General features: G+C 64.1%; 52 protein-coding genes and 1 pseudogene (1 of these 53 only partly in view). 18 read left to right on the forward strand and 35 right to left on the reverse strand.

The features are described 5' to 3' along the window. The coding region (locus tag GM676_RS21005) for a dTDP-glucose 4,6-dehydratase (RefSeq protein ID WP_155465889.1) at positions 1-640 on the reverse strand (640 nt) is incomplete at its 3' end. Positions 641-761: 121 nt separating this feature from the next. On the opposite strand from GM676_RS21005, the gene GM676_RS21010 reads away from it, so the two are divergent. After that, positions 762-1,631 carry a symmetrical bis(5'-nucleosyl)-tetraphosphatase gene (locus tag GM676_RS21010; RefSeq protein ID WP_155465890.1) on the forward strand — a complete coding sequence of 290 codons (870 nt, stop codon included), beginning with the start codon at positions 762-764 and terminating at the stop codon, positions 1,629-1,631. Here the strand turns inward: GM676_RS21010 and GM676_RS21015 are convergent. The 8 genes from GM676_RS21015 to GM676_RS21050 all read right to left on the reverse strand — a co-directional run bounded on the left by GM676_RS21015 (position 1,609) and on the right by GM676_RS21050 (position 8,395). After that, entirely contained in the window at positions 1,609-2,793 is a 1,185-nt protein-coding gene (locus GM676_RS21015) for an SGNH/GDSL hydrolase family protein (protein ID WP_155465891.1), read from the reverse strand. The two genes, GM676_RS21010 and GM676_RS21015, sit on opposite strands and share 23 nt — an antisense overlap. A 103-nt stretch (positions 2,794-2,896) precedes the next feature. Next, complete coding sequence (locus GM676_RS21020; protein WP_155465892.1) at positions 2,897-3,826, reverse strand: LysR family transcriptional regulator; 930 nt, start codon at positions 3,824-3,826, stop codon at positions 2,897-2,899. A gap of 10 nt (positions 3,827-3,836) precedes the next feature. Next, positions 3,837-4,586, reverse strand: a complete 750-nt coding sequence (locus GM676_RS21025; protein WP_155465893.1) for a lysophospholipid acyltransferase family protein — start codon at positions 4,584-4,586, stop codon at positions 3,837-3,839. Positions 4,587-4,595: 9 nt separating this feature from the next. After that, positions 4,596-5,912, reverse strand: a complete 1,317-nt coding sequence (locus GM676_RS21030) for a dihydroorotase (RefSeq protein ID WP_155465894.1) — start codon at positions 5,910-5,912, stop codon at positions 4,596-4,598. Beyond that, a complete protein-coding gene (locus tag GM676_RS21035; protein ID WP_155465895.1) occupies positions 5,909-6,874 on the reverse strand; it encodes an aspartate carbamoyltransferase catalytic subunit in 966 nt (321 codons plus the stop codon). Before GM676_RS21035 ends, GM676_RS21030 begins: the two co-directional genes overlap by 4 nt. Positions 6,875-6,890: 16 nt before the next feature. Further along, positions 6,891-7,400, reverse strand: a complete 510-nt coding sequence (pyrR, locus tag GM676_RS21040) for a bifunctional pyr operon transcriptional regulator/uracil phosphoribosyltransferase PyrR (RefSeq protein ID WP_155465896.1) — start codon at positions 7,398-7,400, stop codon at positions 6,891-6,893. Then, positions 7,397-7,786, reverse strand: a complete 390-nt coding sequence (gene ruvX / locus GM676_RS21045) for a Holliday junction resolvase RuvX (protein ID WP_155465897.1) — start codon at positions 7,784-7,786, stop codon at positions 7,397-7,399. Before ruvX ends, pyrR begins: the two co-directional genes overlap by 4 nt. After that, positions 7,787-8,395: a YqgE/AlgH family protein gene (locus GM676_RS21050; protein WP_229262803.1), complete on the reverse strand. Its 609-nt coding sequence runs from the start codon at positions 8,393-8,395 to the stop codon at positions 7,787-7,789. A 197-nt stretch (positions 8,396-8,592) separates the two neighbouring features. On the opposite strand from GM676_RS21050, the gene GM676_RS21055 reads away from it, so the two are divergent. Further along, positions 8,593-10,029, forward strand: coding sequence for a cryptochrome/photolyase family protein (locus tag GM676_RS21055; protein WP_155465899.1), 1,437 nt, complete (start codon positions 8,593-8,595; stop codon positions 10,027-10,029). On the opposite strand, the gene GM676_RS21060 is transcribed toward GM676_RS21055, so the two are convergent. The 6 genes from GM676_RS21060 to GM676_RS21085 are packed head-to-tail and all read right to left on the reverse strand — an operon-like array spanning position 10,013 to position 19,600. Further along, positions 10,013-15,769, reverse strand: coding sequence for a hybrid sensor histidine kinase/response regulator (locus GM676_RS21060; protein ID WP_155465900.1), 5,757 nt, complete (start codon positions 15,767-15,769; stop codon positions 10,013-10,015). The genes GM676_RS21055 and GM676_RS21060 overlap by 17 nt on opposite strands. An 18-nt stretch (positions 15,770-15,787) precedes the next feature. Beyond that, positions 15,788-18,103, reverse strand: coding sequence for a methyl-accepting chemotaxis protein (locus tag GM676_RS21065; protein WP_155465901.1), 2,316 nt, complete (start codon positions 18,101-18,103; stop codon positions 15,788-15,790). Between the two features lie 25 nt (positions 18,104-18,128). Continuing rightward, positions 18,129-18,641: a chemotaxis protein CheW gene (locus tag GM676_RS21070; RefSeq protein ID WP_155465902.1), complete on the reverse strand. Its 513-nt coding sequence runs from the start codon at positions 18,639-18,641 to the stop codon at positions 18,129-18,131. Continuing rightward, positions 18,641-19,006, reverse strand: a complete 366-nt coding sequence (locus tag GM676_RS21075) for a response regulator transcription factor (protein ID WP_155465903.1) — start codon at positions 19,004-19,006, stop codon at positions 18,641-18,643. The genes GM676_RS21070 and GM676_RS21075 overlap by 1 nt, the downstream gene beginning before the upstream one ends. A gap of 19 nt (positions 19,007-19,025) precedes the next feature. Then, entirely contained in the window at positions 19,026-19,421 is a 396-nt protein-coding gene (locus GM676_RS21080) for a response regulator (protein ID WP_155465904.1), read from the reverse strand. A 26-nt stretch (positions 19,422-19,447) separates the two neighbouring features. Then, a complete protein-coding gene (locus tag GM676_RS21085; protein WP_092275808.1) occupies positions 19,448-19,600 on the reverse strand; it encodes a rubredoxin in 153 nt (50 codons plus the stop codon). A 95-nt stretch (positions 19,601-19,695) separates the two neighbouring features. Between GM676_RS21085 and thiD the strand changes: the two genes are divergently transcribed. Together thiD and hemL are read left to right on the forward strand one after the other, a co-directional pair. Continuing rightward, complete coding sequence (gene thiD, locus GM676_RS21090) at positions 19,696-20,535, forward strand: bifunctional hydroxymethylpyrimidine kinase/phosphomethylpyrimidine kinase (protein WP_371866319.1); 840 nt, start codon at positions 19,696-19,698, stop codon at positions 20,533-20,535. A 19-nt stretch (positions 20,536-20,554) separates the two neighbouring features. Then, the gene (gene hemL, locus GM676_RS21095; protein WP_155465906.1) at positions 20,555-21,838 is read left to right on the forward strand and encodes a glutamate-1-semialdehyde 2,1-aminomutase; all 1,284 of its coding nucleotides are present in this window, start codon (positions 20,555-20,557) and stop codon (positions 21,836-21,838) included. On the opposite strand, the gene GM676_RS21100 is transcribed toward hemL, so the two are convergent. Continuing rightward, positions 21,835-23,148, reverse strand: coding sequence for an ABC transporter ATP-binding protein (locus GM676_RS21100; RefSeq protein WP_155465907.1), 1,314 nt, complete (start codon positions 23,146-23,148; stop codon positions 21,835-21,837). The two genes, hemL and GM676_RS21100, sit on opposite strands and share 4 nt — an antisense overlap. 10 nt (positions 23,149-23,158) lie before the next feature. After that, entirely contained in the window at positions 23,159-24,889 is a 1,731-nt protein-coding gene (locus GM676_RS21105; RefSeq protein ID WP_155465908.1) for an ABC transporter permease, read from the reverse strand. A 138-nt stretch (positions 24,890-25,027) separates the two neighbouring features. Between GM676_RS21105 and GM676_RS21110 the strand changes: the two genes are divergently transcribed. Next, positions 25,028-25,528 carry a hypothetical protein gene (locus GM676_RS21110; protein ID WP_155465909.1) on the forward strand — a complete coding sequence of 167 codons (501 nt, stop codon included), beginning with the start codon at positions 25,028-25,030 and terminating at the stop codon, positions 25,526-25,528. On the opposite strand, the gene corA is transcribed toward GM676_RS21110, so the two are convergent. From corA to mpl, 8 genes are all read right to left on the reverse strand, one after another. Further along, complete coding sequence (corA, locus tag GM676_RS21115) at positions 25,521-26,486, reverse strand: magnesium/cobalt transporter CorA (RefSeq protein ID WP_155465910.1); 966 nt, start codon at positions 26,484-26,486, stop codon at positions 25,521-25,523. The genes GM676_RS21110 and corA overlap by 8 nt on opposite strands. 152 nt (positions 26,487-26,638) lie before the next feature. Next, positions 26,639-27,343, reverse strand: coding sequence for a monofunctional biosynthetic peptidoglycan transglycosylase (mtgA, locus tag GM676_RS21120; RefSeq protein WP_155465911.1), 705 nt, complete (start codon positions 27,341-27,343; stop codon positions 26,639-26,641). After that, positions 27,340-28,158: a shikimate dehydrogenase gene (gene aroE, locus GM676_RS21125; protein ID WP_155465912.1), complete on the reverse strand. Its 819-nt coding sequence runs from the start codon at positions 28,156-28,158 to the stop codon at positions 27,340-27,342. Before aroE ends, mtgA begins: the two co-directional genes overlap by 4 nt. 4 nt (positions 28,159-28,162) lie before the next feature. Continuing rightward, on the reverse strand, positions 28,163-29,047 hold the full coding sequence (locus GM676_RS21130; protein ID WP_155465913.1) for a TonB family protein: 885 nt from the start codon (positions 29,045-29,047) through the stop codon (positions 28,163-28,165). 17 nt (positions 29,048-29,064) lie between these two features. Beyond that, a complete protein-coding gene (locus tag GM676_RS21135) occupies positions 29,065-31,080 on the reverse strand; it encodes an RNB domain-containing ribonuclease (RefSeq protein ID WP_155465914.1) in 2,016 nt (671 codons plus the stop codon). Beyond that, the gene (locus GM676_RS21140; RefSeq protein WP_155465915.1) at positions 31,077-31,670 is read right to left on the reverse strand and encodes a chorismate--pyruvate lyase family protein; all 594 of its coding nucleotides are present in this window, start codon (positions 31,668-31,670) and stop codon (positions 31,077-31,079) included. The genes GM676_RS21135 and GM676_RS21140 overlap by 4 nt, the downstream gene beginning before the upstream one ends. Continuing rightward, positions 31,667-32,245, reverse strand: a complete 579-nt coding sequence (locus GM676_RS21145; RefSeq protein WP_155465916.1) for a YqiA/YcfP family alpha/beta fold hydrolase — start codon at positions 32,243-32,245, stop codon at positions 31,667-31,669. Before GM676_RS21145 ends, GM676_RS21140 begins: the two co-directional genes overlap by 4 nt. After that, positions 32,245-33,609, reverse strand: coding sequence for a UDP-N-acetylmuramate:L-alanyl-gamma-D-glutamyl-meso-diaminopimelate ligase (gene mpl, locus GM676_RS21150; protein ID WP_155465917.1), 1,365 nt, complete (start codon positions 33,607-33,609; stop codon positions 32,245-32,247). Before mpl ends, GM676_RS21145 begins: the two co-directional genes overlap by 1 nt. Before the next feature lie 90 nt (positions 33,610-33,699). Between mpl and GM676_RS21155 the strand changes: the two genes are divergently transcribed. From GM676_RS21155 to GM676_RS21190, 9 genes and pseudogenes are all read left to right on the forward strand, one after another. Further along, a complete protein-coding gene (locus tag GM676_RS21155; protein ID WP_155465918.1) occupies positions 33,700-34,329 on the forward strand; it encodes a hypothetical protein in 630 nt (209 codons plus the stop codon). Next, on the forward strand, positions 34,326-34,880 hold the full coding sequence (locus GM676_RS21160) for a TlpA family protein disulfide reductase (protein WP_155465919.1): 555 nt from the start codon (positions 34,326-34,328) through the stop codon (positions 34,878-34,880). Before GM676_RS21155 ends, GM676_RS21160 begins: the two co-directional genes overlap by 4 nt. An 84-nt stretch (positions 34,881-34,964) precedes the next feature. Next, entirely contained in the window at positions 34,965-35,402 is a 438-nt protein-coding gene (gene aroQ / locus GM676_RS21165; protein WP_155465920.1) for a type II 3-dehydroquinate dehydratase, read from the forward strand. A 53-nt stretch (positions 35,403-35,455) separates the two neighbouring features. After that, positions 35,456-35,926, forward strand: coding sequence for an acetyl-CoA carboxylase biotin carboxyl carrier protein (gene accB / locus GM676_RS21170; protein ID WP_155465921.1), 471 nt, complete (start codon positions 35,456-35,458; stop codon positions 35,924-35,926). A gap of 99 nt (positions 35,927-36,025) precedes the next feature. Beyond that, on the forward strand, positions 36,026-37,405 hold the full coding sequence (gene accC, locus GM676_RS21175; protein WP_155465922.1) for an acetyl-CoA carboxylase biotin carboxylase subunit: 1,380 nt from the start codon (positions 36,026-36,028) through the stop codon (positions 37,403-37,405). A gap of 3 nt (positions 37,406-37,408) precedes the next feature. Beyond that, on the forward strand, positions 37,409-38,341 hold the full coding sequence (gene prmA, locus GM676_RS21180) for a 50S ribosomal protein L11 methyltransferase (RefSeq protein ID WP_155465923.1): 933 nt from the start codon (positions 37,409-37,411) through the stop codon (positions 38,339-38,341). 8 nt (positions 38,342-38,349) lie between these two features. Continuing rightward, positions 38,350-38,418 (forward strand): annotated as a pseudogene (locus GM676_RS33070) (MJ0042-type zinc finger domain-containing protein); the annotation flags it as partial. A gap of 12 nt (positions 38,419-38,430) precedes the next feature. Further along, positions 38,431-40,008 (forward strand): DUF3426 domain-containing protein, encoded by a 1,578-nt coding sequence (locus GM676_RS21185; protein WP_443093173.1) that lies wholly within the window; start codon positions 38,431-38,433, stop codon positions 40,006-40,008. A gap of 9 nt (positions 40,009-40,017) precedes the next feature. Then, positions 40,018-40,956 (forward strand): carbohydrate kinase family protein, encoded by a 939-nt coding sequence (locus tag GM676_RS21190; RefSeq protein WP_155465925.1) that lies wholly within the window; start codon positions 40,018-40,020, stop codon positions 40,954-40,956. 63 nt (positions 40,957-41,019) lie between these two features. Here the strand turns inward: GM676_RS21190 and GM676_RS21195 are convergent, their stop codons facing one another. After that, positions 41,020-41,550, reverse strand: a complete 531-nt coding sequence (locus GM676_RS21195; RefSeq protein ID WP_343728659.1) for a YggT family protein — start codon at positions 41,548-41,550, stop codon at positions 41,020-41,022. A gap of 327 nt (positions 41,551-41,877) precedes the next feature. On the opposite strand from GM676_RS21195, the gene GM676_RS31600 reads away from it, so the two are divergent. Continuing rightward, the gene (locus tag GM676_RS31600) at positions 41,878-42,750 is read left to right on the forward strand and encodes a hypothetical protein (RefSeq protein WP_170304333.1); all 873 of its coding nucleotides are present in this window, start codon (positions 41,878-41,880) and stop codon (positions 42,748-42,750) included. An 802-nt stretch (positions 42,751-43,552) separates the two neighbouring features. Here the strand turns inward: GM676_RS31600 and GM676_RS21205 are convergent. After that, positions 43,553-44,023 carry a MarR family winged helix-turn-helix transcriptional regulator gene (locus tag GM676_RS21205; protein ID WP_170304334.1) on the reverse strand — a complete coding sequence of 157 codons (471 nt, stop codon included), beginning with the start codon at positions 44,021-44,023 and terminating at the stop codon, positions 43,553-43,555. Positions 44,024-44,103: 80 nt separating this feature from the next. Between GM676_RS21205 and GM676_RS21210 the strand changes: the two genes are divergently transcribed. Further along, positions 44,104-45,576: an FAD-dependent oxidoreductase gene (locus tag GM676_RS21210; RefSeq protein ID WP_229262802.1), complete on the forward strand. Its 1,473-nt coding sequence runs from the start codon at positions 44,104-44,106 to the stop codon at positions 45,574-45,576. Here GM676_RS21210 and GM676_RS21215 read toward each other — a convergent pair. Beyond that, on the reverse strand, positions 45,571-46,596 hold the full coding sequence (locus tag GM676_RS21215) for a PDDEXK nuclease domain-containing protein (protein WP_155465928.1): 1,026 nt from the start codon (positions 46,594-46,596) through the stop codon (positions 45,571-45,573). The two genes, GM676_RS21210 and GM676_RS21215, sit on opposite strands and share 6 nt — an antisense overlap. 132 nt (positions 46,597-46,728) lie before the next feature. Between GM676_RS21215 and GM676_RS21220 the strand changes: the two genes are divergently transcribed. Then, positions 46,729-47,040, forward strand: a complete 312-nt coding sequence (locus GM676_RS21220) for a helix-turn-helix domain-containing protein (RefSeq protein WP_155465929.1) — start codon at positions 46,729-46,731, stop codon at positions 47,038-47,040. Further along, a complete protein-coding gene (locus GM676_RS21225; RefSeq protein WP_155465930.1) occupies positions 47,037-48,263 on the forward strand; it encodes a type II toxin-antitoxin system HipA family toxin in 1,227 nt (408 codons plus the stop codon). The genes GM676_RS21220 and GM676_RS21225 overlap by 4 nt, the downstream gene beginning before the upstream one ends. Positions 48,264-48,308: 45 nt before the next feature. Here the strand turns inward: GM676_RS21225 and GM676_RS21230 are convergent, their stop codons facing one another. The 7 genes from GM676_RS21230 to GM676_RS21260 form a co-directional block, all read right to left on the reverse strand. Further along, positions 48,309-49,421, reverse strand: a complete 1,113-nt coding sequence (locus GM676_RS21230; protein WP_155465931.1) for a ribonucleotide-diphosphate reductase subunit beta — start codon at positions 49,419-49,421, stop codon at positions 48,309-48,311. A 64-nt stretch (positions 49,422-49,485) separates the two neighbouring features. Further along, positions 49,486-52,404, reverse strand: coding sequence for a ribonucleoside-diphosphate reductase subunit alpha (locus GM676_RS21235; RefSeq protein WP_155465932.1), 2,919 nt, complete (start codon positions 52,402-52,404; stop codon positions 49,486-49,488). A 172-nt stretch (positions 52,405-52,576) separates the two neighbouring features. Beyond that, the gene (gene ampD / locus GM676_RS21240; RefSeq protein WP_371866321.1) at positions 52,577-53,194 is read right to left on the reverse strand and encodes a 1,6-anhydro-N-acetylmuramyl-L-alanine amidase AmpD; all 618 of its coding nucleotides are present in this window, start codon (positions 53,192-53,194) and stop codon (positions 52,577-52,579) included. Continuing rightward, on the reverse strand, positions 53,191-54,603 hold the full coding sequence (locus GM676_RS21245) for a sigma-54-dependent transcriptional regulator (protein WP_155465933.1): 1,413 nt from the start codon (positions 54,601-54,603) through the stop codon (positions 53,191-53,193). Before GM676_RS21245 ends, ampD begins: the two co-directional genes overlap by 4 nt. After that, positions 54,603-56,288, reverse strand: coding sequence for a sensor histidine kinase (locus GM676_RS21250; protein WP_371866322.1), 1,686 nt, complete (start codon positions 56,286-56,288; stop codon positions 54,603-54,605). Before GM676_RS21250 ends, GM676_RS21245 begins: the two co-directional genes overlap by 1 nt. Positions 56,289-56,300: 12 nt before the next feature. Further along, entirely contained in the window at positions 56,301-56,606 is a 306-nt protein-coding gene (locus GM676_RS21255; protein ID WP_155465934.1) for a PP0621 family protein, read from the reverse strand. Beyond that, positions 56,603-56,664, reverse strand: the final stretch of a protein-coding gene (locus GM676_RS21260; RefSeq protein WP_155465935.1) for a cytochrome C assembly family protein. 742 nt of this gene lie beyond the right edge of the window; only the last 62 of its 804 coding nucleotides appear in the window; its start codon lies off the right edge, out of view; the stop codon is at positions 56,603-56,605. The genes GM676_RS21255 and GM676_RS21260 overlap by 4 nt, the downstream gene beginning before the upstream one ends.

Genomic DNA, 56,664 nt, shown 5'->3' on the forward strand with positions numbered 1-56,664 from the left:
TCGGCAGCGGCTTGCCGGCTTGCGCGTTGGCGATGATCAGCGGGATCAGTTTTTCCGGGAAGTGGTATGGACCGTAGTTGTTGGAGCAGTTGGTGGTCAGCACCGGCAGGCCGTAGGTGTGGAAGTAGGAACGCACCAGATGGTCCGACGCCGCCTTCGAGGCCGAATACGGGCTGTTGGGCGCGAACGCGGTGGTTTCGCTGAATGGCGCATCGTCCGGACCCAGCGTGCCGTACACCTCGTCGGTGGAGACGTGCAGGAAGCGGAAGGCGGCCTTCTCGTCCTCCGGCAGGCCGGACCAGTAGGCGCGCGCCGCTTCCAGCAGGCTGAAGGTGCCGTTGATGTTGGTGTTGATGAATTCGCCCGGACCGAGGATGGAGCGGTCGACGTGGCTTTCAGCGGCGAAGTGCACCACCGCGCGCGGCTTGTGCTGCTGGAACAGGGCCAGCACCTGCGCCTGGTCGCAGATGTCGCCGCGCACAAAGGTGTGGCGCGCGTCCTGCTTGAGCGAGGCCAGGTTGTTCAGATTGCCGGCATAGGTCAGCTTGTCGTAGTTGATGACAGGCTCATCTGACTGCGCCAGCCAGTCGAGGACAAAATTTGAGCCGATAAAACCAGCACCACCCGTTACAAAAATCATTTAGTATCCCGCAGCAAGAGTCAAATTAGTCGGTAGGTAGGATTTTATGTGAACTGCCCTGTATCGGGGCAAAAATTCAGGGTAAATCAGTTTTCAAAGCAACGAACCAGTGAGTATTTCTATGAAAACCTATGTAATCGGGGATTTGCAGGGCTGCCACGACCAGGCGCTGGCCATCCTCGACCGCATACGCGCGCACGCGGCCGCCGATGGCGTGGCCGAGCCTGCCATCCTGTTCGCAGGCGACCTGATCAACCGTGGGCCGGATTCCCTGTCCACTCTGCGCCATGTGCGCAAGCTGGCCATGGCCAGCGGCGGGCTGGTCGATAGCGTGCTGGGCAATCATGACCTGCACTTGCTGGCGGTGGCCTATGGCATCCGGCCGGAGCATAAGTCCGATACGCTGGCCGAGATCCTGCATGCGCCGGACCGCGACGAACTGATCGACTGGATACGACAGCGGCCGCTGGCGATCCGGGTCAAGGACCATGTGCTGGTGCACGCCGGCCTGCTGCCGCAATGGACCGCCGCGCAAGCGATGGCGCTGGCCGGCGAGGTGCAGGACATGCTGCGCGGCGACGGCATCGCCGAATTCCTGGCCGAGATGTACGGCAACCAGCCGGCCCAGTGGTCGGACGATTTGCGCGGCGCCGACCGGCTGCGCTGCATCATCAACGCCATGACCCGGCTGCGCTTCTGCACCGCCGATGGCGTGATGGATTTCAAGATGAAGGAAAGCGGCACGGCCGATCCATCGACCGGCCTGATGCCATGGTTTGAGGTGCCGGGCCGGCGCAGCGCGCAGGAAACCGTGATCTTCGGCCACTGGTCGGCGCTGGGTCTCCGGCTGGAGCCCAAGCTGATCAGCCTGGACAGCGGCTGCGTCTGGGGCGGGCAATTAAGCGCCGTGTGCCTGGAAGACCGCAGCCTGCTGCAAGTGCAGTGCCCGGAATTCCAGCAAAGCGCGGCTAAAGCGGCAAAGCCGGGGTAGCCTCCGCCATGGCCCGGTAGCCGCGGTCGTTCGGATGCAGATGGTCGCCGCTGTCGTAGGCCGGCAGCAGCCGGTCGGGTTGGGCCGGATCGCGCAGCTGCATGTCAACGTCGGCCACCGCGTCGAACTGGCCGGCCGTGCGTATCCAGGCATTCACCGCTTGCCGCTTGGCTTCGCCCTCGGCGCTGTGGATGAAGGGTTTGCCCACACCACCATGCGGCGGCAAGGTAGCGGCGCACACCCTGATTCCGGCGGCATGCGCCCGCTGGAGCAAGGTCTGCATGCCGGCGATGATGTCTTGCGCCGACGCTTGCTGCTCCGGCACGGCCAGCATGTCGGAAGCCGCAATATCGTTGACCCCGCCATGCAGCAGCAGCCAGCGCACGCCCTGCCGGTCCAGCACGTCACGCTGCAAGCGGGCCAGCATGCTCGGGCCGACAAACGGTTTGGCGCCATCCCGCAACAGCCGGTTGCCGGCCACGCCCGCATTCAGCACCGCCACCGACGACGGCGCCAGCCGCGCCGCCAGCAGGTCCGGCCAGCGCGCTTGCGCACCGGTGCTGGAACCGACGCCATCGGCAATCGAATCGCCCAGCACCACCACGGTGCGCGGCGAGCTGGTGGCCAGCACTTCCACGCTGGCGACAAAATAACGGCTGTCATCGGTTTCCGCCGCCGGCATGACGGCGGCGGCGGTGAGATCGCCGCCGCGCGCCAGGTAAGCCAGCTGCAAACCCTCGCCATGCAGGGTGGCGCGCGCACTGCCCTGCGGCAGGTAGAGGCTGATCGCCAGTTCCTGCAAGGCCGCCACCGGCATCGCCAATGGATCGCTCAGCACGCTCTCGCCGGGCGCGATGGTCACTTGCGGCTGGCCGGCGAAGGCCAGCGCGTGGTCGCTGCCGGGCTCGATGGCGGCGCCACCGGCACTGCGCGCCAACCGCGCCGCGCCCACCACCAGCGGCGTCGTGCCCAGCTCGTTGGACAGGCGCACCCGCACATTGTCGCCGCCGACACTGGTGCGCAGCGCCTGGCGCAGGCTGAGCGCCGGCATGGCCGGGCCGACGGTATCCGGCACCGCCATCCAGGTCGTCACCCACGCTGGCGCGGCCATGCCGCATGCCGGCGTCAGCACAAACAACAGCATTGCCGCCCATCGTTTCATCGCTTCACCTTGAGGTTGTTGAGTGCGGCCAGTCTACGGAGGCGGGCGGGGCAAATCAACAGCGGTGGACGCATACCCGCCATGCGTGCCGCGCATAGCCGGCTCAGCCGGCGTTGAAGTGCGTAACGCCGTGGTCGAAGCGGTGCAGGACGTCAAACATCCGCTGGCGGAACCATTGGTGGGCGGAATCGTGATGATTGCGGGCGTGCCACAGCAGCCAGTAGCGGTAAGGCGGCACCTCGAAGGGCAAGGGCTGCCATGCCAGCGGCGCGGCCGAGGCGAATTTGATGGCCATGTGTTCCGGCACCGTCAGCAGCAGGTTCTGCTGTCCGATCAGGCGCAGCGCCGCCGAAAAGAATGGCACGCTCAGGCGCACGTCGCGCCGCATGCCGTGCCGGGCCAGCGCCTGTTCGATCACGCCGTCGCGGTCGCTGCCGCCGCTGATGCGCAGGTGCGCGGCCGCCACGTACTCGGCCAGGGTGATGGTTTGCCGCGCCAGCGGATGGCCGGCGCGCATCAGGCACACGGCGCGGTCCTCGCCCATGGCGCGGCCATGCAGGTTTTCCGGCAACAGGTCGGCGATGGTGGCGACCAGGTCCACGCCCTCATCGCTGAGCAGCCGGTAATAGCCCGGCTCCCACAGCCGGAAGTCCAGCCGGGCGTGCGGCGCTTGCGCGTGCAGCGCCTCGGCCAGCGGCGGCAGCATGTGTTCGGCCAAATAGTCGGAACCGGCAATGGAAAAAGTACGCGAGCAGGTGGCCGGCTCGAAGCCCGGACCGTCCAGCACGGAATCGAGCGATGCCAGTACGGCCTTGAGCGGGCCGCGCATGGCTTGTGCGCGCTGGGTCAGCAGGAAGCGCTGGCCTTCGCGTATCAGCAGGGGATCGCCGTACTGGACGCGCAACTGGGCCAACTGGCGGCTCAGCGCCGACTGGGTCAGGCCCAGCATCTCGGCCGCCAGCGTCAGGTTGCGTGTTTCCAGCAGCACATCCAGCGACCTCAGTAAATTCAGATTGGTGGACGGCTGCGGCATGGCGTTGGTCTTAGTGCGCCGCTGGCGTCACGCCCAGCGCGGCGGCGACGGCCTGGTGGGAGGCTTCCGCCAGTTCGCGGCGGTGGGCGCCGATGCTGTCCAGCGGCGGCAGGATGGCCAGTTGTGCCTTCACCGGCGGGCCGTTCAGGATCAGCACGATGCTTTCCGCGAAACTGGTCTCGCCGATGAAATCCACCGAGGGATGCGAGGCGCCGCCGGCGTCGCGGTAGGTCAGGGCAAACGGCTGCACCGGCACTTTGGCGTCAATCGCCGCCTCGAACAGGTTGGCGTGGAACGGCAGCAATTGCCCCTGCGCCGCCGTGGTGCCCTCGGGGAAGAAGGCCACGCGCTCGCCCTGCTCCAGGCTGGTGACCAGCCCTTTGAAGATGTGGCGCAGGTCGCGCCGGTTGCCACGCGCGATGAACACGGTGCCGGCCTTCTCGGCCAGCCATCCGGCCAGCGGCCACGAGCGGATTTCCGCCTTGGCCACGAAATGACTCGGGTACAGGCTGTGCACCACAAAGATGTCCAGCCACGAGACGTGATTGGCCACCACCATGGAATGCGCCAGCGCCGGCGCGCTGCCCGGCGCCAGTTCCACCGTCACATTGCACATCGCCAGCAGTCTGGTGGACCAGCGGCGGATGTGGCCGTTACGCTTTTCCTGACCGATCCACGGAAACACCGTGGCGCAGATCGCCATGCCCTTGAACACGTGCAGCATCACCCGCGCGAGGCGGAATATCGTCGACAGTTTCATGCAGGCGTATCAGCGTTGGTAGGCGACGTGGCCGGCCACGATGGTGGTTTGCACTTGTCCGGCCAGGTTGTAGCCGAGGAACGGCGTGTGCTTGCCTTGACTCGCCAGCGCCGACGCTTCCACCGTCCAGTGCGCGCCCGGGTCGAACAAGACCACGTCCGCCACAGCGCCCACCGACAGCGTGCCGGCGTCCAGCCCCGCCACCCGCGCCGCTTCCGAGGTGATGCGGGCCAGCGCGCGCGACAGCGGACGCATTGCCTCCTTGCCTGCGCCAGTGTCCTGCGTGCTGGCATAATCCTCGGCCCATTTCAGGGTCAGCGACAGCAGCAGTTCCAGTCCGGTCGCGCCCGGCGAGGCCTCGCCGAACGGCAGCAGCTTTTCATCGTCGTCGACCGGCGTGTGGTCCGAGCACAGCGCGTCGATGGTGCCGTCCAGCAGGCCGAAGCGGATGGCGTCGCGGTCGCGCTGGCTGCGGAATGGCGGCGTCACGCGCGCGTTGGAATCGAAGAAGCCGATGTCGGCGTCGGTCATGTGCACGTGGTGCACGCCGACGTCGCAGGTGACCGGCAAGCCCTCTTGCTTGGCCTTGCGGATCAGCTCCAGCCCGGCCGCCGACGAGATGCGGCACAGGTGCACGCGCGCGCCGGTCGAGCGCATCAGTTCAAAGATGGTGTGCAGGGCGATGGTTTCCGACATCACCGGCACGCCGGACAGGCCGAGGCGCGACGCCAGCGGACCGGAAGCGGCCACGCCGCCACGGCCGATGTGCGCGTCCTGCGGACGCAGCCACACGGTATAGCCGAAGGTCTTGGCATATTGCAGCGCGCGCAGCAGCACGTTGGTGTCGGCGATCGGCTCTTCCGCCTGGGCGAAGCCGATGCAGCCCGATTCGGTCAGCGACGACATCTCGGTCAGCGCCGCGCCTTTCAGGCCCATGGTCAGCGCGCCCAGCGGGTGGACGTGCGCCTGGTTCAGCTTGCGCGCGCGGTGTTTGAGCATTTCCACCAGGCCCGGCTCGTCGAGCACCGGGTCGGTATCCGGCGGGCACACCAGCGAGGTGATACCGCCTTGCACAGCGGCCTGCATCTCCGATTCCAGCGTGGCCTTGTATTCAAAGCCCGGCTCGCGCAGGCGGGCCGACAGGTCGACAAAACCCGGCGCCACGATCAGGCCGATGGCGTCGATGGTGTCGTCGGCGCTGAAGCCCGCAGGCGCCGCGCCGACCGCAACGATTTTGCCGTCGGCGATGTAAAGGTCGTTGAGGCCGTCGATGCCGTTGGCCGGGTCGATGACGTGGCCGTTTTTAATGTGGATATTCTTCTTCATGCTTGCGTTCCTGCCACGATACTCATCACCGCCATGCGTACGGCGATACCAAACGTCACCTGCGGCAGGATCACCGCCTGCGCGCCATCCGCCACGGCGGAATCGATTTCCACGCCGCGGTTCATCGGGCCCGGGTGCATGACGATGGCGTCCGGCTTGGCCAGCGCCAGGCGCTCCGGCGTCAGGCCGTAGCTCTTGAAGTATTCGCCGGCCGATGGCAGCAGCGCGCCGCTCATGCGCTCGTTCTGCAGGCGCAGCATGATGATCACGTCGACGTCCTTCAGGCCTTCATCCATGTTGGTGAAGGTGCGCACGCCCATCTGCTCCAGGCCGCCCGGCAGCAGGGTGTGCGGGCCGATGGCGCGCACTTCCGGCACCCCCAGCGTGGTCAGCGCGTGGATGTCGGAACGGGCCACGCGGCTGTGCAGGATGTCGCCGACAATCGCCACGCGCAGGTTGGTGAAGTCCTGCTTGTAGTGGCGGATGGTGTACATGTCCAGCAGGCCCTGCGTCGGGTGCGCGTGGCGGCCGTCGCCCGCGTTCACCACGTGCACATGGTTCTGCCTGGTTTCCATCAGGTGCTTGGCGATCAGGTAGGGCGCGCCCGATTGCGCGTGGCGGACCACGAACATGTCCGCGTGCATGGCGGCCAGGTTGTCGATGGTGTCCAGCAGCGATTCGCCTTTGCTGGTCGAGGAAGCCTGGATGTTCAGGTTGATGACGTCGGCCGACAAACGCTTGGCGGCAATCTCAAAAGTCGTACGCGTGCGGGTCGAGTTTTCGAAGAACAGGTTGAACACCGATTTGCCGCGCATCAGCGGCACTTTCTTCACATCGCGGTCGGAGATGCCGACGAAGGACGACGCGGTGTCCAGAATGTGATTGAGGATGGCTTTCGGCAGCCCCTCGATCGACAGCAAGTGCTGGAGCTCGCCGTGTTTGTTCAGTTGCGGATTAAGCATAGTTTTGGTCGAAGCGTTATTCTATAGTTAGCGTAAATTTTCCATCGTCGGCGCGTTTTTTCAGGACCAGCGCCTGCCCCTTCGGCACGGCGACATGGGCGGCGACGAAGTCCGCCGCCACCGGCAGCTGGCGTTCGCCGCGGTCCACCAGCGCGGCCAGCATGATGCGCGCCGGGCGGCCGTAATCGAACAACTCGTTGATGGCGGCGCGGGTGGTGCGGCCGGTGTACAGCACGTCGTCAACCAGCAGGATGTTGGCGGCCGCCACATCGAAGGTGATATTGGTTGGCTTGACCTCGGCAGGCAGGCCTTTCCTGGCGTAGTCGTCGCGGTAGAACGAGACGTCCAGCACGCCGCAGCGGGCCGACAGGCCGAGGTCGGCCGCGAGGCGCTCGGCGATCCAGGCGCCGCCGGAATGGATGCCGACGATGGCGACATCCGGCACGCCGGCCAGACCGGCTTTCACATCGGCCAGCAGGGTGGCGTACAGCTGCTCGGCGTCGAGTTGGTTGGGATTGAGAGTCATAGGGAGTCGAAATATTGTTGCAGAATGATGGCGGCGGCGCGGTCGTCGATGACCTCGCCGCGCTTGGCCGACAGCACGGCCGAGGAATAGCGTTCGTCCACCAGCTCCACCGGCAGGCCGAAGCGGCCGGTCAGCTGATTGGCAAAACGGCGCGCCCGCGCCGTCATTTCGTGTTCATTGCCGTCCGGGTGCATGGGCAGCCCGACCACCAGCCGGGCCGGTTTCCATTCATCCAGCATCTTCTGGATATCGGCAAAACGCGTCGCATTGTCGACCGCGCTGATGACTTTGAGAGGCTCCGCCTGGCGCAGCATGGTGTTGCCCATGGCCACGCCGATTCTTTTCACACCGAAGTCGAACGCAAAAATGGTGTCGATACTGCTCATTTAAGCGTGGCCCGCCTCGGAGGTGAGCATCAGCGGGTCGATGCCCAGCAGGCGCATGGCGGCGGTGTAGCGGTCCTCGATCGGCAGGTCGAACAGGATGTGCGGATCGGCGCCCACCGTCAGCCAGCCGTTGCGGCTGATTTCCTCTTCCAGCTGGCCCGGGCTCCAGCCCGAATAGCCGATCGACACCAGCATGCGCGGCGGACCCTCGCCGGCCGCCACCGCTTCCAGCACGTCGATGGAGGTGGTGAAGGCGACGTCCTTGGTCACGGTCAGCGAGGACGAATAGCGGTGGCCGGGCGTGTGCAGCACGAAGCCGCGGTCGTCCTGCACCGGGCCGCCGAACATGATCGGCTCGTCGTCATGGCCTTCGAGGCCGTGATCGACCTTCAGGTCGATGCGCTCGAACAGGGTATGCATGGTCATGTCGGTAGGCTTGTTGATCACCACGCCCAGCACGCCGTTTTCATTGTGCTCGCAAACATACACCACCGTGCCGCCGAAGACCGGATCTTGCATGGATGGCATTGCAATAAGGAAATGATTTGCCAGATTCAGCGTGCTGGTTGGCGCGCCGACGGGCTCCAGGGGGTCGCCGGCATCCTGCATCAGGCCGGGAACAGGTAGAGTTTTGCCTATTTTGCTCTTCTTCATACAAGTTGCTCTCTCTGCTGGGTGCGTGTTCTCTCTGTGCTGCTGACAATTACTGTAGTATCGCGCGGCTAGCAACTCTGTCTAACCCGTAGTTTACACTGAATTGGGGGACGAGCCACGATTGCATCCCTCACAAGCTTGATACAGACCGAATGAAACTGACTTCTTCCCTCGTATGGCTGCGCCGCGACCTGCGCGTTTTCGACCATGTGGCCCTGCACCAAGCCCTGTTGGCGAGCGAGCGCGTGTATTGTGTTTTTATCTACGACACCACCATCCTCGACGCCCTGCCCCGGCGCGACCGCCGGGTCGACTTCATCCACGCCAGCATCGCCGAGGTGGCGGCCGAACTGAAACAGCTGGGCGGCCACCTGATCGTGCGCCATGGCGATCCGGTACGCGAGATTCCGGCGCTGGCGGCGGAGCTGGGCGTGGACGCGGTGTTCTGCAATCGCGATTATGAACCGCAAGCGATCGAACGCGACGCCACGGTGGAGCGCGCGCTGGACGCGGCCGGGCGCAAGTTTCATAGCTACAAGGATCAGGTGATATTCGAGTGCGGCGAAGTGCTGTCGCAGAACGGCGGCGTGTTCTCGGTGTTTACGCCTTACAAGAACGCCTGGTTGAAGAAGCTGGCGGCCGATCCGTCAGTGCTGGCGCCGTACAACATCGAACCGCATGCCGCCCGTCTGGCGCCGCCGCCCTCGCCCGCTCCGGCGCTGCCGACGCTGGCCGAGCTGGGCTTCGAGCCCAGCAATCTGGCCGAGCTGAAAATCCCGACCGGCATGTCGGGCGCGGAGAAGCTGTTCGAAGATTTTCTGCCGCGCATCGCCGATTACAACGTGGCGCGCGATTTCCCGGCGGTGAAGGGGCCGTCGTATTTGTCGATCCACTTCCGCTTTGGCACGCTGTCGGTGCGCCATCTGGTGCGCACGGTGCTGGACTTGCAGGAGCGCGGCGCCGGCGGCGAAGGCGCGGCCGTGTGGCTGTCGGAACTGATCTGGCGCGAGTTCTACGCCATGATCCTGTATCACAATCCGCACGTGGTGGGCGGCTCGTTCAAGCCGGCCTACGACGCTATTCAATGGGAGACCGGGCCGGAAGCCGACGAGCTGTTTGCTGCGTGGTGCGAAGGCCGCACCGGCTATCCGCTGGTGGATGCGGCCATGCTACAACTGAACCAGACCGGCTATATGCACAACCGCCTGCGCATGGTGACGGCCTGCTTCCTGATCAAAGACCTGGGCATCGACTGGCGGCGCGGCGAAGCCTATTTTGCGCTGCACCTGAATGACTTCGATCTGGCTTCCAACAACGGCGGCTGGCAGTGGGCCTCGTCATCGGGCTGCGACGCGCAGCCTTACTTCCGCATCTTCAACCCGATCACGCAGTCGGAGAAGTTTGACGGAGAAGGAAAATTCATCCGCCGCTACCTGCCGCAGTTGGCGCAACTGAGCGCGAAGGAAATCCACGCGCCATGGCTGGCGCCGCGCATGCTGGCGCCGGACTATTGGCCACCAGTGGTCATGCACGACGAAGCGCGCAAGCGCACGCTGGAGCGCTACGAGGTGGTCAAGAAGCCGGCTTGATCAAACCGCTGATCGCCTCCAGCAGCACGTCCTCCTGGAACGGTTTGCCGAAGTAGGCGTTCACGCCCAGTTCCAGCGCGACGTTGCGGTGCTTGTCCGCGCTGCGCGAGGTGATCATGATGATGGGGATGTCGCGCGTGCGCTCGTCGCCGCGCACGTTGCGCGTGAGGTCAAAGCCGTCCATGCGCGGCATCTCGATATCGACCAGCATCAGGTCCGGCCGCGTTTCCTGCAACTGCTCCAGCGCGTCGACACCATCCTTGGCCAGCAGCACGCGGTAGCCTTCACGCTCGAGCAGACGCTGGGTGACGCGGCGCACGGTCAGCGAATCGTCCACCACCATGATGGCGCGGCCCTGCGCTTGCGGCGCGTTCGGGCTGTCGGCCGCCGCCTGCGCGTACTGCACTTTCACTTCCGGATGGTGCGCCAGGTGCTGCGCCAGCGCCACCGGGTTCAGGATCAGCACAATGTCGCCCGTGCCCAGCACCGTGGCGCCGGCAATGCCCACCATGCGCGACAGCTGCGGGCCGATGTTCTTGATCACCACTTCGCGGTTGCCCAGCACTTCATCCACTTGCAGGGCGAGGCGCTCGTTGCCATTCTTGAGCATCATCACCGGCGAGGAGCGCTGCACCGGCGGCTGCGCGGCGTCGCCCAGCAGTGTGGGCAGGTACTGCATGCCGTTGGCGCGGGCATCAGCCAGCGCGGCCTCCTTCATTTGCAGCACCTGCTCGACCAGGATGGCCGGCAATGCGTAGGTCTTGCCGCCGGCGGCCAGCAGCACCACCTGGGTGACGGCCAACGTCAGCGGCAGGCGGATGGTGAAGCGCGTGCCTTTGCCCGGCACAGAATACAGGTCGACGCGGCCGCCCAGCGCCTGCGCTTCCGACTGCACCACGTCCATGCCGACGCCGCGTCCCGACAGTTCGGTCAGCGCTTCGGCGGTGGAGAAGCCGGGTTCGAAAATCAGGTCGGCGATTTGGGCATCGGTGACCGCTTCGTCCTGGTCCAGCAGGCCGACGCTGATGGCCTTGGCCTTGATGCGCTCCAGATCGAGGCCGCCGCCGTCGTCGGTGAAATCGATCACGACTTCGTTGCCCTCCTGTGCCACTTGCACCAGCAGTTCGCCGGTTTCGCTCTTGCCGGCGGCGGTGCGGCGGTCGCGCGATTCGACGCCGTGGGCGATAGCGTTGCGCAGCAGGTGTTCGAATGGGGCGGACATGCGTTCCAGGACGCTGCGGTCCAGCTCCACGCTGCCGCCGCGGATGTCGAGGTTGACGCGCTTGTCGACGTCCTTGGCGCTCTGGCGCGCCACGCGGAACAGGCGCTCGGAGATGCTGGCGAAGGGCACCATGCGCACGCGCATCAGGTCACGTTGCAGGTCGCGCGTGAGGCGGGCTTGCTGCGTCAGGTCGGTGTTGGCGTTGTCGACGCTGCGGGTCAGGCTTTCGTGGAAGCTGGCGACATCGTTGACGCTTTCCGCCATCATGCGGGTGAGTTCTTGCAGGCGCGTGAAGCGGTCGAATTCGAGCGGGTCGAATTCGCGGTCGCTGGAGATGGCCATGCGCGAGGCGATTTGCGATTCGGCCTGCATTTCGACTTCGCGCAGCTGGCGGCGCAGGCGGGCCAGGTTGTCGGAGAAGTCGGCCAGTGAGGTGCGCAGGGTGTCGACTTCGTTTTCCATGCGCGAGCGGGCGATCGACACTTCGCCGGCCTGGTTGACCAGGCGGTCGAGGATATCGGCGCGCACGCGCACCAGTGGCGATTTGGCGCTGGCCTGTTCGTCGGCGGCTGCGGGCTGCGGCGCTGGCGCGGCTGGGTGGACGCCGGGGATGTCGTCGATCAGGGTGGCAATGCTGTTGGCCGGGCCGGCGACGGCGGCTTGCCGGGTGTCCGGGTTTTGCAGTTGTTCGAACAGCAGCAGGGCGTGGTCGTAGTGGGCCAGCAGTTCTTCGAAAGCGTGCGGCGTGGCGGAGCCGGCGTGCACCATGTTTTCGATGTGGGTTTCGATTTCGTGGCAGTGCTGGCCGAGGCGCATGGCGCCGGCCATGCGCGCGCTGCCTTTCACGGTGTGCAGGAGGCGCAGCAGGCTTTGGGCGTGCGAGGTGTCGATCGGTGAGTGCTGCCAGGCGCGCAATGCTTCGCCGATTTGCGGCAGCAGGTCCGCGCCTTCTTCGAGGAAGACGGGGAGCAGGTCAGCGTCCAGCTCATCGTGGAAGATGGCGGGGGCGGCGGCCAGAACCTCGGGTTCGGCAGGAGCGAGCGCGATGACCTCCACGGCCGGCGCCAGCACGGGCTCCTCGCCAGCAGGCGGCGCCGGCTCAGCGGCGGGCGGGGCGGCTTCGGCAACGGCGAGCGGCGACGGCTCATCGGCGGTGGGCGGCGCGGCTTCGGCAACGGAGGGTTGCGATGGCTCTTCGTCGGCGGGCGGCGCGGACGGTGGTTCTGGCGCCAGGGGAGCGGCGATTTTCAGTGGCGGCTCGGCGAAGGCGTCGTCGAAGGCGGCGTTGAACAGGTCGTCGATACCATCGTCAACGTGCACTTCCGGCTTTTTCTTCGATGGCGGCGCGGTCGGCGCCTCGGACTCCGGCACGCTGCCGCTGATGGCGTTGTAGGCCTCGCGGAACAGCTGATCCAGCGCCGACTCCTGCGGCGCCGCTGGCGCGTGCAGCCCATCCATGGTCTCCGCCACCAGATCATCCAGACGCGCCTCGATCTCGTTGGTGGCCGCTGGCGGCGTCGCCATCAGCTCATCACGCAGGCCGTGCAGAGCGCCGATCAGCTCCGGCTGTGCGGACGGCATCTCGCCCGCCGCAAAGCCTTGCAGCATCTGGCGGATGCGCTGGATGGTGAAGTCCAGCAGGTCGTGCTGCGCCTGGTCCAGATGTGGTGCCGGCGGCAGCAGGACTTCCAGCGCGCCTTCCAGCGCCAGCGCCAGTTCGCGCAGGGTCTTTACGCCCACCGTGCCGGAAGTGCCGGCCAAGGTGTGCGATGCCGCCAGCGCTTCCGGATTCACAGGACGGCGCGGCTCGTGGCGCCATTCACCGAAGTCCTGTTCCAGCTTGCGTACCAGGTCGTCCGATTCGTGCAGGTAGATGTTGTACAGCGGCAGAGGGATTTCCATGCCGCCGATGTGCTTCACGTTGTCGTCGCGCGGGACGGCGGGTGTGATGCTTGGGAATTCGATGACGTTGCCGTGGGTGACCGGCGGCGGAGCCGGTGCGGGCGCGGGCGGCTCGTCGTCAGTTTGGGCTTCCAGAGAAGGCGTTTCGATCACTTCGCCGCTGTCGGCCGCTTCGGCGGATGGCGGGACATCGGCATCAGCCGGCGAGGTGTCAGCAACGCTCGGCTCAACGTCGGCCGACGCAGGCGCGGTGGTGGCGGCGGCTGGCTCGGCGTCGGTCGATGCAGGAGCGGTGGCGGCGTTGGAGGTGACGGCGCTTGGCCCGGCCTCGGTTGGCTCGGCCTCGGTTGGCCCTGCCTCGGTCGGCACGGGCGCGGCGGCAGTTGGCTCGGCGGCGGCTGGCGTGGTGGCGAGGGTCGGCTCGTCGCCTGCTTGCACGCGTGCGGCGGCGGCGATTAACGCGTCGGCATTGCGCGATGAGACGCCATCAGCGACCAACTCCGCCACCCACGCGCTCATTTCTTGCGAAGCGCCGTTCAGCAAGTCGAACAACGCGTTGGTGGCCGGACGCGCTTCCGCCAGCCACACGTTCATCACCTTCTCAATCGCGTAGGCAGCATCGGCAAACTGGTTCAGGCCCACCATCCGCCCACTGCCCTTCAAGGTGTGGAACGACCGGCGCAACATGGTCAGGTTCTCTTCCGTGCGCGGCTGCGGCAAAGTCTCGCCGACAAACACCAGCACTTCCTGCGCCTCGGAGATGAAGATCTCCAGCAGCTCCGCCTCCACCGCCGCATCGCTGGCGGCGGGCGGCGGCGCTTCGGCCGGCATGGCCACCGGCGCAGGCGCAGGCACTTGCTCCTCCAGCACCGGCACCGCACCCGACGCCGCAATCTTCTTGAACGGCACCGAACGGAAACTGCCCTGCGCCGCATCAAACGCAAAACGCTCGCGCGCACCGGCCGCGTTCTGCGCCAGCATGTCGACGAAGAAGCCCAGCGCACCGACGTTTTGCGCGATATCGTCCAGCGCCTTCGGCTCGTGCGACGGATCGCCATCGCCGTGCGCCAGGGCCAGCACCGCCGACTTCACATGCTGCGCGGCGTGCATCGCATCATCCTGATCCAGCACCGCCAGCGCACCTTGCAACTGATGCAGCACCGGGTCCAGCTCCAGCAAGGACGGACGCCTGGAAGGATCGGCATAGTAATCGTCCAGCACTTTCTCTACCTGACGCAGGCCGGTCTTCATTTCCATGGCCAGCGCGACGACCGTGTCGTCCTGCTGCATCTGGTGCGCCAAGCCACTTTGCCATTGCGCCGGTTCGGGCGGCACTTCGCCGGAGACCAGCGCCAGCAAACGCGCGCCGATGGTGTCCGCATGCGCGGCGAAATCGTCCGGCAGATGGCGGATGTGTTGCAGGCCATGTTCGGCAAACAGCAAGGCGGTGGCCATCTCCAGCGCCAGCTCCTCGCTACGGCCGGCGGAAACGGCCTTGCGCGCGACGCCGGCCAGTTGACGCAGCAAGGCGCCCAATGCTGGCAGGTTGAGTTTCTCGCATTCGGCGGCGACATCGTGCAGCGCGGTATCGAAGGCGGCGTCCAGATCGGGATCGATTTCGGCATTGGCCAGACGATCCCAGTGAGCTTTGGCTTGCACGATGCCGGCTTTGGCGCGCTCCAGCGCTTCGGTGTCGATCTGGCCGTAGCGGCGAGTTTCGTAATCCGCTGGTGCGAGGCCCTCCAGTGCGTAGGCGGTGCGCACTTGCCGCACAGTCGGCGAGGTGGATTCCGCGCCGGCGGTGGCAACGAAGAATAAAGCGTCGCGCAGCATGGCTTCCGGCTGCGCGGCAGTGCCCTGGCTCAGACGGCGGATTTGCAGGTTGATGAGGCCAAACAGCTGCTTGACGTACAGGCTGGCGGGCAGCGAACCGTCGGCCACCAGTTCGGCGAAGGCTTGCATGGACAGCCAGAAGGCGCGGGACTGGCCGTCCTGCTGCGCGTCGGCCACCAGCTTGATGGCGTCCAGCAGCGCGCCCGCATCGCCCGCGCCCTTCATGTACGGCAGCAGCGCGCGCTCGAAGCGCTGACGATAAGCGGCGTAGTCCGGCGCCTCGGCGGCGACGTCGGCGAGCGGCAGGATGATGGGCTGCGACAGGTCTGGATAGAACAAATCCGCCGGATGGATGCGCTCCGCGCCCATCATCTCCTGCACCGCGCGATAGTACGGGAACAGCTTGGCCGGCTGCGACGGCGCGCCTTCCAGCAGCTCTTCCAGATACTCCACCAGCGCCTGATACAGCTGCGCCACCGTCTGCGCATGGTCGGTCGAGCATTTCAGCGTGCCGGACTTGAAGCGGTCCAGCGCCGCCTCGGCCACCTCGGTCATCTGGCTCACGCCCTCCACGTCCACCATCTGCAACGCCCCATGCGCCTGATGCAAATGCGACTTGGCGTGTTGCAGCTGCGTGGCCTGATCTTCCGGCTCGCGTCCGCCCGCCTCGAACAAGGCGGTGCGCGAACGTGCCAGCGACTCGCGGATCTCCACCATCACCCACGACAGCGGGCCGGTGTCCAATTGCGGTTGCTGTGAAATCGGAAAATCAGTCTTGGTCATGCTTGTCTCGGCCTTTCGTTAAGCTATGCGGAAACGCGCCACGGAGTTCTTCAACTCCTGCGCCAGCACCGACAGCTTGTGAATCGATTGCGCGGTTTGCTGCGTACCGTCCTGCGTCTGCTCGGTCACCGCCAGAATATGCTGGATGTTCTGCGCCACGCCGGACGCGGAAGTGGCTTGCTGGCCGGTCGCCTGCGCGATCCCGGAAATCAGTTCCGCCAATCGGTTGGACACCTGCGAAATATCATGCAGCGCCGCCCCCGCCGCATCCGACAGGCGCGCGCCCTCCACCACGCCTTGGGTAGACTTCTCCATCGCCGCCACCGCGTCGTGCGTGTCAGTCTGAATCGTGCGCACCAGCGCGCCGATCTGCTTGGCCGCTTCGGCCGAACGTTCCGCCAGCCGCTGCACCTCCTCCGCCACCACCGAGAAACCGCGTCCCGCCTCGCCGGCCGACGCAGCCTGAATGGCGGCGTTCAGCGCCAGCACGTTGGTCTGCTCCGTAATGTCCGAAATCAGCTCGGTGATCTCACCGATCTCCTGCGACGATTCGCCCAGCCGCTTGATGCGCTTGGAGGTATCCTGAATCTGCTCGCGAATCTCGTGCATGCCCTTGATGGCGTTTTCCACCGCCGTCGAACCCTGCTGCGCCGCCGCCACCGACTGCCGCGCCACATCGGCCGACTCGCTGGCGGAACGCGACACGTCGGTAATCTCGTTGGCCATCTTCACCACCGTCGACGAGGCATCCTGAATCTCGCGCGACTGCTGCTGCGACGCCAGCAGCAGGTCGCTGGAAATGCTCTGCGCGTGGGTGGACGCCTTGGTCACCTGCTCCGCCGTCACCGTCACCCGGCCCACCAGCCCGCGCAACTCCTCCACCGTGTAATTGACCGAATCGGCAATCGCGCCGGTAATGTCCTCGGACACCGTGGCCTGCACCGTCAGGTCGCCGTCCGCCACTTCCTGCAACTCGTTCATCAGGCGCAGGATCGCCGCCTGATTCTGGTCGTTCATCGACTTGGCTTCCTCTTCCTTCTGCTGCGCCTGCTGACGCATGGTGTCCGCTTCCTGGCGGCGGCGTTCCGCGCCGCGCGTGCGGTTGTGCGAATCCATCAGCAGCACCCGGCCGATGGCGGCCGCCGTCACCAGTGTCAGCATGCCGCCCGCCACCATCAGCCAGAACGTGATGTCGAGCGAGTCCTGATTCTCGCGGTAAGCCTGCTGTAAAACGCCCAGGCGCTGGCGCAGCGCCTCGTTGTCGTTGAAGATCAGCTGCTCGGCCGCTTTGGCCGCGCTGAATTTGTCCAGTTTCTCCAGTACCGCCGCCACCAGCTTCTGATAGGCCTCGAACGCCGTTTGCAGCTCGGTGAACTTGGCGCGCAGGTCCGGCTCGCGCACCGCCGCCAGACCTTGCTGCGGGCTGCCGTTGAGGAAGCCGTCGATGGTGTTGCGGAATACCGTGGTGTCGCGTCCCAGCTGGAACGCGGTTTCGGAACTGATGCCGCCGGCGGTGAGGAATTCACCGGCGCTGCGGCTCATGCGCTGGGTCAGCATGGTCAGCTTGCCCAGCGCCGCGATCTCGCGCGCCGAGGCGCCGCGCTGCACTTTCAGGCCGATGATGTCTTCCGTACGCACCAGCAGGTCGGGCGAGAGCTCGTTCAGCTTTTGCAGCGTCTTGTCCATGCCGCTCAGGTCCGCCTTCAGCTGCAAGATGGTGCCGGCGGCGAGGTCGGTGGCGGTCCACTGCTTGCGCGCGGCCGCCACCACCACGGCGATGTCGGAACGCGGCTCGCCGATGGCGCGGCCCTGGTACTGGCCACCGCTGGTCATCAGCTTGATGTCGTTATTGAGTTCCTTGCGGCTTTCCTCCAGCTGGCGGAAGCCTTCGGCGCTGCCCTGCACCGCGTTGGGCGCGGCCTTGCCGATGCGCTGCGAATGCATCAGCGCATCGCTGGCCACCTGGGTTTGCGCCGAGCGGTTGGCGCTGTGGATGTTATTCAGCGCGACAAACACCACGCTCATGCCGATGCTGACCGCCAACGCGGTCGACAGCACGCTCAGTTGGCGTTGCGCCGGCAGGTGGCCGATCAGCGGCAGCTTGAAACCGGGGCCGGTATCGACGGGAGCGATGGCGCTACGGCGGCGGCCCAGCGCATCGCGCAGGCGCAGCGGCGCCTCGTCTGCATCATCGCTCACCGGCGATGGCGATGGCGCAGCGGCGGGCGTACCGCCGGCGGCGGTATGGAGAAACTGCGAATCGCCAAATTCTGAATTGGCTGCTGCATCTTGTGCGGCATTCCGGCTGCCGCGCGAGAAAATCTTAAAAGCCATACACCCTCTCCGGATTAAGTGTTTGCTATACCAGTCCTACCTGTACAAATCGTGGTTCCCGCACCAGCTGCGCCAGATCGATGCGCAGCCACGATTGTCCTTCGCTATCGCGGAATTCGTCGCCCGCCACAGCTTCCATGTCGGCCAGCTTGCGCAAGCCCAGCACGCGCTCGACCAGCAGCGCGCAATTAAAACCCAGTCCGGGCGCAAAACTGATCAGGCGCCGCTCGGCCGGCGACGCGCCGCCACCGCCGTACCGGCGATAGCGCGCCAAGTCGATCACGCCGGTCAGGTTGCCGCGGATGTTGGTCAGGCCCAGATACCAGTCCTGCGTCAGCGGCACCGGCGTGGCGGCTTGCAGCGGCACGATCTCGCTGATCTGGGTCAGGTCCAGCAGGCACAGACGGCCGCCGATCGACACGCCCAGTTCACGCCCGCTGTCAGTGGCGCCGGTCTTGGCGGCCTGCATGCGCTCCAGCAGTTGCACCTGATACTGGCGCAGACGGCTGCGGCGTTCGGTGGGCGCAGGGCCGCTCATCAGCCGAGGGCCGCAATCTTGGCCAGCAGTTCGGCCGGATCGACCGGCTTGACCAGATAGTCCTTGGCGCCCTGGCGCAGCGCCCAGATACGGTCGGTCTCCTGGCTTTTGCTGGAGCAGATGATGATCGGCACATCCTTCAGCTCCGGATCGCGCGCGATCGAGCGCGTGACCTGAAAGCCGTTCGCGCCGGGCATCACCACATCCATCAGGATCAGTTCCGGCTTTTCTTCCTTGAGCTTGAGCAGCGCTTCCTCGCCGTTGACGGCCACCGACACGGTGTAGCCGCTGCGGGTCAGGATATCGCTCAAAAAGTAGCGCTCCGTGGCCGAATCGTCGACGATGAGAATTCTCTGTATGGCCATATTTCCCCCTGCGGCTCGCTTATTCTGGTGTGGCGACAGCGCCGCCGGTGTGCTCGCGAACGGCGGCCAGCAGGCTGTCTTTGGTAAAAGGTTTGGTCAGATAGGCAACGGCGCCCACCATGCTGCCGCGCGCGCGGTCGAACAAGCCGTCCTTGGAGGACAGCATCAACACCGGCGTGGCATGGAATTTTGCGCTTTTTTTAATCAGTGCGCAGGTCTGGTAGCCATCGAGACGCGGCATCAGGATGTCGCAGAAGATCAGCGCCGGATGATGGTCGTTGATCTTGGCGAGGGCATCGAAGCCGTCTTCGGCCAACACCACCTGGTAGCCGGCCTGGGACAAAAAGATCTCGGCCGAGCGACGTATGGTGCTGCTGTCGTCGATCACCATGATTTTCAGAGCAGTTGTCGTCATAGTCGCTGGCCGGTTTGGCGCCTGATTTAGATCGCTACCATCTCGAAATCGTCCTTGCGGGCGCCGCATTCCGGGCAGCTCCAGTTCATCGGGACGTCGGCCCAGCGGGTGCCCGGAGCGATGCCTTCGTCCGGCAGGCCGGCTTCTTCATCGTAAATCCAGCCGCAGATCAGGCACATCCAGGTCTGGAACTCCTGCGTTGTTTCGTTGCTACTCACGTTTTGCCACCCTCAATCTAGTAAAATGCCGAATTAGGTATCTTAATCTACCCGCCGTGCAAAACCAAACTTCTCCTCTTATATTGAGCTTCGGCGCTGCCGATCCGGCTGGCGCCACCGGCGTCCAGGCCGACCTGGCGGCTTTTTCGGCCCTCTCCTGCACCGGACTGGCCGTCACCACCGCGTTGCTGATCGGCGACAGTGCCCATGTCGAAGACATGCAGGACATCGACCCGGATTGGGTGGCCGACCAGGCCCGCGTGATCCTGGAAGACATGACCATGGCCGCCTTCAAGGTCGGCGCCATCACCAATCTGGAACAGGTGGCGGCGGTGGCCGAGATCCTGTCCGATTATCCCGATGCGCCGCTGATCCTCGATCCATTCAGTTCGCGCCTGCCGCAGCCGTCCGACGACGACGCCGAGGAACTGATGACCGCCATCCGCCAGTTGCTGGTGCCGCAGGCCACGCTGCTGATGCTATCGCAAGTGGAACTGGGCCGCATGGCCGAGACCTGGCGCGAAAGCGGCGATGGCGGCGAGGGCGAGGACATGCTGCAATCGGACGTCGAGCATTTGCTGGCACTGGGCTGCGAATTCGTGCTGGTGACCGGCACTTCCTCGTCCGGCGGCGCGCTGGCCAACACCCTGTACGGCGCCGATGGCGTCATCAGCCACGACGCCTGGCAGCATCTGGCCGGGCCGTTCATCGGCGCCGGCAATACCCTGTCGGCGGCGCTGACGGCCTTCATGGCGCGCGGTGCCGACGTGCCGGAAGCGGTGGCGGCGGCGCAGGAGTACACTGTCGGCGCGCTGGCGCACGCGCAGCGCTACGGCATGGGCAAGTTCGTGCCGAACCGATTTTTCCATTTGCAGTCCCCCGAGGACATGCAATAAAAATACTGAAAATGCCATCATGACTACCTCTAAAAACGACCAGCTGTTCGAACGCGCCCAGAAAACCACGCCGGGCGGCGTCAACTCGCCGGTGCGCGCCTTCCGTTCGGTGGGCGGCACGCCGCGCTTCATCACCCACGCCGAAGGCCCGTACTTCTGGGATGCGGACGGCAAGCGTTACATCGATTACATCGGCTCGTGGGGTCCGGCGATTGTCGGCCACGCGCATCCGGAAGTGGTGAAGGCGGTGCAGGACGCGGCCACGCGCGGCCTGTCGTTCGGCGCGCCGACCGAAGCGGAAATCGAGATGGCGGAAGAAATCGTCAAGCTGGTGCCGACGCTGGAACAGGTGCGCCTGGTATCGTCGGGCACCGAAGCGACCATGAGCGCCCTGCGCCTGGCGCGCGGCGCCACGGGCCGCGACAAGATCGTCAAGTTTGAAGGCTGCTACCACGGCCACGCCGATTCGCTGCTGGTGAAAGCGGGCAGCGGCCTGCTCACCTTCGGCAATCCGACGTCGGCCGGCGTGCCGGAGGACTTCGTCAAGCACACGCTGGTGCTGGACTATAACAATGTGGCACAGATCGAAGAGGCGTTCGCCAACTTCGGCGACCAAATCGCCTGCGTGATCGTGGAGCCGGTGGCCGGCAATATGAATCTCATCAAAGGCACCCGCGAGTTCCTGCAAGCGCTGCGCGACCTGTGCACCAAGCACGGCGCGCTGCTGATCTTCGATGAAGTGATGTGCGGCTTCCGCGTGGCGCTGGGCGGCGCGCAGGAACTGTACGGCATCAAGCCGGATCTGACGGCGCTGGGCAAGGTGATTGGCGGCGGCCTGCCGGTGGCGGCGTTTGGCGGCAGCACGGCGTTGATGAGCAAGATGTCGCCGGTGGGCGCGGTGTACCAGGCTGGCACGCTGTCGGGCAATCCGGTGGCGGTGGCGGCCGGCATGACCACGCTGAAGCTGATCCAGCAGCCGGGCTTCTACGATAAGCTGGCCGCCAGCGCCAAGCGCCTGGCCGACGGCCTGACTGCGGCGGCCAGGGACGCCGGCATTCCATTCTGCGCCGACTCGGTGGGCGGCATGTTCGGCCTGTACTTCAGCGAGACGCCGCCGAACAACTACGCGGAGATGATGGCGGGGAACCGCGAACGCTTCAACATCTTCTTCCACCACATGCTGGACGAAGGCGTGTACTTTGCGCCGGCGGCATTCGAAGCGGGCTTCGTCTCGGCCCAGCACAGCGACGAAGTGATCGACGAAACCATCGCCGCCGCCCGCCGCGTGTTCGCCAGGCTTTAATCCCCCGCAGGCTCCTCTTCGGAGCGCTGGATCACGCCAGTGTTGAAGTTGTATTCGAACAGGTCGCCGTAGCGGCCCCACTCGATAGCCACGCGCAGCGCGCGCTCGGCCTCTTCTTCGCTGAGCGTGAAGCGCAGCAGTTTCAGGAACAGGTCTTCCGGCAGGTCGCCTGACTTGTCCTGTTCCAGACCATGGCAGATGTAGGCGATCAACGGCACATGCTCCAGCAGCTGCTTGGCGAACATGTCCTGCCGCTCTTCCGACTTGACGTAGCGCGCGCCCAGCTCCGTCAGCAGGATGTCGCCGTTGGTCAAATAGGCAAAGCCCAGCAGCAGCAAGGCGTTCAGCACTTCCAGCAGCTCGGCGTCCGTCAGCTCGGTTTCCTCGGCCAGCTTGGGCAGGTCGGCGCGGCCGTGGAACGGCTCTTCGGCCAGCAACTCCAGAATACCTTCCATGTGCGCGATGTCGGCCTGCGGCAGACGGTCGCCCAGTTGCAGCTTGACTTCGCGCTCGCTGATCAAGCCTCCGCCACCGCCGCGACGGCCGGAGCTGGCGGTCATCAACTCGTACACCTTGTCGATCAATTGGCGCACCTCGGCGCTTTCCGCCTTGCGCGGTTGCTGCAAGGAGATCGGCAGCTCGGCGCGCACCCGGCCCGGATCGCTGGCGAAGATCAGCACGCGGTCGGCCATCATCACCGCTTCCTCGATATTGTGCGAAACCACCAGAATCGCCTTGGTCGGGATCTGGCCGGACTGCCACAACTCCAGAATCTCCTCGCGCAGGCGTTCGCCGGTCAGCACGTCCAGCGCGGAAAACGCTTCGTCCATCAGCAGCACTTCCGGCTCCATCACCAGCGCGCGGGCGATGCCGACCCGCTGCCGCATGCCGCCCGACAGCTCGCGTGGCAGCGCGCCTTCAAAGCCGGACAGGCCAATCAGGTCGATCACCTTTTCGGCACGGCGCGCGCGCTCTTCCGGCGGCATGCCCTGCGCTTCAAGACCCAGTTCCACATTCTTCTGCACCGTCAGCCACGGGAACAGCGCGAATGACTGGAACACCATGCGGATACCGCGCGCCGTTCCATACAGTGGCATGCCGCGATACAGCACCTGGCCATCATCGGCCTGGATCAGGCCCGCCATGATGCGCAGCATGGTCGACTTGCCGGAGCCCGATTGGCCCAGCAGCGCCACGATCTCGCCTTCGCGCAGCGTGAAGTCCACGCCTTCCAAGACCGAGCGCTTGGAACCGTCCGCGGCGCGGAAGTGTTTGCCGACGGCTTTCAGTTCAACGATAGGAGTGCTCATGATTCTGTTCCTAGAAATGCAGCCGGCTTTCGGCCATGGTGTACAAACGGCGCCAGACGAAGTGGTTAAAACCCATCACGAAAATGCACATGATGCAGATGCCCAGCGCGATGCGCGGGAAGTCGCCGGCGATCGTCATCTCCTGGATGTAGCTGCCGATGCCGTGCGCCTTCAAGGTGGTCGGCCCCCAGCTGACGAATTCGGAGACAATGGCGGCGTTCCATGAACCGCCCGAGGCGGTGATGGCTCCCGTCACAAAGCTGGGGAAAATGGCCGGCAGCAGGTAGCGCCGCCATTTCAGCCAGCCGGTCAGGCCAAAGTTCTTGGCCGCGTGACGCAACTCGGTCGGGATGGTGGAGGCGCCGGCGATCACGTTAAACAGCAAGTACCACTGCGTACCAAGGATCATCAGCGGCGACAGCCAGATGTCCGGGTTCAGGTGGTAGCGTACGATGATGATCACCGCCACCGGGAACACCAGATTGGCCGGGAAGGCCGCCAGGAACTGCGCCACCGCCTGCGTGCGCGAGGCCCAGCGCGGGTTCATGCCGATCCAGATCCCGACCGGCACCCACACCAGCGCCGCCAGCGCCAGCAACACCACCACGCGCATCATGGTGTAGACGCCCAGCATCAGCACATGCCCTACTTCGCTCCAGCCGACTTCGGTGCGGATGAAATGCACCAGGCTCCAGAGCGCGTAGAACACCACGGCGGCAATCACCGCATCCCACACCCGCTGCGGCACCAGCGACGGCTTGTCCTTGCGCGCGCGGATCGAGGTGCCGTCGTGCGACAGGCGGAACACGGCGATGGAGCGCGACAGCTGGTGGCCGAACCATTCAACGATTTGCTGCGTGCGTTCGGTGCGGCGCAGCCAGGTCAGCAACCATGAGGATTGGGCGGTATCGCCGCCGGTTTCCTCGAAGCGGAACTTGTCGGCCCACGCCAGCAGCGGGCGGAAGAACAGCTGATCGTACAACAGCACCGCGATCAGCATGGCGAAGATGGCCCAGCCGATGGCCGCCAGGTTGCTCTGCTCAATCGCCAGTGCGATGTAGGAGCCCATGCCGGGCAGCTTGATGGTCTGGTTCGACACCATGATGGCTTCCGACGCCACCACGAAGAACCAGCCGCCGGACATGGACATCATCATATTCCACAGCAGTCCGGGCATGGCGAACGGCAGTTCCAGCCGCCAGAAACGCTGCCAGCCCGACAGCTGGAACACCTGCGCCGCCTCCGACAATTCGGCCGGCACCGAGCGGAATCCCTGATAGGCCGAGAAAGCCATATTCCACGCCTGCGAGGTGAAGATGGCGAAGATGGCGGCGCACTCCACGCCCAGCAGGTTGCCGGGGAAGAGCGCGATAAACGCCGTCACGGTAATCGACAGGAAGCCAAGAATCGGAATCGATTGCAGGATGTCGAGCATCGGCACCATGACCTTTTCCGCCGTGCGGTACTTGGTGGTCAGCGCGGCGAACACACAGCTGAAGATGACCGACGCGCCCAAAGCGATGAACATGCGCAGCGTAGTGCGCAGCAGGTAGTACGGCAGGTAGAGCGGGTCGAGCGTCATCGGCAGCGTCTGGCCGAGTTCATACGGACGCGCCATTTGCTGGCTGCCATAGGCCATCAACACGAAAAGCGCCAGCACGATGGGCAGCAAGGCCCAGTCCCAGCGATTGCCGCCGGCCTCCACCACCTGGCGGGGGAAAAATTGCCGTTTCTTGTTCATCTTATTACTTTCTCTGGCGCGGCAAGAGGAGGCCACGGGGAGCGAAGGAGGGAGCGTTACCGCTGGCCGCCATTCTAATAGATTACAACTACAAAATTATTACAGTCATGAAAGTTACTTATTATATAATTGCAATATATGAAACTGATTGCCGAGAAACGGTCGAAGACCGACAAGTACGACGTGCTGCGCTTCGTGCGCAACAACGGCAGCTGCACGGACGCGCTGATGCCGCGCCAGGGTATTTTGCCGCATGATCTGGTGCATTACGTGGTGGAGTCGGCGCTGCCGCTGCGCCATGGTTTCCTCAGCCTGCTGGCGCGCGGCGCCGATGCGCAATTCGTGATGGAGTCGGTGCACGACAAGGCCAATCCGAACGTGGAGACGGAGGCGGTGCAGGCGGAAGCCATCGTCGAAGGCTTGCAGGCGCAGCTGTGGTCGGGCGCGTTTGACGAGGACGCCTTCGTGGCCGGTGCGGCGGCGGCCTGCACGGCGCGCAACAAACCGCCCTTCGATTTCAGCCAGCTGGCGCTCGATCTCAAAAGCGCCCTCTACGATCGCGCGCTTGCGCTGAACGAGCAATGGAGCAGCGCGCCCTACTACAGCACCCTGTCGCTGGAATTCAGCCCGGTTATTTAAGCCAGCCGCGATGGCGGAAGTACAGGAAAGGCGCGATGGCGCTGGCCAGCATCAGGCCGATGGCGAATGGATAGCCCATATCCCACTCCAGTTCCGGCAGCCACTTGAAGTTCATGCCGTAGATCGAGGCGATCAGGGTCGGCGGCAGGAAGGCCACGCTGGCCACGGAGAAGATCTTGATGATCTTGTTCTGGTTGATGTTGATGAAACCGACCGTGGCGTCCATCAGGAAGTTGATCTTATCGAACAGGAAGGACGTGTGGCCGTCCAGTGATTCGATGTCGCGCAGGATCTGGCGGGCTTCTTCAAACTGCTCCGAATTCAGCAGGCGGCCGCGCATCAGGAAACTGACCGCGCGGCGGGTATCCATCATGTTGCGGCGGATGCGGCCGTTCAAGTCCTCCTCGTGGGCGATGGCGTTCAGGGCGGCGGCGGCGTCCTGGTCGGTGAATTCCTTTTGCAGCACGCGGCCCGAGACCTCTTCCAGATTCTGATAGATGCCTTCCAGCGCGTCCGCCGAATACTCGGCGTCGGTGGCGTACAGGTCCAGCAGCACGTCCATGTAGTCCGCGATCGAACCCGGACGCGAGCGGGCGCGCATGCGCACCAGGCGGAACACCGGCAGGTCGTCGGTGTGGACCGAGAACAGGATCTTGCGCGCCAGGATGAAAGCCACCGTCACGATGCGCGACGGGCCGTCCTCTTCTTCCAGCAGGAAATCGGTGCGCAGGTGCAGGTCGCCGTTTTCCGCTTCGTAGTAACGGGCCGAGGCTTCGATGTCCTTGACCTCGTCCTCGCCCGGCAGGATCACGCCGTAGATGGTGCGTACCCAGGCTCGTTCCGCGTCGGTCGGGTCGGTCAGATCGACCCAGACAGGTTCGACCTTTTCCAGGTCTTCGCGCGTGTCGATAGGAACCTGGTTGAGCCGGCCATTCTGGAGAACGAAAACATTAATCATGGAGTCACGCGCCTTCTGGAAACAGCGCAAGTGTACCTGCAAAGCCCCGCCGAGGCCAGTCCGGGGTCAGGTCCTCCATTTCTACACGATCTCTGCTGTAGCGTCCCGCTACAGCAGAGATCGTGTAGAAATGGAGGACCTGACCCCGGATTTTAAGGGAGCTCGGCGGAGTTCATCCGGCGCAAAATGACCGCGGTGCGGCGCGCCAGGTAGTTGGAGTCGCGATGTTTGTCGAAATAGCGCGGATTGGGCAGCATCACCGCCAGCTTGGCCGCCTGCATGGCGTTCAGGTTGGCCGCGCTGACGCCGTAGTAGTGCCGCGCCGCCGCCTCGGCCCCAAAGGTGCCGGTGCCGAATTCCACCACGTTCAGGTAGATCTCGAAGATGCGCTCTTTGTCCATCAAGGTTTCCAGCATGAAGGTGATGATCAGTTCCTCCCCCTTGCGCAAGTAGCTGCGCGAGCCGGACAGGAACAGGTTCTTGGCCAGCTGCTGGGTGATGGTCGATCCGCCCGAGACCACTTTTTTCTTCTTGTTGTTCTTCTCGTAGGCCTTTTGCATGGCCTCCCAGTCCACGCCTTCGTGCTCGGAGAAGTTGGCGTCCTCGGAGGCGATGATGGCGCGCTTCAGGTTGTTCGAGATGCGGTTGTACGGCACCCACAGTTGCTGGATGTTGGCCTTGGGGTTCTTCTCGCGCAGCGCCGACTGCTGCTGGCGCATGAAGCTGGTCATGGACGGATTGTGGTCGACCCACCACCAGATTTGCAGGAAGAAGTACAGCTGCACCGCCAGGAACAGCAGGATCGGGACGATGAAGATCCATTTCACCCAGCGCCATTTTCCAGCAGGCTTGCTCATAGTTTGGCGCGCAGATTGTTTAACACCTCGCCGGTGGCCGGCTGCACGCCGCGCCACAGCTGGAAGGCTTCGGCCGCCTGCTCCACCAGCATGCCCAAGCCGTCGCGCAACTGTGCGCCATGCCCGGCGGCGAACTGCAAGAATACTGTGGGGGAAGCTCCGTACATCATGTCCAAGGCAAGACAACCGGACGCGAACACCGATGGCGATACCGGCGGCACTTCCGCGCTCAGGCTGGCCGCCGTGCCGTTGATGATGATGTCGTACTCGCCTTCAATCTCGCCAAAGCCGCTCGCCGCCACCACGCCCTCGCCGCCCAGCGCGGCAAACTGTTGGACCAGTTCCTCGGCCTTGGCCACGGTGCGGTTGGCGATCACCAACCTGGCCGGGCGATGTTCAAGGAGGGGCAGCACCACGCCGCGCACCGCGCCGCCCGCGCCCAGCAGCAGCACGCGCTTGCCGGTGATAGTCACCCCGGCGTTCCGCACAATGTCCGCCACCAGCCCGGCGCCGTCGGTGTTGTCGCCGATGATGCCTTCGTCGCTGAACACCAGTGTGTTGACCGCGCCGGCCGCGCGCGCGCGGATGGTCAGCGCCTGCGCCAGTTTGACTGCTTCCAGCTTGAACGGCACGGTGACGTTGGCGCCCTTGCCGCCTTCGGCCATGAAGGCGCGCACGGCGTCGGCAAAGCCGTCCAGCGGCGCCAGGCGGCGTTCGTATTGCAGGTCCTGCCCGGTCTGCGCCGCGAAGGCGGCATGAATTTCAGGCGATTTGCTGTGGGCAATCGGGTTGCCGAACACGCAGTAGCGGTCCATCTTGTTATTGTCCTCCGCCGCTCATATCGGCTTGCAGTTTGTCTTCTCGCGTGAATTTGAAGGTGGTGATGATCACCCACAAATCATCCTTTTCGCTCGACAGCATGTTCGGCGGGAATTTGCCGAACGGCGCCGAACGGCGCACGATGCGCATCGCCGCCTCGTCCAGCGCCGGGTTGCCGGAGCTGCGCTCGACCTTGATGCCGCCGTCTTTTTCGTAGATGGTGCCGTCCTGGAACACCGGGATCGACAGCATCAGCTGGCCATACAGCTTGCGCCCGTTCACATTGGGGAAGTTCAGCGTGCCGAAATCCTCGATGCGCTTCTGCATGGTTTTGTAGTAGTTCGCATAACCGGCCTCGCGCGTGCTCGGCGTGATCATGGTTTTCTTGGGACGCTTGTTCTGGTCCTCGATGGTTTCGCTGATTTCGGCCACGCGGCGGGCGATGGCCTTGCTTGATTCGAGCAGGTCGGCGCCGGTGGGCAGCGGATCGGGCTTGGCTTTTTCCGTGATCGGCGGGGCCGCCACTTCGGAGGAGGAGTGCACCTGGGTCAGCAGGTTTTTCTGGCGTTCTTCCAGTTCCTGGATGCGGCGCTTGTTGGCTTTGACGCTGTCGCCCATCTCGGTCTTGCGCATGTCCGGCATGGGCGACCTGGAGCGGCCCTGGTCCACCGTGCCGCCGCCGTCGAGGTTGGCCTGGGCGATGGCGTCGGCTTTCAGCGGCGCCTTGTTGTGCTTGGCGTTGACGAGGATGACTTCCAGTCCCGGATCGGTGGCCTGCACCGGCGCCGGGGTCGGCGCCACGAAGCGCATCGCCAGCAAAGCGCCATGCGCCATCAGCGAGATGGCGAGGGCGATGTAGAGCAAGCGATTTTCTCTGAAAGACATGAGTCAGATTCTACACGTCATTCCGCCGCTGGTTGCTCGGCGGCGGCCTCGACCACCACTTCCGGCGCATCGACCGCCTCTTCCGGCGCGTCGTCCACCTCGTCTTCGAAGTCGACGTCGGCAGGCACGGCGTCGGTCGGGATTTCGAGGATGCGGGCTTCGACGGTCAGGTCGACTTCGTCCCAGCGCAGGATGTCCAGCTTGACCTGCGCGCCGCGCGCCACCGACGGCATGCCCGGCAGGCGGATGATCAGCGGAATATCGGTCAGGCGCAGCACTTCATCCTTGAGCACCACGGCTTCCACCTGGCGCGCATTTTCCTGGCCCAGCCAGCGCAAGCACCAGTAGCGTTCCATATTGGCCTGATGGTCGGCGTAGGCACCATAGGCCGCGTCGAACTGCGACACGATGGCGAACAGTTCCGCATCCTTGTGCTTGAAGTGCGCGACCAGCGGCGCCATCACGCCCTTGTCGGCGCAGGCCAGGATCTGCCATTGGTTGACCAGGTCGGTATAACGGCGCAGCGGCGAGGTGCTCCATGCGTACTGGTCCACGCCCAGGCCTTCGTGCGGCGCGGCGTGGGTCAGCATGCGCACCTGCATCTTGGCGTTCCAGCCGCCGACGCCACGGCCCTGGCTGCGGTAGATGCCCGGCACGCCGCAGTCGTGCATCATCTTGCCCCAGGTGCTGTTGGCGAAGATCATCAGCTCGGCGACGATCTTGTCCAGCGGCGCGCCACGCTTGCGGCGGGTGACGGTGACCACGTCGTCTTCCACGTAGAAGTTGTAGTCGACGCGGTTGTTCTGCTCGGGCTTGAGGCCGAAACCCTCGCGCTTGACCATGCGCGCCGCTTCCAGCACTTGCGCCCATTTCCAGATCAGGCACAGGTCGTCCTTGTGCGGATAATCGCCCTCGCCGCTGGCCAGGGTTTCTTCGTTGACCAGATCGTCCAGATCGTTGTGGCGCAGGTTGTGCGCGATCGGCACCATCTCGGCACGGGTTTCGGTGGCGACCACCGACCAGTCTGCCGGGTTCAGCGTGGCGTACAGCGAAAGCGCCGGGCAGGTTTTGCCCTCGGCCAGCGTGAAGGCGTTCACGATGGCGTCCGGCAGCATGGTGATCTTATCGCCCGGCATGTAGACGGTGGACATGCGGGTGCGCGCCATCTTGTCGACCGCGTCGTCCGGCTTGATGCCCAGGCCCGGCGCGGCGATGTGGATGCCGACCTTGACGTTGCCGTCGGCCAGTGGCGTGACCGAGAAGGCGTCGTCGATCTCGGTGGTGGTGACGTCGTCGATGGAGAACGCCTTGACCTCGGCCAGCGGCAGGCCCGACGGCGTGGCCGGCACCGGCACGTCCGGGAAGCCCGCGCCTTTGGGGAAGTTCTCGAACAGGAATTTGGCCATGTGCAGCGCCTTGGCCGACGGCACGCCACCCACCGCCAGCATCAGGCGCTGCGGGTTGGTGTGCAGTTCGTTGCAGGCCGCTTCCAATGCTTTGTACTCAATGCCGTTTTTGTCCGGCTTGAACAGCAGCTGCATCACGATGTTCTGCATGGCGGCCGGCAGCTGGTTGGCCTTCAGCTCGTCCACGTAGGCCGCCTGCACCAGCGCCTGCTGTTTCTTTTTCTCGATGCCGGCCAGCGCGGCGCGCAGCGATTGCTCGGGCGCGGCCTTGTAGCGGCCACGGCCTTTTTTATAGAAGTAGATCGGCGACGAATGCAGGCTCAGGATCAGGCCGGCCGCTTCCGCCGGTTGCGGCGGGTGGCCGAAGTACTCGGCGCCCAGTTCGGCAAAGCCGAATTCTTCCTCGCCCGCGACTTCCCACAGGAATTCCAGGTCGATCTCGGCGGAGATGGCCTTGGCCTGGTCCATCAGCTCGGCCGGCGACGGCTTGTCGAATTGCAGCAGCACGTCCTTGGCCTTGACCTTGGTGCGCTTGCCGCTGGCCATTTCGACTTGGTAGGCCTCGCCGGCTTGCGTCATCACGGTGCCGACCTTGAAATCGCCGGACTCTTCAAAAAATACATTCATCGTTTGTTTTTGCTCGTTTTAATCAGTTCCAGGACAGCAGGCAGGAACACTTCCGTCACCAGCAGGCTACCTCGCCGGCGCTGATAAAGACAGCGCCGTGCATATAATAAGTGTGCGTCCGGGGCGTCCGGTCCCAAAGCAGCGCGTGCGCGCCGCGCCAGGGGATGCCCTTCCCGCAATCTTGCAAATTCCAACACACCGCGCCGCACCAGCGGATCGCCAAACAGCGTGGTGCCCAGCGAGCGCTCGCCCAGCGCACTGAACAAGGGCCAGTCGGCCGCCGTGGCCGACATCGGCACCACCGTGTGTGCGAACACCGCAGGCGTATTATCACATCTCAGCAGCACTTCCCTTTCCCACACGCGGCCGGGCCGGTGCATGCCGATCGCCACCGCCTCGTCGCTCAGGCAGCGTTCCACACGCTGGTGCAGGCACTGCACGCGGAAACTGGCGCTGTGCGCTTTCAGGCGCGCGGTCAACGAACCGTCTTCCGTCAGCCACGGCACGTAGCCTTGCGGCGCGTTCAGTGCCAGCACATGCGGCTGCCATTGCGCCTGCCGGAGCGAGGCGCTGCGCGGCGGCGCGCTCAAGCCCGCGCCCCGACGCCGCAGAAGTCCAGCACCGCATCCACGTAGCGCGGGAACGCCGATATCGCATGGTCGCTGCCTTCGATGATGTGCTGGCGCGCGCCCTGGTAGTGGGCCACCATGTCGCGGTAATCCAGCACTTCGTCGCCGGTGGCGGCGATCAGGAAGTAGCGTTCCGGCTTGCTGATCTTCGGTACTTCCAGCGCGCGCAATTCATCGATGTATTCGCGCTTGAACTCGAACGGCTGGTCGGAATGGTATTGCGTGGTCACGCCGACGTGCTGGTCCAGGTCCAGGCTTGGCACCACCGCCGGGTTGAGCAGCACGGCGCGGCAGCCGATGCGCTCGGCCAGCCAGGTGGCGTAGTAGCCGCCCAGCGAGGAGCCGATGATGCTCAGCTCGTCGACCGGAATGCCTTCTATTAAAGACAGCGCCAGCTCCATCGCCAGCTTGGGCGAGGCCGGCAGCTGCGGGCTCAGGACTTGGTCGGCCAGGCCCAGCGCCGCCATGCGCTCGCCGACCACACGGGCTTTCATGGATTGCGGCGAGGAGCGGAAGCCGTGCAGGTACAAAATCATTACGCCAGCGCTTTCAGGATTTTGTCGTGGATGCCGCCGAAGCCGCCGTTGCTCATCACAATAATATGGTCACCCGGCTGCGCCGCTTTGGCGATGGCCGCCACCAGCGCGTCGATGTCTTCGTAAGCGCTGGCGATCTCGCCGAGCGGCGACAGCGCCGCGCCCACGCTCCAGCCCAGCGATTTTTCGACGCCGTAGCCGAACACCAGGTCGGCATCTTGCAGGCTGCCCGGCAGCGCATCTTTCATCGCGCCCAGCTTCATGGTGTTGGAGCGCGGCTCCAGCACGGCCAGGATGCGGGTGCCCTTGCCAACCTTCTGGCGCAGGCCGCCCACCGTGGTGGCGATGGCGGTGGGGTGGTGGGCGAAGTCGTCGTACACGGTGATGTTGTTGACCACGCCGCGCACTTCCATGCGGCGCTTGACGTTTTCAAAGGTGGACAGCGACTTGGCCGCCTGCGCGATTGGCACGCCCACATGGCGGGCAGCGGCAATCGCGGCCAGCGCGTTGGCGCGGTTGTGCTTGCCGGTCAGTTGCCATTCCACGCGGCCTTCCAGCTTGCCCTGGAAGAGCACGTCGAAGTTGCCGTCATCGTGCTCGATCAGCGCCCAATCCGTGCCCTCGCGGCGGCCAAAGCTTTCCTTCTCGCTCCAGCAGCCGCGCTTGAGCACGCGCTGCAAGGAGTCTTCGTCGCCGTTGTAGATCACGCGGCCGATGCCCGGCACCGTGCGCACCAGGTGGTGGAATTGGGTTTCGATGGCGCCCAGATCGGGGAAGATGTCGGCGTGATCGTATTCCAGATTGTTCAGGATGGCGGTCTTGGCGTGGTAGTGCACGAACTTGCTGCGCTTGTCGAAGAAGGCGGTATCGTATTCGTCCGCTTCGATCACGAAGAAGATGGAGTCCTTGTCGCCTTGCATGCGGGCCGAGACGCCGAAGTTCATCGGCACGCCGCCGATCAGGAAGCCGGGCGCGTAACCGGCGTCTTCCAGTATCCAGGTCAGCATGGCGGTGGTGGTGGTCTTGCCGTGCGTGCCGGCCACGGCCAGCACCCATTTGTCTTTTAGTATATGGTCGCCTATCCACTGCGGGCCGGATACGTACGGCAAGCCGCGGTTCATGATTTCCTCGATCAGCGGATTGCCGCGCGTGACCACGTTGCCGATCACGTACAGATCGGGATTGAGCGCGGTCTGCTCCGGGCCGAAGCCGGTGATCAGTTCGATGCCCTGCGCTTCCAGCTGGGTGCTCATCGGTGGATAGACGTTGGCGTCGCAACCGGTGACGCGGTGGCCCGCTTCTTTGGCCAGCACGGCCAGGCCGCCCATGAAGGTGCCGCAAATACCGAGGATGTGAATGTGCATAGTAATAAGAACAGGTTACAAAACGACCGGTGAAGGCAGGATTTTACCTGACCCGCCGCGCTTTTCCCGGTTCAGAGTATTATCTCGTCCATGACGCCGAATGTTAATGAAGAACTCCAGCTCCTGCGTGCCGAGATCGCGGCGGCCGCCGCACGTCTGATCGCCGAGGACGGAGCCGACTACAACACGGCCAAGCGCAAGGCGGCAAAACAAATCCTGGGCGACACCCAGCCACCGCTCAACCTGCTGCCCGACAATGCCCAGATCGAGGCCGAAGTCCGCATCTACCAGTCGCTCTTCCACGCCGATACCCAGCCGGCCCGCCTGTTCCGCCTGCGCACGCTGGCGGTCGACATCATGGAAGGGCTGGAGCGCTTTCAGCCTTATTTAACTGGCGCCGTGTTAAATGGCACCGCCGGCCCGCACGACGACATCCACCTCCAGCTGTTTGCCGACAGCGCCAAGGAGGTGGAAATCTTCCTGCTCAACCGGAATTTGCAGATCGACATCTCGGAAACGCCGCACTTCAAGGGGCCGCGCTACGGCATGGTCGAAACGGTCAGCTTCATGTGGCACAAGGAAGGCGTGCACGCTGCTTTATATGAGCTGGACGATTTGCGTGGCGCCGTGAAGACCCGTGGCGACGGCAAACTGGCCCGGGCCGATATCGCCGCCGTGCGCGCCCTATTAGTTAACAGTACTCACCCACCATCACCATGAATAAAAAACACCTGGCGGCATATGCCGTGGTCGCTTTGCTATTTGCCGCTTCGGGCGCCTACGTCGGCTATCAAAAACAACATACGCCGCAGCCATCGCCCTTGAGCGCCACCCAGCCGCCCGGCATCACCGGCCCGGTGGACGAGCTGTATAAACAGACGCTGCCGGACGCCCAGGGCGTCGCCACCCCGCTGGCGCGGTTCAAGGGCAAGGCCGTGCTGGTCAATTTCTGGGCGCCCTGGTGCGGTCCGTGCGTGCAGGAGATGCCGGAACTGTCGGCGCTGGCCGCTGGAGAAGAAGGCAAGAAGCTGCAAGTTATCGGCATTGGTATTGATTCGCCAACAAATATCGCGGAATTTAGCGACAAATTCAACATCCGCTATCCGGTCTTCGTGGCCGGCATGAGCGGCACCGAGCTGTCGCGCCAGTTCGGCAACGCCGGTGGCGGCCTGCCCTACACGGTCCTGATCGGCGCCGACGGCCAAGTCAAGAAGACCTACCTCGGCCGACTCAAATTTGACGAGCTGCGCAAAGATTTGGCAACTCTGTAAGCAGATTCATAAGTTTTTTTCTCTTGCCAAATGTCAGCAGTTGGCGTCAAAATGCGTCTCTTTCGCGGAGAAGGCTCAAGAATCATGGCAAAAAACCTCCTACTGCTCAACGGCCCCAACCTGAATTTGCTGGGAACCCGCGAGCCTGAGGTCTACGGCGCAAGCACTTTGGCCGACATCGAACACGCTGCCCAGGCACAGGCCCAGGCGGCTGGCGCGAGCTTGTCTTGCTTCCAGAGCAACCACGAAGGTGCACTGATCGACCGCATCCATGCCGCCAAAGGGGAAGGCGTGGACGCCATCGTCATCAATCCGGGCGGACTGACCCATACCAGCGTGGCCTTGCGCGACGCCCTGGCGGGGGTGGCGATCCCGTTTGTGGAAGTGCATATTTCGAATATTTACCAGCGCGAGTCGTTTCGCCACCATTCATTCCTGAGCGCGATCGCAATAGGAACCATCTGCGGACTGGGTATCGAGGGATATCGGTTTGCCATCGACTTCGCCCTTAAAAAGCGATAACCTACGCGATCTGCGCGCATTTTTATTACACATAAGACATTCCTGGGGGTTACATGGATCTACGCAAGCTGAAGACCTTGATTGATTTGGTCGCAGAATCGGACATCGCCGAACTCGAAGTGACCGAAGGCGAAAGCAAAGTTCGCATCGTCAAGTCGTCCGCCATCGCGCAAAACCAAATGGTGATGATGCAGCCGCAAGCCATCCCGCAATACCACGCAGCGCCGGCGGCGGCCCCTGTCGCCGCGCCAGCCGCCGCGGCCGCCGCCCCTGCCGCCGCCGAGCCAACCGGCCACGTGGTGAAATCGCCGATGGTCGGCACCTTCTACCGCTCGTCGGCGCCGGGCGCCCCGGCATTCGTGGAAGTCGGCCAGTCCGTGAAGGAAGGCGACACCCTGTGCATCATCGAAGCGATGAAGCTGCTGAACGAAATCGACTCCGACAAGGCCGGCACCATCACCCAGATCCTGGTCGAGAACGGCCAGCCGGTAGAATTCGGCCAACCACTGTTTGTGATCGGCTAAGAACGGCGCGCGCCCTCCCCGGGCGCCCCGTCCTGGTCTGCAATATCTCCTCACCTGACGCAGCCTTTCACCGGCGCTCACAGACATAGCGAACCTATCATGTTTGAAAAAATCCTCATTGCCAACCGTGGCGAAATCGCCCTCCGTATCCAGCGCGCCTGCCGCGAAATGGGCATCAAGACGGTCGTGGTCCACTCGGAAGCGGACAAAGACGCCAAATACGTGAAGTTGGCCGATGAATCGGTCTGCATCGGCCCGGCGCCATCGTCGCTGAGCTACCTGAACATGCCAGCCATCATCAGCGCGGCCGAAGTGACCGACGCCGAAGCGATCCACCCGGGCTACGGCTTCCTGTCGGAAAACGCCGACTTCGCCGAGCGCGTGGAAAAGTCCGGCTTTGTGTTCATCGGCCCGCGTTCCGACTCGATCCGCCTGATGGGCGACAAGGTCACCGCCAAGCAGGCCATGATCAAGGCCGGCGTGCCTTGCGTGCCGGGCTCGGAGGGCGCCCTGCCGGACGATCCGAAAGCCATCGTGCAGATCGCCCGCAAGGTCGGCTACCCGGTCATCATTAAGGCCGCCGGCGGCGGCGGCGGTCGCGGCATGCGCGTGGTGCATACCGAGGCGGCGCTGATCAACGCGGTGCAGATGACCAAGTCGGAAGCCGGCGCGGCCTTCGGCAATCCGGAAGTCTATATGGAGAAGTTCCTGGAAAACCCGCGCCACGTGGAAATCCAGGTGCTGGCCGACGAGCACAAGAATGCCGTCTGGCTGGGCGAACGCGACTGCTCGATGCAGCGCCGCCACCAGAAGGTGATCGAGGAAGCGCCGGCGCCAGGCATTCCACGCAAGCTGATCGAGAAGGTCGGCGAGCGTTGCGCCGAAGCCTGCCGCAAGATCGGCTACCGTGGTGCCGGCACCTTTGAATTCCTGTACGAGAACGGCGAGTTCTACTTCATCGAGATGAACACCCGCGTGCAGGTGGAACACCCGGTCACCGAGATGATCACCGGCATCGACATCGTGCAGGAGCAGATCCGCATCGCCGCCGGCGAGAAGCTGCGCTTCCGCCAGCGCGACGTGATGCTGTCCGGCCACGCCATCGAGTGCCGCATCAATGCGGAAGATCCGTTCAAGTTCACGCCGTCGCCGGGCCGCATCACTGCCTGGCACGTGCCGGGCGGCCCGGGCGTGCGCGTCGACTCGCACTCGTATGCGGGTTATTATGTGCCACCGCACTATGATTCGATGATCGGCAAGGTCATTTCCTACGGCGCCACCCGCGAGCAGGCCATCCGCCGCATGCAGATCGCGCTGTCGGAAATGGTGGTCGAAGGCATCCAGACCAACATCCCGCTGCACCGCGAGCTGATGGTGGACGCTCGCTTCATCGAAGGCGGCACCAATATTCACTACCTGGAACACAAGCTGGCCGACATGCCGGACTTGAACAAACTGAGCCTGGGCAACAAAGGGTAAGACATGAGCTGGACTGAAATCGTCATCGAAATCGCGCGCGACCACGCCGAGGCCCTCTCCGAGGCGCTGATGGATGTGGGCGCCCTGTCGGTGTCCGTGGAAGACGCGGATGAAGGCACGGACGCGGAAAAACCGCTGTTCGGCGAGCCAGGCATGGAGCCGGCCGAAGCGGCCTGGGATCACAGCCGCGTGGTGGCCCTGACCGATGAAGATGACGATCAGGCCGTGATCGTGGCGGCTGCGGCCGGCCAGATCGGCCTGACCACCCTGCCGAAGTTCACCACCCGCAAGGTGGAGGAGCAGGACTGGGTGCGTCTGACCCAGTCGCAATTCGCGCCCATCCAGATCGGCAAGAACATCTGGGTGGTGCCGTCTTGGCACGAGGCACCGAATCCGGACGCGCTGATTCTGGAGCTGGACCCGGGCCTGGCGTTCGGCACTGGCAGCCATCCGACCACCCGTCTGTGCATGGAGTGGCTGGAGGCCCATCCGGCGCCGGGCAAGACCGTGCTGGATTACGGCTGCGGTTCGGGCATCCTGGCCATGGTGGCCAAGAAGGTCGGCGCCGGTGAAGTGGTGGGCGTGGATATCGACCCGCAGGCCATCGAGTCGGCGGCCGACAACGCTACCCGCAACAACTGCGAGATTGCGTACTTCCTGCCGGATACCTTTGCCGAGTCCAGGCATGCCGCGCAGCGCTTCGATATCGTGGTGGCCAACATTCTGTCCAGCCCGCTGAAACTGATGGCGCCAATGCTGTCGGGCCGCGTGGCCGAGGGCGGTGCGCTGATCCTGTCGGGCGTGCTGGCGCGTCAGGCCGAGGAAGTGGCCGCGGCTTACGCGCCGTTCATCAAGCTGGGCGTATGGGCTGAGCAAGACGGTTGGGTGGCGCTGCACGGCCGCCTGGGCAGCGACACTGTTCCGCCTGCACGCTAATCGCATCGATGGCGCTCGCCACCAAATGCCCCCACTGCAACACGGTATTTCGGGTCGCGCATGACCAGCTGAAATTACGTGGGGGCATAGTGCGCTGTGGCTCCTGCAACGAAGTCTTCGACGGCAACGCGGCCCTGCTGGAGCCGCCCGCCGCGCTCCCCGCCAGCCTTCCCCTCGATCAAAAACTGGCCGCGCTCGACACGCGCGCCGCCGAAGTGCTGGGCGCCGAAGAGGCGCCACCCACGCTGCAACTCGACCTCGCCGACGGCGTAGGCGCAGCCGATGCACCGCCGCTCGCCGCCGGCGAAGATGCCGCGCTGGACATCGACATGGACGACGAACCGATCGCCGCCGCCCCGCCCGCGCCGATCCCGCTGCCGGCCGAACCGGCCATCCTGCCGGCCAACACCGACGCCCTGTTCGACCTCGATCTGGACATCGAATCCGAGCCCGATCTGGAAGCCAACAGCGAGCCGGACGTGAATGCCGCGCCGCTGGAACAAATCCTGAGCACCGAGGAACTGAGCGAGGACGAGCTGGAAGCCGCGCTGGAAGCCGAACTCTCGGCCATGGAGCTCACCCTGGCCGACGTCCAGCACGACGCCGACGGCCTGCCGGGCGGCGAAGACGCCTACGCCGATATGAACGGCGGCCGCATCGAACCCACCTGGGACGACAGCCCGTTGGACGACGAACCGCAAGCTGGCGCCGGCCCGGGCCTGAACAGCGCACTGGCCGCCGCAGCCGATGCCGTCGCCGCGGCCGAGGCGGAAGACGCCCCGCCATCCATCGCAGCCACCGCCAGCTCCGCCGCTGCGCCCGACGCTGCCGCTGCCGCCGACCTCACCGCCAATCCCGTCGCCGCCATCGACGCCGACCTCGCCGCCTTCCTCGCCGAACCATCCGCCAGCGGCGAAGACGACGACCTCCCCGCCGACCGCTCCGCCGCCACCGCGGCCGCCGACGCCCCACCGCCGCCATCGCGCCCACTGCGCGACGACGAACTCGATGAAGTCGACGAAGAAGCGCTGGTCCAGCTATCGAGCAGCGGCCTGGCCGAGGCGCAAGCCGCGCGCGCCCACGCCTACCTGCACGCGCACGGCATGGACGACCTGGCGCCGGCCAACGAAGAACAAGCCGCGCCCGAGGAACCGGGCTTCGTCAGGCGCGACCGCCAGCGCCAGAAATTCGGCAAAGCCGCCACCGTCGTCATGAGCCTTGGCTCGGTGCTGCTGGTGGCCGCCCTGCTGGCGCAAGCCGTGACCACCTTCCGCAACAGCATCGCCGCCACCGTGCCGGCGCTAAAGCCCGCCCTCGCCGCCGCCTGCCAGACCCTGGGCTGCAAAATCGAACTGCCAACGCAGATCGACGACCTCACCATCGAACAGGGCGAACTGCAAACCCTGAGCGATACCACCTTCTCCTTCACCACCCTGCTGCGCAACCAGAGCACCACCGCGCAAGCCTGGCCGTCGATCGAGCTGGTGCTGGACGACGACAAGGACAAGCGCATCCTGCGCCGCGTGTTCACCCCGCGCGACTACCTGCCAACCGACGTGGCGATGGACAAAGGATTTGCCCCGCACACCGAACAAGCCGTTAAACTGTACTTCGAACTTCACGATCTGAAAGCATCCGGCTATCACATCGCAGTCTTCTACCCATAAAGAACTATCATGACCCAGACTTCCCTGATTTGCGGTTCGATCGCCATCGACACCATCCTGCAATTCCCCAACCGTTTCGACAGCATCCTGCTGCCGGACCAGCTGCACAAGGTGAACGTGTCCTTCCTGGCGCCGACCATGCGCACCGAGTTTGGCGGCTGCGCGCCCAACATCGCCTACAACCTGATGCTGCTGGGCGGCTCGCCGCGCATCGTCGGCGTGATGGGCCAGGATAACGCCGCCTACATGGCGCGCTTCCGCAAACTGGGCCTGGCCACCGACAACATCCTGATCAAGGAAGACGCCTACAACGCCCAGTGCTTCGTCACCGCTGACCAGGACAACAACCAGATCAACGCCTTCCATCCGGGCGCCATGTCGTACGCGCACGAGAACGAGATCGCCAAGGCCGGTCCGGCGCGCATCGCCATCATCTCGCCGGACGGCCATTTGGGCATGAAGAAGCACGCCGCCGACCTGGCCGGCCTGAAGATCCCGTTCATCTTCGACCCGGGCCAGCAGCTGCCGATGTTCAATGGCGAGGAACTGATTGAGTTCATCGACAAAGCCACTTATGTCACCACCAATGACTACGAAATCGAGCTGCTGATCGAGCGTACCGGTTTGTCGCTGGAACAGATAGCCGGCCGCGTGGAAGCGCTGATCGTCACCCGTGGCGAACAGGGTTCGGAGATTTACACCAAGGGCCAGCGCATCGACATCCCGGCCGTGCCGGTGGCGGCGGCGCTGGACCCAACCGGTTGCGGCGACGCCTACCGCGCCGGCCTGCTGTTCGGCATCACCAATGACTGGAAATGGGAAACCACCGGCCGCCTGGCCAGCCTGCTGGGTGCGATCAAGATCGCCCACAAAGGGGCGCAGAACCACCACTTCACCGCTGCGGAGATAGCGGACAAGTTCGAAGCCGCCTTCGGCTACCGCTTCTAAGACAAAAAAAGCCCTGTGTGCCGCGGCGCTCAAGATCGCCGCACCGCCACCGGGCTTTTTTAATTAACGGCCGGCGAAAGCCATCCCTAGCAAGAGCTGCGCGATTTGCAGCAGGATCAGCGCCACCAGCAGCGACAGGTCCAGATTCCCCACCAGCGGCACCACCCGGCGGATCGGCCGCAGCAGCGGCTCGTTCAGCGCCCGCACGAACGGTGCCAGCGGCGCATGCGGATTCACCCAGCTGAAGATCGCCTCGATCACCAGCAAGGCCATGAAGCCATACAGAATCCACTCCAGGAAGCGCTGGAACGCCATCAGCGCCACCGCCGGCCAAGGCCAGCCGGCAAAGAACAGGATCGAAGTGGCCGCCAGCACGATCAGGAAAGCGCCGATCAGGCTCGCCCAGTCATAGCCGCCCACGCCCGGCACGATGCGGCGCAGGGGACGCACCAGCCAGTCCGACAATTGGAAAGTGAACTGCGCCACCGACGACGGCGGCCGCACGCGGATCGCCTGCATCCAGAAACGCAGCAGCAAGGCGCTGCCCAACAAGACAGCGATGGCGTCGACAATCAACTTAAGAATACTGAGCACGAATCCCCTCCAAATAAAAAAGCCGCTGTGTGATTGTCTCACACAGCGGCCATTGCCTCAGCAGGCTTCTAAGCGTTTAAGGCTCAGGAAGGACGGGTGCTGGTTGGGAACGGCCAAGCGGCAGCCGGAGCCAGTACGGTTTTCGCTGCTGGCGCGGCGGCTGGAGCGGCTGGCGCTGCTGGAGCGGCGGCGGCTGGAGCGGCTGGCTTAGCGGCTTCCTTCTTCGGAGCTGCTTTTTTAGGAGCGGCTTTTTTAGCTGCTGGCTTGGCGGCTGGAGCGGCTGCTGGAGCGGCTGCGGCTACCGGTGCTGCTGGAGCGGCCGCTGGCTTGGCGGCTGGCTTAGCGGCTTTTTTTGCTGCTGGCTTTTTCGCGGCGGCTGGTTTAGCAGCTGCTTTAGGCGCAGCTGCTTTAACCGGCTTTTTTGCTGCTGGCTTAGCCGCTACCTTTGCAGCCGGTTTGGCTGCCGTTTTCGCTGCTGGTTTTTTGGCGGCTGCTTTTTTAGCAGCTGGCTTGGCGGCGGCTTTAGGAGCAGCTTTTTTGGCTGCTGGCTTGGCGGCGGCTTTCTTGGCAGCTGGTTTGGCGGCTGCTTTAGGAGCGGCTTTTTTCGCTGCTGGTTTAGCGGCTACTTTTTTCGCTGCTGGCTTGGCGGCTGCTTTTGGAGCGGCTTTTTTTGCTGCTGGCTTAGCGGCGGCTTTCTTCGCTACCGGCTTGGCTGCTGCTTTTTTAGCGACTGGCTTAGCCGCTGCTTTAGCGGTGGTCTTCTTCGCTGCTGGTTTAGCTGCGGCTTTTTTCACTGCTGGCTTGGCTGCTGCTTTAGCGACGGTCTTCTTCGCGGCTGGTTTAGCTGCTGCTTTCTTCACAGCTGGTTTTGCTGCTGGCTTGGCGGCGGCTTTTTTCACTGCTGGCTTGGCTGCTGGTTTAGCGGCAGCTTTCTTGGCAGCTGGTTTGGCGGCAGCTTTAGCGGCTGCTGGTTTTTTTGCTGGAGCAGCGGCTTTGGCGGCGGCTGGTTTCTTTGCTGGAGCGGCAGCTTTTTTGGCTGCTGGTTTCTTTGCGGCGGTTGCCATGTTTAGTTCTCCTTCATCGGGGATGGGAAAAATTCGTTTACAAGATTTAAACCCGTCCAACCCGGGATTGGGCCAGGCGAATTATTCATCGGCGCAAACTAAAGCGGTTTGCGCTAATGAATTCGGCACTAGCTGAACTGCTGCATCTCCTCACAAGTGCAGCGCTTCAGCCATCGATCCACCCGCTCTCCATAGCTGGAGCAGCGTGCGGATACAAATCTTGTCGCGACGTTTTGCGGTGGTCCGGGCGTGTCCTCAGCTCCAGGGACCTGCGTCGCAGCCACGTCGCGGTTTTCGTTTTCAAACAAAAAACCGCCCGGCCTGAATCGGATCAGGCAAGACGGTTGAACAAAAACGACGTGGTCTTGTGCATATTGTGTGAATCTGTATCCCGTATCTCGGTCATCACTGCGCGGTGCGAACTTCGAAATTTTTCGCACTTTTTAAAACACGCATTTTCAAGTTCGTAAAGTACACGAAAACCTTGTCGGTGCGCAACCAGCACGATAGATATTCGCGTGCTTTTTTTACGTTCAACGCGCGCTAACTAACGCACGCATCGCGATTCAAACTGTCCGCGTGCGTCGCCGCGCGTGCTTCACGCGCGCTCAATCGGGTTCGGGAAGTGCCTCGCGCATCGCGCCGGAAAATTCGCACTTCAAAGTAAGCCTTATGCTGCCTGGGTTTCTTCGATGCCGCCAAAATCGGCTTGGTCATCGCGTGTCCCGCTTCCGAATCCGAGAGCGCTCGCGCTTCAACCGCGCGCCACCACCACTCGCTGTTTTTAATTCGTCGCGATTATGAGACAGAGTAAGACGAATAGCAAGCGGAATGCAGCGGTACGCGGCGTCGGCTCCGCGTTCCGGAGCGCGAGGACGGTGGTGTAAATCGACGTTAAGGCATGCGGCGACAGGCGGCGTTTGAAATGGCGGGCGGCCTTACTCGGCATCTTCCAGCTTGCGCCGCACCACCCACTCGTTCATGTCAGCGGCCATGCGCTTGAGCAGGCGGGCAAGGTCGCGGCGCTCGGCGTTGGTCCAATCGGCCATCAACTCGCCGACCAGTTCCTCGCGCATGCGGTCGATGGCGTCCGCCATCTCGCGTCCCAACTCCGTCACTTCCGCTTCGCGCACACGCTTGTCGCGCGTGCCGGCGCGGCGCACTACCAGCCCCAGTTCATCGAGACGCGCCACCTGCCGGCTGACGGTGGTGTAGTCGCGCCCGACCAGATCGGCCAGCTCCACCACGCCGATCGGACCGCGCCGGTCGATGCGCACCAGCAGCGGAAGCAGCGCGCGCTCCAGCGGCATGGCCATGGCGGACATCAGTTCAACGTCAGGCTCGGGACGGCTCATGAAGCCGATGATGTCGAGCAGCGCATCATGCAAATCGCGGATATCTTTATTCATATGTGCATTATACACATAGTTATTGGCACGATTTTGAGACCGGAATAATATGTGCAAAATACACACAAATGGAGAGCAGCATGCACACCGATATTCTGATCTGCGGCGCCGGCGCGGCCGGGCTGACACTGGCGATCAACCTCGCGCGCCGCAATGTGAACTTTCTGCTGATCGATCACGCGAGTGAACCGTTCGGCGGTTCGCGCGGCAAAGGCATCCAGCCGCGCACTCTGGAAATCTTCGAAGCGCTGGACGTGGCCGACCGCATGATCGCCGCCGGCGGACGCTATCCATCGCAGCGCCACTATGCGGCCGACGGCGGCTACCACGATGAAGTCTCGGTGCAAGCCAGCGCCGCCACGCCGGCAGAGCCCTATGGCGAACCCTTGATGCTGCCGCAGCACCTGACCGAAGGCATCCTGCGCGCACGACTGGCGGAGCTGGGCCATGCGCCGCGCTATGGCCATGCGCTGCTGGGATTTGAGCAGGACGCCAACAGCGTGCGCGCATGCGTGGCGACGGCGGCGGGTGAGATCGAAGTGCGGGCCCGCTATCTGGTCGGCGCCGACGGCGGCCGCAGCACGGTGCGCAAAACCCTGGGCGTCGATTTTCCCGGCGAGTCGCTCAACGCCCGCGCGGTGGTGGCCGATCTCACGCTCAGCGGTTTGACGCGCGAGGTATGGCATCGCTGGGGCAAAGGCGCCGGCCAGATTAGCCTCTGTCCTTTGCAGGGGACGACGCTGTTCCAATTGCAGATGCCGATTCCGCTGGAAGGCGAGTTTGATCTGTCGGATGCCGGCCTCGCCGCCGCCATCGCCGAGCGCACCGGGCGTGATGACATCGAAGTGCATGCGGTGCACTGGCGCTCCGATTACGCCATGAGCGCGCGGCTAGCAGAGCGCTATCGAGTGGGCCGCGTGTTCCTCGCCGGCGATGCGGCGCACGTGCATCCGCCAACCGGCGGGCAAGGTTTGAACACCAGCGTGCAGGATGCCTGGAATCTCGGCTGGAAACTGGCGGCAGTCCTGCGCGGCGCCGATGACGCTCTGCTCGACACCTATGAAGAGGAGCGGCGCGAGATCGCCGCCGGGATGCTGGGCATGTCCACCTGCCTGCTCGACGCCGCCCGCGAACGCGGGGACCTGCGGCGCGGGCGCGAACAGCAGCAACTGGACCTGGGCTATCCGGCGTCCTCATTGTCAATCGACGAACGCGGCGACGATGCACCACTACGCGCCGGCTACCGTGCGCCGGACGCACCGCTGCTCGGTGCCGGCGGACAGCCGCACCGTTTGTTTTCGCTATTGAAATCGGGAGATTGGATTATGCTGCGCTATGAAGCGCGAGCTACGCCGGCGATCGCCCCACGCCGAAGCCTGCGCATCATCGACATCGGCAAGCACGCGGAACTGCGCGACCAGGAAGACCATCTGCGCACCGCTTACGGCTTCGCCCCCGGCGACATCGCCCTGCTCCGCCCCGACGGCTACCTCGCCGTCCTCACCCACGACGAAAGCAGCGCGGCGCTAACCGCATACATCAGCCGCCTATGACATTAGACGGCGACGCTCCAGCCGCTCACGCGCCTCGGCCAGCGCGGAGCGCAGCTGGCGTTCCAGTTCCACCTTCGGCGGCAGCTCGGTCCAGTACTCGGCCACCGTGATGCCGTCCTTTTGCACCTGCAGCAGCTCGACCTGCTCGTGGCTCGACTCCGCGCACAGGATTAAACCGATAGGCGCCTCCTCGCCAGGCTGGCGCTCATAGCGGTCCAGCCACTTGAGGTAGAGCTCCATCTGCCCCTTGTGCGCCGCCTTGAAGCGCCCCAGCTTCAACTCAATCGCCACCAGCCGCCGCAAGCACCGATGGAAGAACAGCAGATCAAGATAGAAATCCTCGCCATCAATCACCATCCTCTTCTTCCGCTCAACGAAAGCGAAGCCGGTTCCCAACTCAAGAATGAACGCCTTCAGCTGAATCAGAATGGCCGCCTCCAGATCCGCCTCATCATACTCATCCCGCAGACCAAGGAAATCCAGAAAATACGGATCCTTAAATACGGCGGCCGGCGATGCCTCCGGCTCATTGGAGATTTCAACGCTGGCGATCTGGTGACGCTCGCAAGCTTTCCGCTCAATCTGCCGACGCAGCTCCCGCACACTCCAACGCTCAGCAATGCTTTGCTGAACATAATAAGAACGCGCCGCTACCCCCTTTATCGTAATGAGTACGACAAAGTGGCTCCAACTCAATTGGCGTGACAGTGTCGCGCCAATTTCCTGATTGGAAAAAATTTGCGAAAATTGCACCATTCGCCGCAAGTTTCGATATTCAAAGCCTCGCCCAAATTCGGCTGAAAGCGTCACGCCTAATTGCCGCATGAGTTGAGCACCGTATTCCGCACGCTCTCCCTCCAGCACTTCCGTCGATAAGCGGCGCCCTATCGACCAGTACAACTGACTCAGTTCAGCATTGACTGCGGCAGCCAATCGCTGTCGGCTGGCCGCAATTAGGCTGCGTAACTCCGCGTGCAAGGACTCCACATCACCGGTCGGCATCAATTCAGATTTGCTCATGGCAGTTCTCCCTGATTGGTTAAAGCCAGAGTTAACTCTTCGCCTTGCACGGCACAGCGTCTTGATCCAGATCAAACGAGTTGGGCGTAAGATATTAGATATTAAGCCGTTAGCTTCTTATCAGGAGGCAATATGTTTGACTTTATGATGGCCACTACGCCAGAGATCTGCGGCGAGCTAGGCCTGCGTTTGCGGGCGCGGCGGCTGATGCAAGGATGGACCCAGGTCGAGCTGGCCGAGCGCGCCGGCCTGTCCAGCGGCACGGTTAAGAATCTGGAAAAGCGCGGTCAGGCCTCGCTGGAATCATTCGTCCAGATCGTCGCCGCACTCGGATTAGCGGACGACCTGGGTGAGCTGTTCCGCCTCAAGGTAGCCTCCATCGCCGCGATGGAAAAGGCCGAGCAGGCCAAACGCCAGCGCGCGCCGCGCCGGACCAGCAGATGAAACGCCTCACCGTACTGTTCAACGGCTGGGGCGAACATTGGCCGCTCGGCACGCTGGCCGACAATGGCCAGACCATTCTGTTCGAGTACTCGCCGGAAGCGATCCGGCGAGGCATGGAGCTCTCCCCGCGCCACATGCCGCTGCGCGCCGAAGCCTACGGCGGCTTTCCACAACACCAGCAAGGACTACCCGGCCTCTTCGCCGACTCGCTGCCGGATGGCTGGGGCATGCTTCTGATGGATAAGCTGTTCCGCAAACAGGGGCGGCCGCCACACAGCATCTCGCCACTCGACCGGCTGGCCTTCGTCGGCGAACGCGGCATGGGAGCGCTCAGCTATATCCCGCCCGAGCCGCGGCAGTTAGCGGCGGAAGACCTGCATCTGCTCGACCTGGCCAAGGAGGCGCAAACGCTCGCGCAGGGAAAAGACAGCGCCATCCTCAGGCAACTGGCCCTGCTGGGTGGCTCGCCGCACGGCTCGCGGCCCAAGGTGCTGGTGCAACTGGACCCGGACAGCGGCGAGATCAGCACGCTCGACCGGCCGGACTGGGGCCAGCCGTGGCTGGTCAAATTCCCTTCGCAGGACGAGCACAAGGAAGCCTGCGCCATCGAACACGTCTACGCCGAGCTGGCGCGCGCCTGCGGCCTGGACATGCCGGACACCCGCCACCTCGACCTCGGCCGCCGCCTGGCCGCCTTCGCCATCCGCCGCTTCGACCGCGAGAACGGTCTGCGGGCGCCGGTCCACACGCTGGCCGGCCTGCTGCACGCCGACCACCGCCTGCCCTTGGTCGACTACAGCACCTTCCTGCGCGCCACCCGCCTGATCACCCGCGACCAGCGCCAGGTCGAGGCGGCGTTCCAGCGCTGCGTCTTCAACGTACTATTTAATAACCGCGACGACCACGCCCGCAATTTCGCCTACCGCATGGCCCGCAATGGCGACTGGCAACTGGCGCCCTGCTATGACCTGAGTTTCAACCACGGTCCGCGCGGACAGCACCAGATGCCCATCATGGGCGAAAGCATCGCGCCAACGCGTGCCACCCTGCTCCGGCTGGCGGCCGACAGCGCGCTACCGGCCCGGCACGCCGAGGAGATGATCGACGCCATGGCCGCCCAAGCCGGCCTGTTCACCCGGCTGGCCGCCCACGCACCGATCCGGGCCGCCAGCGTCAAGGCCATCGCCAGCACAATCCTGGCCAACCGAGAACGGCTGAAATGAAAAAAGCCCCGCAATGCGGGGCTTTCAGGTCGGGGCTGGCGGGGTTTAGTCCCAGTTCAGCGCGCCGCCGGTCTGGTATTCGATGACGCGGGTCTCGAAGAAGTTACGCTCTTTCTTCAGGTCGATCATCTCGCTCATCCATGGGAACGGGTTCTCTTCCTGCTCGAACAGCGCTTCCAGGCCGATCTGGGTGGCGCGGCGGTTGGCGATGAAGCGCAGGTAGCCTTTGAACATGGTGGCGTTCAGGCCCAGCACGCCGCGTGGCATGGTGTCTTCGGCATAGGCGTACTCCAGTTCCACCGCTTTCAGGAACAGCTGCTTGATCTCTTCCTTGAAGGCCGGGGTCCACAGCAGCGGGTTTTCCATCTTGATGGTGTTGATCAGGTCGATGCCGAAGTTGCAGTGCATCGATTCGTCGCGCAGGATGTACTGGTACTGCTCGGCGGCGCCCATCATCTTGTTCTGGCGGCCCAGCGCCAGGATCTGGGTGAAGCCGACGTAGAAGAACAGGCCTTCCATCAGGCAGGCGAACACGATCAGCGATTTGAGCAGTTTCTGGTCTTGCTCGACGGTGCCAGTGGTGAACGACGGGTCGGTCAGGGTGTTGATGAACGGGATCAGGAACTCGTCCTTGTCACGGATCGACTTGACTTCGTTGTAGGCGTTGAAGATTTCCTGCTCATCCAGGCCCAGCGACTCGACGATGTACTGGTAGGCGTGGGTGTGGATCGCCTCCTCGAACGCCTGGCGCAGCAGGTACTGGCGGCACTCCGGGGCGGTGATGTGGCGGTAGGTGCCCAGCACGATGTTGTTGGCGGCCAGCGAGTCGGCGGTCACGAAGAAGCCCAGGTTGCGTTTCACCAGACGGCGCTCGTCTTCGGTCAGGCCGTTCGGGTTCTTCCACAGCTCGATGTCGCGCTGCATGTTCACTTCCTGCGGCATCCAGTGGTTGGCGCAGCCGGCCAGGTATTTGTCCCAGGCCCATTTGTATTTGAACGGCACCAGCTGGTTAACGTCGGTTTTGCCGTTGATGATGCGCTTGTCGTCCGCGTTCACGCGCAGCGCGACTTGCTCGGCGCTGCCCTCGGAGGCGGCCAGCGCGGCTTGATTGACTACTGGTTTGGCCGATGCGGCCTCGTCGTCCCAGGACAGCGACATAATGAGTTCCTTCTAATATATAGGTGATTATGCGCCATCCCTCCCGGGGATGGCGCTTTCCAGCTTATTGGCAGGCTTCGCATTCCTCGAAACCGTCGTCGCCCGGACGCAGGTAGCAGGCCGCGCCCTCTTCCACCGCAGCTGCCGAAGCGACCGGCGCTGGCGCCGGTGCGGCGCTGGCCGCAGCCAGGCCGCCGTCCACCGGCACGGCGTTCAGGGCGCCGGTCTTGGTGGTGGATTTCTCCATGTGGGTGGCGGCGATGGTACGCAGGTAGTAGGTGGTTTTCAGGCCACGCAGCCATGCCAGTTTGTAGGTCTCGTCCAGCTTCTTGCCCGATGCGCCGGCCATGTAGATGTTCAGCGACTGCGCCTGGTCGATCCACTTCTGGCGACGCGAGGCGGCTTCCACCAGCCAGCTTGGCGACACTTCGAATGCGGTTGCATAAATGTCACGCAGGTCTTGCGGGATGCGGTCGATCTTGGCCAGCGAGCCGTCGAAGTATTTCAGGTCGGCGATCATCACCTCGTCCCACAGGTCGCGTGCCTTCAGGTCACGCACCAGGTAGGCGTTGATCTCGGTGAACTCGCCCGACAGGTTGGACTTCACGTACAGGTTCTGGAAGGTCGGCTCGATGCAAGCCGACACGCCGATGATGTTCGAAATGGTCGCGGTCGGAGCGATCGCCACGCAGTTCGAGTTACGCATGCCGAACTTGGCGATGCGCTCGCGCACCGGGGTCCAGTCCATGGCCGACGACAGGTCCTGCTCCAGGTAGCCGCCGCGCTCTTCGGCCAGCAGCTTGATCGAGTCCTGCGGCAGGATGCCGCGATCCCACAGCGAACCTTTGTACGAGGCGTAGTGGCCGCGTTCTTCGGCCAGCTCGGTCGAGGCCAGGTAGGCGTAGTAGCAGACGGCTTCCATCGAGGTGTCGGCGAACTGCACCGACTCGTTCGACGAGAACGGCACGCGCATCATGTGCAGGCAGTCCTGGAAGCCCATCACGCCCAGGCCCACCGGACGGTGGCGCATGTTGGCGTTGCGCGCCTTGTCGACCGCGTAGTAGTTGATGTCGATCACGTTGTCCAGCATGCGCATCGCGGTGCGGATGGTTTTTTGCAGCTTGACGTGATCCAGCTTGCCCTCTTTCATGTGGGCCGGCAGGTTGACCGAACCCAGGTTGCAGACGGCGATTTCGTCCGGACCGGTGTTCAGGGTGATCTCGGTGCACAGGTTGGAGCTGTGGACCATGCCCACGTGCGACTGCGGCGAACGGATGTTGCATGGGTCCTTGAAGGTGATCCATGGGTGGCCGGTTTCGAACAGCATCGACAGCATCTTGCGCCACAGGTCCAGCGCCTGGATTTTCTTGAACACGCGGATTTCGCCGGCGGCGGCCTTGGCTTCGTAGCCCAGGTAGGCTTTTTCGAAGGCCTTGCCGACCAGGTCGTGCAGGTCAGGGGTGTCGGATGGCGAGAACAGGGTCCACTCGCCTTTTTCCATCACGCGCTTCATGAACAGGTCCGGAATCCAGTTGGCGGTGTTCATGTCGTGGGTGCGGCGGCGATCATCGCCGGTGTTCTTGCGCAGGTCGAGGAATTCCTCGATGTCCATGTGCCAGGTTTCCAGGTAGGCGCACACCGCGCCCTTGCGCTTGCCGCCCTGGTTGACCGCCACAGCGGTGTCGTTGACCACTTTCAGGAACGGCACCACACCTTGCGATTTGCCGTTGGTGCCCTTGATGTGGGCGCCCAGCGCGCGCACCGGGGTCCAGTCGTTACCCAGGCCGCCGGCGAACTTGGCCAGCAGGGCGTTTTCTTTAATCGCGTCGTAGATGCCTTCCAGGTCGTCCGAGACGGTGGTCAGGTAGCACGACGACAGCTGCGAACGCAGGGTGCCCGAGTTGAACAGCGTCGGGGTCGACGACATGAAGTCGAAGGTCGACAGCAGGTTGTAGAACTCGATGGCGCGCGCTTCGCGGTCGGTTTCGTTCAGGGCCAGGCCCATGGCAACGCGCATGTAGAAGGCCTGCGGCATTTCGATGCGGACGTCGCGCACGTGCAGGAAGTAGCGGTCGTACAGGGTTTGCAGGCCGATGTAGCCGAATTGCAGGTCGCGGTCGGCGACGATGGCCTTGGCCAGGCGGGCCAGGTCGAACTCACCCAGCTTGGTGTCCAGCAGCTCGGCGGCGATACCCTTGGCGATGTATTGCGGGAAGTAGGTCACGTATTCGGCGGCGGCGGCGGCTTGCGCGACTTCCTTGCCGAAGACTTCCTTGCGGATGGTGTGCAGCAGAATGCGGGCGGTCACCTGCGAGTAAGCCGGGTCCTTTTCCATCAGCGCGCGGGCAGCCAGGATGGCGGATTTGTGCAGCTCTTCGACCGGCACGCCGTCGTACAGGTTTTTCAGGGTTTCAGCGACGATGGCGTCGGCATCGACGTGTTTTTCCAGGCCCTGGCAGGCGGCGCCGATCAGATTGGTCACGCGGCTCAGTTCCAGCGGCTTGCGCTCGCCGTTTTCCAGCACGTGGATTTGCGGCGCGGCGATGGTGGTGGCGCCGGCGGCCTCCTTGGCCAGGCGGCGCTCTTCCATTTGCTTGGCGCGGTACAGCACGTAGGCGCGGGCAACATCGTGTTCGCCCGAGCGCATCAGCGCCAGTTCCACCTGGTCTTGCACGTCTTCGATGTGGAAGGTGCCGCCCGATGGCTGGCGGCGCACCAGCGCGGACACCACGCTGGCGGTCAGCTGTTCCACCAGTTCGCGGATGCGGGCCGAAGCCGCACCCTGGCCGCCGTTGACGGCCAGGAAGGCCTTGGTCATGGCGACTGCAATTTTCGACGGTTCAAACGCGACGACCGCGCCGTTACGGCGGATGATGCGGTAGTCACCGAGATCGCTCGCTGCCGTTGCCGGGCTGCTGGCGGTACTCGCAGCAACGGCTGGTACCAGTGCTGGATTGATGGTGATGTCTTGAGTAGATTGCATTTAAGCTCCCCGGATAACAACGTGCAGTCATTGCTGCGCCGCATATATGTTTAATAAGAATCGATATCACGGCAACCACTATATCTAGTGTCCGGACCCGACCCGATCCACTGATTGTAGTAGCCGCAAAACACCCATGCAAGGGGAAATTTTGTCGTTTACGGCAATTTTTCTATTGACTTTGCGGAACGCCTTTTACCACGCGCAATCCCGCGATAGCGCTCACTAACGCGGGCTCGTCCAGTGCCTTTTGATTAAGCAGTTTCCGATAGCATTCCCAATCGAACAGCGGCCCGGGGTCGGTTTTCCGGCCCGGCGCAATGTGCTCGTGCCCCTGCACATCGGTTAATGGATAGTGCTGCCGCAGCGCGATGGTCAGCGCCGCCAGGGCATCGTATTGGGCCGCTTCAAACGGCACGACATCGCTGCCCTCCAGCTCCACGCCGATAGCAAAATCATTACATTTCTCGCGCCCGCAAAAACGCGACACGCCGGCATGCCAGGCGCGATCGTTGGCGGAAACGTATTGAATGACCCGGCCGTCCCGGCGGATAAAAAAGTGGCTGGAAACCTTCAGGCCACGCAGGTCGGCGAACGAGGGGTCAGCATTATAATCGATCCGGCCGGTGAACAGGTCGGACACGTGCGGCGTGCCGAATTGGCCGAGCGGCAGCGAGATGTTGTGGATCACCAGCAGGGTGATGTCGTCCGGCGCGGCGCCCGGACGGGCATCGAAATACGGGCTGTCGTAGCGCTCGGCCAGCGGCAGCCAGCCGTCGAAAGAACTCACGAGTCGGGCTCCTGGATGTTCAGCTTTTGCATCTGGTAGCGCAGCTGGCGGAAGCTGATGCCCAGCAGCTGCGCGGCCTGGGTGCGGTTGAACTGGGTCTGCGCCAGCGCCCGCAGGATGATCTCGCGCTCGACCTGGATCAGGTACTCGGGCAGGCTGGACGGCAGCGTGTCCGGATTCGGCGGCGGCACGGCGGTGGCGCTCCATGCCGGCGTGGGCGCCGGCAGCGGCGGCGCAGCTTCCACCACGCGCGCCCCTTTCAGCGCCAGGTCGCCGACTTCGATCACGCCCTCGTTGGCAAAGGCCAGCGCACGCTCAAGGATGTTTTCCAGCTCGCGCACGTTGCCGGGGAAGGCGTAGCCGCGCAGCGCCTCCAGCACGCCGGGGCCGAGCACCACCTTGTGTTCGAAAGTGCCCAGCCGTTCGAGGATGGCGCCGGTCAGCACTTCCAGATCGTCCAGCCGTTCGCGCAGCGGCGGCAGCGTCAGTTCAATCACGTTCAGGCGGTAGAACAAGTCCTGGCGGAAGCTGCCCTGCTCCACGCATTGCGCCAGGTTCTTGTGGGTGGCGCTGACAATCCGCACATCGACCGGCTCCTCGGCGGTGGCGCCGAGCTTGCGCACGCGCCGCTCCTGGATGGCGCGCAGCAGCTTGACCTGCATCGCCAGCGGCAGGTCGGCCACTTCGTCCAGCATCAGGGTGCCGCCGTTGGCGGCCTGGAAGAACCCTTCGCGGTCGTCGGCGGCGCCGGTGAAGGCGCCCTTGCGGTAACCGAAAAATTCCGCTTCCATCAGGGCTTCCGGGATGGCGCCGCAGTTGACCGCGATGAAGGGCTTGCCGGCGCGCGAGCTTTGGGCGTGGATCTCGCGCGCCGCCAGTTCCTTGCCGCTGCCCGATTCGCCATGGATGTAGACCGGCGCCATCGAACGCGCCAGCCGCGCGATCTGCGCGCGCAGCGCCTGGATCACGGCCGACTCGCCGCGCAAGCGGCTGGTGACCGGGGCCGCGCTGGGCGCCTGCACCGCCGCCGGTCCGGCGTTCAGGCGCAGCGCCGATTGCACCATCACCCGCAACTGGTCCAGCGCCACCGGCTTGGAGATGTAGTCGAAGGCGCCGGCCTTGAGCGCCACCACGGCGTTGTCGGCGCTGCCGAAGGCGGTGACCACCGCCACCGGCGTGTTCTTGCAGGCGGCGGTGACTTCGCGCACCAGTTCCAGCCCCAGGCCGTCGGGCAGGCGCATGTCGGTCAGCACCAGCTGGTATTCCGTGTCCGCCAGCAGCGTGCGCGCCTCGGCCAGCGTGGCGGCGCTGTCCACGTCCAGGCCCATTTTCAGCAGGGTCAGTTCCAGCAGTTCGCGCAGGTCGGCTTCGTCGTCGACGACGAGGACACGCGGGGAACGAGGATTCATCAAGCCGCCTTTCCTTGCTGGGCGAAGGTGATTACAAAGCGCCCGCTCAAGGCAGGGCTGCCGTTGGCGCTGTCCGTGTTATCAAAACGGTATTCATAGTCCAGCCGCGCTTCGTTATTCAAACACAATTCCCGCGCCAGATACAGTCCCAGCCCGGTGCCCTTGCTGGAGGTGGTGTAAAACGGTTCGAACAAGTGCGCCCGCACCTCGGGTGAAATGCCGGGGCCATCGTCCTGCACGTGCAGTTCCAGCCGCTGCGCCTTGTCGCGCACCACGTCCAGCCGGATCGAACCGGGACCGCCGCTGGCGTAGCGCACGGCGTTGTTCAGCAGGTTGAGCACCACTTCGCGCAGGTGCAGCGCGTCGAAGCGCACCTCGCTGCCCGGCGCCACCGCCAGCCCGAGGATCTCCGGCGCCAGGCTGTGCGTCTCGATGAACTCCGCCCGCAGCTCGGCCAGGAAGCCGTCCAGCGCCAGCGGCTCGCTGTGCGACTGCGCCTTGCGCGACAGTTGCAGGATGTCCTCCACCATGCGGTTCACGCGGGTGACGTTGTCGCCGACGATTTTCAACAGGCGCTGGTGCACCGGGTCGCTCAGGTCCTCGCCCAGCAGCGAGGTGGCGTGGCCGATTGCCGACAAGGGATTGCGCACCTCGTGCGCGATGCTGGCGGTCAGGCGGCCCATCGACGCCAGCTTGAGTTGCTGCGCCTGATTTTCGATCCCGGTCACGTCCTGCAGGAAGATCACGCTGCGCCGGGCGCCCGGTCCCTGCGTGTCGGCGGCGGCAAAGCGTACTTTCAGGTGCGCCGCCAGATCGCGGCGCGCGCTCCAGGCGGCGGTCATGCCTTCCAGCGCGGCATCGTTGAAGGGCTTGATGGTGATGAAGGCGGTCGCGCGCGCGGCGTCCCCGCACCATTCATGGTAGGCCTGCGCCAAGGGCGCCAGCGCCGCCGCCGCCGACAGCTTGAAGCGGATCTCCGGTCCGACCAGGCCCAGCATCTGCTGCGCCGCCGGATTGCCGGCGTAGACCTGCCCTTCCGGATCGACCACCAGAATACCGTCGCCGGTATTCGCCATCACCAGCCGGTTGACCGCCTGCTGCACGCTGATCTCGACGCCGCGCTGGATGGCCAGTTCCTCCTGCCCGATCAACTTGGCGGCCATGCGGTTCACCACCAGCACGGCGGCCAGGAAGGCGGCGCCGTACAAGCCGGCCTGCATCACATCGCGGTCGCTCTCGGTGAGGAAGATTTGCCAGGTGGTGTCGCCCAGCAGGAACAGCGTCACCAGCGAGGCGCAGAACAGCGACACCAGCAGCGGCGCCAGAATCGCCAGCCCGGCCAGCGGGAACAGGTACAGAATCGCCAGCCCGCTGCGCATGCCGCCGCCGGCCAGATAGAGCAGGGAGATGATGGCCAGGTCGCAGGCGATCTGCGACAGCAGTTGCAGCACGAAACGGCGCTGCACGTACACCGCCGACAGCGCGAAACCGATCGCCAGCCCCAGATAGACCAGGCAGATTTGCAGGTAGAGATACTGGCCGGAGGCGCGCAAGCCGCGGTTGTCGATGCTCAGGTAGACCAGCAGTACCAGCGCGATCACCACGCGGGTGCCGTTCAGCGTTTGCAGCGAACGCCAGAAGGTGGCGCGCGATTCAGCCGACAAAGCTTGCAGGCGCGCGATCACGGTCGCCGGGGGTTATGCGGACGGCAGGGCGGCGTGGGCCGCGCTGCAATAGTCACGGCCGTTGGCCTGCACCGTTTCCGAGGCGGGATAGAAGACGCCGCAGTGGGCGCATTGCAGCATCACCTCGGCGTCGTTGGCCGCCTGCGCGGCGGCGCGCGCCTTGTAAGTCTGCCCCGGCTGCGGGGCGGGCTGCGGCTGCTGCGCTTGCGGCGGCTGACGGAACTGCTGCTGATGGCGCTTCTGCGCCGCGCGGATCTTGGAACGGACCGCGAAGATCACCAGGAACACCAACGCCAGCCAGAAAATAATACGGCTCATGCCCAACCCTTATGCAAAACCACTTCAAACACAAAACGGCTGCCGACATAGGCCAGCA

Source organism: Duganella radicis (assembly GCF_009720825.1).
Lineage (GTDB): Bacteria > Pseudomonadota > Gammaproteobacteria > Burkholderiales > Burkholderiaceae_D > Rugamonas > Rugamonas radicis.

Excerpts from the sequence above, each read along its gene's own strand:
- GM676_RS21010 (WP_155465890.1), top strand. The coding sequence starts at position 762 with ATGAAAACCTATGTAATCGGGGATTTGCAGGGCTGCCACGACCAGGCG.
- GM676_RS21015 (WP_155465891.1), bottom strand. The coding sequence starts at position 2,793 with ATGAAACGATGGGCGGCAATGCTGTTGTTTGTGCTGACGCCGGCATGC.
- GM676_RS21020 (WP_155465892.1), bottom strand. The coding sequence starts at position 3,826 with ATGCCGCAGCCGTCCACCAATCTGAATTTACTGAGGTCGCTGGATGTG.
- GM676_RS21025 (WP_155465893.1), bottom strand. The coding sequence starts at position 4,586 with ATGAAACTGTCGACGATATTCCGCCTCGCGCGGGTGATGCTGCACGTG.
- GM676_RS21030 (WP_155465894.1), bottom strand. The coding sequence starts at position 5,912 with ATGAAGAAGAATATCCACATTAAAAACGGCCACGTCATCGACCCGGCC.
- GM676_RS21035 (WP_155465895.1), bottom strand. The coding sequence starts at position 6,874 with ATGCTTAATCCGCAACTGAACAAACACGGCGAGCTCCAGCACTTGCTG.
- pyrR (WP_155465896.1), bottom strand. The coding sequence starts at position 7,400 with ATGACTCTCAATCCCAACCAACTCGACGCCGAGCAGCTGTACGCCACC.
- ruvX (WP_155465897.1), bottom strand. The coding sequence starts at position 7,786 with ATGAGCAGTATCGACACCATTTTTGCGTTCGACTTCGGTGTGAAAAGA.
- GM676_RS21050 (WP_229262803.1), bottom strand. The coding sequence starts at position 8,395 with ATGCAGGATGCCGGCGACCCCCTGGAGCCCGTCGGCGCGCCAACCAGC.
- GM676_RS21055 (WP_155465899.1), top strand. The coding sequence starts at position 8,593 with ATGAAACTGACTTCTTCCCTCGTATGGCTGCGCCGCGACCTGCGCGTT.
- GM676_RS21060 (WP_155465900.1), bottom strand. The coding sequence starts at position 15,769 with ATGACCAAGACTGATTTTCCGATTTCACAGCAACCGCAATTGGACACC.
- GM676_RS21065 (WP_155465901.1), bottom strand. The coding sequence starts at position 18,103 with ATGGCTTTTAAGATTTTCTCGCGCGGCAGCCGGAATGCCGCACAAGAT.
- GM676_RS21070 (WP_155465902.1), bottom strand. The coding sequence starts at position 18,641 with ATGAGCGGCCCTGCGCCCACCGAACGCCGCAGCCGTCTGCGCCAGTAT.
- GM676_RS21075 (WP_155465903.1), bottom strand. The coding sequence starts at position 19,006 with ATGGCCATACAGAGAATTCTCATCGTCGACGATTCGGCCACGGAGCGC.
- GM676_RS21080 (WP_155465904.1), bottom strand. The coding sequence starts at position 19,421 with ATGACGACAACTGCTCTGAAAATCATGGTGATCGACGACAGCAGCACC.
- GM676_RS21085 (WP_092275808.1), bottom strand. The coding sequence starts at position 19,600 with ATGTGCCTGATCTGCGGCTGGATTTACGATGAAGAAGCCGGCCTGCCG.
- hemL (WP_155465906.1), top strand. The coding sequence starts at position 20,555 with ATGACTACCTCTAAAAACGACCAGCTGTTCGAACGCGCCCAGAAAACC.
- GM676_RS21100 (WP_155465907.1), bottom strand. The coding sequence starts at position 23,148 with ATGAGCACTCCTATCGTTGAACTGAAAGCCGTCGGCAAACACTTCCGC.
- GM676_RS21105 (WP_155465908.1), bottom strand. The coding sequence starts at position 24,889 with ATGAACAAGAAACGGCAATTTTTCCCCCGCCAGGTGGTGGAGGCCGGC.
- GM676_RS21110 (WP_155465909.1), top strand. The coding sequence starts at position 25,028 with ATGAAACTGATTGCCGAGAAACGGTCGAAGACCGACAAGTACGACGTG.
- corA (WP_155465910.1), bottom strand. The coding sequence starts at position 26,486 with ATGATTAATGTTTTCGTTCTCCAGAATGGCCGGCTCAACCAGGTTCCT.
- mtgA (WP_155465911.1), bottom strand. The coding sequence starts at position 27,343 with ATGAGCAAGCCTGCTGGAAAATGGCGCTGGGTGAAATGGATCTTCATC.
- aroE (WP_155465912.1), bottom strand. The coding sequence starts at position 28,158 with ATGGACCGCTACTGCGTGTTCGGCAACCCGATTGCCCACAGCAAATCG.
- GM676_RS21130 (WP_155465913.1), bottom strand. The coding sequence starts at position 29,047 with ATGTCTTTCAGAGAAAATCGCTTGCTCTACATCGCCCTCGCCATCTCG.
- GM676_RS21135 (WP_155465914.1), bottom strand. The coding sequence starts at position 31,080 with ATGAATGTATTTTTTGAAGAGTCCGGCGATTTCAAGGTCGGCACCGTG.
- GM676_RS21145 (WP_155465916.1), bottom strand. The coding sequence starts at position 32,245 with ATGATTTTGTACCTGCACGGCTTCCGCTCCTCGCCGCAATCCATGAAA.
- mpl (WP_155465917.1), bottom strand. The coding sequence starts at position 33,609 with ATGCACATTCACATCCTCGGTATTTGCGGCACCTTCATGGGCGGCCTG.
- GM676_RS21155 (WP_155465918.1), top strand. The coding sequence starts at position 33,700 with ATGACGCCGAATGTTAATGAAGAACTCCAGCTCCTGCGTGCCGAGATC.
- GM676_RS21160 (WP_155465919.1), top strand. The coding sequence starts at position 34,326 with ATGAATAAAAAACACCTGGCGGCATATGCCGTGGTCGCTTTGCTATTT.
- aroQ (WP_155465920.1), top strand. The coding sequence starts at position 34,965 with ATGGCAAAAAACCTCCTACTGCTCAACGGCCCCAACCTGAATTTGCTG.
- accB (WP_155465921.1), top strand. The coding sequence starts at position 35,456 with ATGGATCTACGCAAGCTGAAGACCTTGATTGATTTGGTCGCAGAATCG.
- accC (WP_155465922.1), top strand. The coding sequence starts at position 36,026 with ATGTTTGAAAAAATCCTCATTGCCAACCGTGGCGAAATCGCCCTCCGT.
- prmA (WP_155465923.1), top strand. The coding sequence starts at position 37,409 with ATGAGCTGGACTGAAATCGTCATCGAAATCGCGCGCGACCACGCCGAG.
- GM676_RS21190 (WP_155465925.1), top strand. The coding sequence starts at position 40,018 with ATGACCCAGACTTCCCTGATTTGCGGTTCGATCGCCATCGACACCATC.
- GM676_RS21205 (WP_170304334.1), bottom strand. The coding sequence starts at position 44,023 with ATGAATAAAGATATCCGCGATTTGCATGATGCGCTGCTCGACATCATC.
- GM676_RS21210 (WP_229262802.1), top strand. The coding sequence starts at position 44,104 with ATGCACACCGATATTCTGATCTGCGGCGCCGGCGCGGCCGGGCTGACA.
- GM676_RS21215 (WP_155465928.1), bottom strand. The coding sequence starts at position 46,596 with ATGAGCAAATCTGAATTGATGCCGACCGGTGATGTGGAGTCCTTGCAC.
- GM676_RS21220 (WP_155465929.1), top strand. The coding sequence starts at position 46,729 with ATGTTTGACTTTATGATGGCCACTACGCCAGAGATCTGCGGCGAGCTA.
- GM676_RS21225 (WP_155465930.1), top strand. The coding sequence starts at position 47,037 with ATGAAACGCCTCACCGTACTGTTCAACGGCTGGGGCGAACATTGGCCG.
- GM676_RS21230 (WP_155465931.1), bottom strand. The coding sequence starts at position 49,421 with ATGTCGCTGTCCTGGGACGACGAGGCCGCATCGGCCAAACCAGTAGTC.
- GM676_RS21235 (WP_155465932.1), bottom strand. The coding sequence starts at position 52,404 with ATGCAATCTACTCAAGACATCACCATCAATCCAGCACTGGTACCAGCC.
- GM676_RS21245 (WP_155465933.1), bottom strand. The coding sequence starts at position 54,603 with ATGAATCCTCGTTCCCCGCGTGTCCTCGTCGTCGACGACGAAGCCGAC.
- GM676_RS21255 (WP_155465934.1), bottom strand. The coding sequence starts at position 56,606 with ATGAGCCGTATTATTTTCTGGCTGGCGTTGGTGTTCCTGGTGATCTTC.